Source organism: Pseudomonas sp. NFACC02, from assembly GCF_900110765.1.
Lineage (GTDB): Bacteria > Pseudomonadota > Gammaproteobacteria > Pseudomonadales > Pseudomonadaceae > Aquipseudomonas.
Map to the genome: position 1 here is coordinate 1 of NZ_FOEO01000027.1, position 56,418 is coordinate 56,418.

59 protein-coding genes and 2 tRNA genes (1 of these 61 only partly in view) are annotated in these 56,418 nt (G+C 59.6%); 16 read left to right on the forward strand and 45 right to left on the reverse strand.

What is annotated here, in order from left to right; genetic code table 11:
- The first annotated feature begins 536 nt into the window (after positions 1-536).
- Positions 537-4,010, forward strand: a complete 3,474-nt coding sequence (locus BMY73_RS19380; RefSeq protein WP_092409105.1) for a hybrid sensor histidine kinase/response regulator — start codon at positions 537-539, stop codon at positions 4,008-4,010.
- A 156-nt stretch (positions 4,011-4,166) separates the two neighbouring features.
- On the opposite strand, the gene aceK is transcribed toward BMY73_RS19380, so the two are convergent.
- The 4 genes from aceK to cysK all read right to left on the reverse strand — a co-directional run bounded on the left by aceK (position 4,167) and on the right by cysK (position 9,471).
- On the reverse strand, positions 4,167-5,891 hold the full coding sequence (gene aceK / locus BMY73_RS19385; protein ID WP_092409107.1) for a bifunctional isocitrate dehydrogenase kinase/phosphatase: 1,725 nt from the start codon (positions 5,889-5,891) through the stop codon (positions 4,167-4,169).
- A 90-nt stretch (positions 5,892-5,981) separates the two neighbouring features.
- On the reverse strand, positions 5,982-6,836 hold the full coding sequence (locus BMY73_RS19390; RefSeq protein ID WP_092409109.1) for a DMT family transporter: 855 nt from the start codon (positions 6,834-6,836) through the stop codon (positions 5,982-5,984).
- 373 nt (positions 6,837-7,209) lie between these two features.
- Complete coding sequence (locus BMY73_RS19395) at positions 7,210-8,148, reverse strand: aspartyl/asparaginyl beta-hydroxylase domain-containing protein (RefSeq protein ID WP_062382617.1); 939 nt, start codon at positions 8,146-8,148, stop codon at positions 7,210-7,212.
- Between the two features lie 348 nt (positions 8,149-8,496).
- Positions 8,497-9,471 (reverse strand): cysteine synthase A, encoded by a 975-nt coding sequence (gene cysK, locus BMY73_RS19400; protein ID WP_092409111.1) that lies wholly within the window; start codon positions 9,469-9,471, stop codon positions 8,497-8,499.
- Positions 9,472-9,596: 125 nt separating this feature from the next.
- Here cysK and BMY73_RS19405 point away from each other — a divergent pair, with 125 nt between their 5' ends.
- From BMY73_RS19405 to BMY73_RS19415, 3 genes are all read left to right on the forward strand, one after another.
- On the forward strand, positions 9,597-10,664 hold the full coding sequence (locus BMY73_RS19405; protein ID WP_092409113.1) for a DUF748 domain-containing protein: 1,068 nt from the start codon (positions 9,597-9,599) through the stop codon (positions 10,662-10,664).
- A gap of 264 nt (positions 10,665-10,928) precedes the next feature.
- Positions 10,929-11,774 (forward strand): AAA family ATPase, encoded by an 846-nt coding sequence (locus tag BMY73_RS19410; RefSeq protein ID WP_092409171.1) that lies wholly within the window; start codon positions 10,929-10,931, stop codon positions 11,772-11,774.
- Positions 11,775-11,804: 30 nt separating this feature from the next.
- On the forward strand, positions 11,805-12,983 hold the full coding sequence (locus BMY73_RS19415; protein ID WP_062382626.1) for a vWA domain-containing protein: 1,179 nt from the start codon (positions 11,805-11,807) through the stop codon (positions 12,981-12,983).
- Between the two features lie 95 nt (positions 12,984-13,078).
- Here the strand turns inward: BMY73_RS19415 and BMY73_RS19420 are convergent, their stop codons facing one another.
- The 6 genes from BMY73_RS19420 to BMY73_RS19445 all read right to left on the reverse strand — a co-directional run bounded on the left by BMY73_RS19420 (position 13,079) and on the right by BMY73_RS19445 (position 17,619).
- Positions 13,079-14,005 (reverse strand): 5-oxoprolinase subunit C family protein, encoded by a 927-nt coding sequence (locus tag BMY73_RS19420; RefSeq protein ID WP_092409115.1) that lies wholly within the window; start codon positions 14,003-14,005, stop codon positions 13,079-13,081.
- Positions 14,002-14,706 carry a 5-oxoprolinase subunit B family protein gene (locus BMY73_RS19425; RefSeq protein WP_092409117.1) on the reverse strand — a complete coding sequence of 235 codons (705 nt, stop codon included), beginning with the start codon at positions 14,704-14,706 and terminating at the stop codon, positions 14,002-14,004. The genes BMY73_RS19420 and BMY73_RS19425 overlap by 4 nt, the downstream gene beginning before the upstream one ends.
- Entirely contained in the window at positions 14,703-15,467 is a 765-nt protein-coding gene (locus BMY73_RS19430; RefSeq protein WP_092409119.1) for a 5-oxoprolinase subunit PxpA, read from the reverse strand. Before BMY73_RS19430 ends, BMY73_RS19425 begins: the two co-directional genes overlap by 4 nt.
- A gap of 266 nt (positions 15,468-15,733) precedes the next feature.
- Positions 15,734-16,258, reverse strand: a complete 525-nt coding sequence (locus BMY73_RS19435) for a DUF2937 family protein (protein WP_062382636.1) — start codon at positions 16,256-16,258, stop codon at positions 15,734-15,736.
- A gap of 13 nt (positions 16,259-16,271) precedes the next feature.
- On the reverse strand, positions 16,272-17,045 hold the full coding sequence (locus BMY73_RS19440; protein WP_092409121.1) for a class II glutamine amidotransferase: 774 nt from the start codon (positions 17,043-17,045) through the stop codon (positions 16,272-16,274).
- Positions 17,046-17,112: 67 nt separating this feature from the next.
- Complete coding sequence (locus BMY73_RS19445) at positions 17,113-17,619, reverse strand: MFS transporter (RefSeq protein WP_092409123.1); 507 nt, start codon at positions 17,617-17,619, stop codon at positions 17,113-17,115.
- Positions 17,620-17,772: 153 nt separating this feature from the next.
- Here BMY73_RS19445 and BMY73_RS19450 point away from each other — a divergent pair, with 153 nt between their 5' ends.
- Positions 17,773-19,830 (forward strand): S9 family peptidase, encoded by a 2,058-nt coding sequence (locus tag BMY73_RS19450; protein WP_092409125.1) that lies wholly within the window; start codon positions 17,773-17,775, stop codon positions 19,828-19,830.
- Positions 19,831-19,948: 118 nt separating this feature from the next.
- Positions 19,949-20,422 carry a Crp/Fnr family transcriptional regulator gene (locus BMY73_RS19455; protein WP_062382646.1) on the forward strand — a complete coding sequence of 158 codons (474 nt, stop codon included), beginning with the start codon at positions 19,949-19,951 and terminating at the stop codon, positions 20,420-20,422.
- Between the two features lie 28 nt (positions 20,423-20,450).
- Here BMY73_RS19455 and BMY73_RS19460 read toward each other — a convergent pair whose 3' ends face one another.
- Complete coding sequence (locus BMY73_RS19460) at positions 20,451-20,738, reverse strand: hypothetical protein (RefSeq protein ID WP_092409127.1); 288 nt, start codon at positions 20,736-20,738, stop codon at positions 20,451-20,453.
- Between the two features lie 111 nt (positions 20,739-20,849).
- On the opposite strand from BMY73_RS19460, the gene BMY73_RS19465 reads away from it, so the two are divergent.
- The 4 genes from BMY73_RS19465 (at position 20,850) to BMY73_RS19480 (ending at position 23,067) form a co-directional block, all read left to right on the forward strand.
- On the forward strand, positions 20,850-21,536 hold the full coding sequence (locus BMY73_RS19465; protein WP_092409129.1) for a spermidine synthase: 687 nt from the start codon (positions 20,850-20,852) through the stop codon (positions 21,534-21,536).
- Between the two features lie 59 nt (positions 21,537-21,595).
- On the forward strand, positions 21,596-21,967 hold the full coding sequence (locus BMY73_RS19470; RefSeq protein WP_062382651.1) for a YajD family HNH nuclease: 372 nt from the start codon (positions 21,596-21,598) through the stop codon (positions 21,965-21,967).
- A 154-nt stretch (positions 21,968-22,121) separates the two neighbouring features.
- The gene (locus BMY73_RS19475; RefSeq protein ID WP_062382652.1) at positions 22,122-22,610 is read left to right on the forward strand and encodes an RNA methyltransferase; all 489 of its coding nucleotides are present in this window, start codon (positions 22,122-22,124) and stop codon (positions 22,608-22,610) included.
- Positions 22,611-22,695: 85 nt separating this feature from the next.
- Complete coding sequence (locus BMY73_RS19480) at positions 22,696-23,067, forward strand: YgaP family membrane protein (protein ID WP_092409131.1); 372 nt, start codon at positions 22,696-22,698, stop codon at positions 23,065-23,067.
- 168 nt (positions 23,068-23,235) lie between these two features.
- On the opposite strand, the gene BMY73_RS19485 is transcribed toward BMY73_RS19480, so the two are convergent.
- The 6 genes from BMY73_RS19485 to BMY73_RS19510 form a co-directional block, all read right to left on the reverse strand.
- Entirely contained in the window at positions 23,236-23,685 is a 450-nt protein-coding gene (locus BMY73_RS19485) for a YcgN family cysteine cluster protein (RefSeq protein ID WP_092409133.1), read from the reverse strand.
- 223 nt (positions 23,686-23,908) lie between these two features.
- Positions 23,909-24,841 (reverse strand): D-2-hydroxyacid dehydrogenase, encoded by a 933-nt coding sequence (locus BMY73_RS19490; RefSeq protein WP_062382660.1) that lies wholly within the window; start codon positions 24,839-24,841, stop codon positions 23,909-23,911.
- 135 nt (positions 24,842-24,976) lie between these two features.
- On the reverse strand, positions 24,977-25,270 hold the full coding sequence (locus tag BMY73_RS19495) for a YcgL domain-containing protein (protein ID WP_062382663.1): 294 nt from the start codon (positions 25,268-25,270) through the stop codon (positions 24,977-24,979).
- A complete protein-coding gene (gene rnd / locus BMY73_RS19500) occupies positions 25,267-26,400 on the reverse strand; it encodes a ribonuclease D (RefSeq protein WP_062382666.1) in 1,134 nt (377 codons plus the stop codon). The genes BMY73_RS19495 and rnd overlap by 4 nt, the downstream gene beginning before the upstream one ends.
- A 134-nt stretch (positions 26,401-26,534) precedes the next feature.
- Positions 26,535-27,200 carry a class I SAM-dependent methyltransferase gene (locus tag BMY73_RS19505; RefSeq protein WP_092409135.1) on the reverse strand — a complete coding sequence of 222 codons (666 nt, stop codon included), beginning with the start codon at positions 27,198-27,200 and terminating at the stop codon, positions 26,535-26,537.
- Positions 27,193-28,842, reverse strand: coding sequence for a phosphoethanolamine transferase (locus tag BMY73_RS19510; protein WP_092409173.1), 1,650 nt, complete (start codon positions 28,840-28,842; stop codon positions 27,193-27,195). The genes BMY73_RS19505 and BMY73_RS19510 overlap by 8 nt, the downstream gene beginning before the upstream one ends.
- Positions 28,843-29,093: 251 nt before the next feature.
- Here BMY73_RS19510 and BMY73_RS19515 point away from each other — a divergent pair, with 251 nt between their 5' ends.
- Positions 29,094-29,438, forward strand: coding sequence for a type II toxin-antitoxin system RelE/ParE family toxin (locus tag BMY73_RS19515; protein WP_062382670.1), 345 nt, complete (start codon positions 29,094-29,096; stop codon positions 29,436-29,438).
- Positions 29,435-29,752 carry a helix-turn-helix domain-containing protein gene (locus BMY73_RS19520; protein ID WP_062382672.1) on the forward strand — a complete coding sequence of 106 codons (318 nt, stop codon included), beginning with the start codon at positions 29,435-29,437 and terminating at the stop codon, positions 29,750-29,752. The genes BMY73_RS19515 and BMY73_RS19520 overlap by 4 nt, the downstream gene beginning before the upstream one ends.
- Before the next feature lie 96 nt (positions 29,753-29,848).
- Here the strand turns inward: BMY73_RS19520 and BMY73_RS19525 are convergent, their stop codons facing one another.
- From BMY73_RS19525 to dapA, 9 genes are all read right to left on the reverse strand, one after another.
- On the reverse strand, positions 29,849-31,519 hold the full coding sequence (locus BMY73_RS19525; protein ID WP_092409137.1) for a GMC family oxidoreductase: 1,671 nt from the start codon (positions 31,517-31,519) through the stop codon (positions 29,849-29,851).
- Positions 31,520-31,748: 229 nt separating this feature from the next.
- Complete coding sequence (locus tag BMY73_RS19530; RefSeq protein WP_092409139.1) at positions 31,749-33,437, reverse strand: NAD-dependent malic enzyme; 1,689 nt, start codon at positions 33,435-33,437, stop codon at positions 31,749-31,751.
- Positions 33,438-33,715: 278 nt separating this feature from the next.
- The gene (locus BMY73_RS19535; RefSeq protein WP_092409141.1) at positions 33,716-34,135 is read right to left on the reverse strand and encodes a type VII toxin-antitoxin system HepT family RNase toxin; all 420 of its coding nucleotides are present in this window, start codon (positions 34,133-34,135) and stop codon (positions 33,716-33,718) included.
- Complete coding sequence (locus BMY73_RS19540; protein ID WP_062382682.1) at positions 34,125-34,520, reverse strand: type VII toxin-antitoxin system MntA family adenylyltransferase antitoxin; 396 nt, start codon at positions 34,518-34,520, stop codon at positions 34,125-34,127. The genes BMY73_RS19535 and BMY73_RS19540 overlap by 11 nt, the downstream gene beginning before the upstream one ends.
- A gap of 125 nt (positions 34,521-34,645) precedes the next feature.
- Positions 34,646-34,735: transfer RNA gene (locus BMY73_RS19545), tRNA-Ser, on the reverse strand.
- Between the two features lie 92 nt (positions 34,736-34,827).
- Entirely contained in the window at positions 34,828-35,541 is a 714-nt protein-coding gene (gene purC, locus BMY73_RS19550; protein ID WP_062382684.1) for a phosphoribosylaminoimidazolesuccinocarboxamide synthase, read from the reverse strand.
- A 101-nt stretch (positions 35,542-35,642) separates the two neighbouring features.
- Complete coding sequence (locus BMY73_RS19555; RefSeq protein WP_062382687.1) at positions 35,643-36,401, reverse strand: MBL fold metallo-hydrolase; 759 nt, start codon at positions 36,399-36,401, stop codon at positions 35,643-35,645.
- Complete coding sequence (gene bamC / locus BMY73_RS19560) at positions 36,402-37,517, reverse strand: outer membrane protein assembly factor BamC (RefSeq protein WP_092409143.1); 1,116 nt, start codon at positions 37,515-37,517, stop codon at positions 36,402-36,404.
- 17 nt (positions 37,518-37,534) lie between these two features.
- Positions 37,535-38,413 carry a 4-hydroxy-tetrahydrodipicolinate synthase gene (gene dapA, locus BMY73_RS19565; RefSeq protein WP_062382691.1) on the reverse strand — a complete coding sequence of 293 codons (879 nt, stop codon included), beginning with the start codon at positions 38,411-38,413 and terminating at the stop codon, positions 37,535-37,537.
- A gap of 313 nt (positions 38,414-38,726) precedes the next feature.
- Between dapA and BMY73_RS19570 the strand changes: the two genes are divergently transcribed.
- A complete protein-coding gene (locus BMY73_RS19570; RefSeq protein ID WP_074752655.1) occupies positions 38,727-39,290 on the forward strand; it encodes a glycine cleavage system transcriptional repressor in 564 nt (187 codons plus the stop codon).
- Between the two features lie 10 nt (positions 39,291-39,300).
- On the forward strand, positions 39,301-39,774 hold the full coding sequence (locus BMY73_RS19575; RefSeq protein WP_062382696.1) for a peroxiredoxin: 474 nt from the start codon (positions 39,301-39,303) through the stop codon (positions 39,772-39,774).
- A 119-nt stretch (positions 39,775-39,893) separates the two neighbouring features.
- On the opposite strand, the gene BMY73_RS19580 is transcribed toward BMY73_RS19575, so the two are convergent.
- Both BMY73_RS19580 and BMY73_RS19585 read right to left on the reverse strand, forming a co-directional pair.
- Positions 39,894-40,964, reverse strand: a complete 1,071-nt coding sequence (locus BMY73_RS19580; protein WP_062382698.1) for an AI-2E family transporter — start codon at positions 40,962-40,964, stop codon at positions 39,894-39,896.
- Between the two features lie 46 nt (positions 40,965-41,010).
- Positions 41,011-41,262 carry a sulfurtransferase TusA family protein gene (locus BMY73_RS19585; RefSeq protein WP_062382703.1) on the reverse strand — a complete coding sequence of 84 codons (252 nt, stop codon included), beginning with the start codon at positions 41,260-41,262 and terminating at the stop codon, positions 41,011-41,013.
- Between the two features lie 150 nt (positions 41,263-41,412).
- Here BMY73_RS19585 and BMY73_RS19590 point away from each other — a divergent pair, with 150 nt between their 5' ends.
- Entirely contained in the window at positions 41,413-42,846 is a 1,434-nt protein-coding gene (locus tag BMY73_RS19590; RefSeq protein WP_092409145.1) for a M48 family metalloprotease, read from the forward strand.
- A 108-nt stretch (positions 42,847-42,954) separates the two neighbouring features.
- Here BMY73_RS19590 and nadA read toward each other — a convergent pair whose 3' ends face one another.
- Both nadA and BMY73_RS19600 read right to left on the reverse strand, forming a co-directional pair.
- Complete coding sequence (nadA, locus tag BMY73_RS19595; RefSeq protein WP_092409147.1) at positions 42,955-44,013, reverse strand: quinolinate synthase NadA; 1,059 nt, start codon at positions 44,011-44,013, stop codon at positions 42,955-42,957.
- Positions 44,014-44,270: 257 nt separating this feature from the next.
- Complete coding sequence (locus BMY73_RS19600; protein ID WP_092409149.1) at positions 44,271-44,936, reverse strand: O-methyltransferase; 666 nt, start codon at positions 44,934-44,936, stop codon at positions 44,271-44,273.
- A 92-nt stretch (positions 44,937-45,028) separates the two neighbouring features.
- Here BMY73_RS19600 and BMY73_RS19605 point away from each other — a divergent pair, with 92 nt between their 5' ends.
- Positions 45,029-45,661, forward strand: coding sequence for a TetR/AcrR family transcriptional regulator (locus BMY73_RS19605; RefSeq protein WP_092409151.1), 633 nt, complete (start codon positions 45,029-45,031; stop codon positions 45,659-45,661).
- Positions 45,662-45,734: 73 nt separating this feature from the next.
- Here the strand turns inward: BMY73_RS19605 and BMY73_RS19610 are convergent.
- The 15 genes from BMY73_RS19610 to aspS all read right to left on the reverse strand — a co-directional run.
- A tRNA-Lys gene (locus BMY73_RS19610) sits at positions 45,735-45,810 on the reverse strand.
- 63 nt (positions 45,811-45,873) lie between these two features.
- Positions 45,874-46,548, reverse strand: coding sequence for a 7-cyano-7-deazaguanine synthase QueC (gene queC, locus BMY73_RS19615; RefSeq protein WP_175500218.1), 675 nt, complete (start codon positions 46,546-46,548; stop codon positions 45,874-45,876).
- 16 nt (positions 46,549-46,564) lie between these two features.
- Positions 46,565-47,212, reverse strand: a complete 648-nt coding sequence (gene queE / locus BMY73_RS19620) for a 7-carboxy-7-deazaguanine synthase QueE (RefSeq protein ID WP_062382719.1) — start codon at positions 47,210-47,212, stop codon at positions 46,565-46,567.
- Positions 47,213-47,391: 179 nt separating this feature from the next.
- Entirely contained in the window at positions 47,392-48,225 is an 834-nt protein-coding gene (gene ybgF / locus BMY73_RS19625; RefSeq protein ID WP_092409155.1) for a tol-pal system protein YbgF, read from the reverse strand.
- 6 nt (positions 48,226-48,231) lie between these two features.
- Positions 48,232-48,732, reverse strand: coding sequence for a peptidoglycan-associated lipoprotein Pal (pal, locus tag BMY73_RS19630; protein WP_062382725.1), 501 nt, complete (start codon positions 48,730-48,732; stop codon positions 48,232-48,234).
- Between the two features lie 52 nt (positions 48,733-48,784).
- Complete coding sequence (tolB, locus tag BMY73_RS19635; RefSeq protein WP_062382726.1) at positions 48,785-50,086, reverse strand: Tol-Pal system beta propeller repeat protein TolB; 1,302 nt, start codon at positions 50,084-50,086, stop codon at positions 48,785-48,787.
- On the reverse strand, positions 50,083-51,153 hold the full coding sequence (gene tolA / locus BMY73_RS19640) for a cell envelope integrity protein TolA (protein ID WP_092409157.1): 1,071 nt from the start codon (positions 51,151-51,153) through the stop codon (positions 50,083-50,085). The genes tolB and tolA overlap by 4 nt, the downstream gene beginning before the upstream one ends.
- Positions 51,153-51,617: a protein TolR gene (gene tolR, locus BMY73_RS19645; RefSeq protein ID WP_062382730.1), complete on the reverse strand. Its 465-nt coding sequence runs from the start codon at positions 51,615-51,617 to the stop codon at positions 51,153-51,155. Before tolR ends, tolA begins: the two co-directional genes overlap by 1 nt.
- A gap of 14 nt (positions 51,618-51,631) precedes the next feature.
- Positions 51,632-52,327, reverse strand: a complete 696-nt coding sequence (gene tolQ, locus BMY73_RS19650) for a protein TolQ (RefSeq protein ID WP_062382732.1) — start codon at positions 52,325-52,327, stop codon at positions 51,632-51,634.
- The gene (gene ybgC / locus BMY73_RS19655) at positions 52,317-52,787 is read right to left on the reverse strand and encodes a tol-pal system-associated acyl-CoA thioesterase (protein ID WP_092409159.1); all 471 of its coding nucleotides are present in this window, start codon (positions 52,785-52,787) and stop codon (positions 52,317-52,319) included. The genes tolQ and ybgC overlap by 11 nt, the downstream gene beginning before the upstream one ends.
- A gap of 139 nt (positions 52,788-52,926) precedes the next feature.
- Positions 52,927-53,982: a Holliday junction branch migration DNA helicase RuvB gene (gene ruvB, locus BMY73_RS19660; RefSeq protein WP_062382737.1), complete on the reverse strand. Its 1,056-nt coding sequence runs from the start codon at positions 53,980-53,982 to the stop codon at positions 52,927-52,929.
- Complete coding sequence (gene ruvA / locus BMY73_RS19665; RefSeq protein WP_092409161.1) at positions 53,983-54,591, reverse strand: Holliday junction branch migration protein RuvA; 609 nt, start codon at positions 54,589-54,591, stop codon at positions 53,983-53,985.
- Positions 54,592-54,705: 114 nt separating this feature from the next.
- Positions 54,706-55,230 (reverse strand): crossover junction endodeoxyribonuclease RuvC, encoded by a 525-nt coding sequence (gene ruvC / locus BMY73_RS19670; RefSeq protein ID WP_062382742.1) that lies wholly within the window; start codon positions 55,228-55,230, stop codon positions 54,706-54,708.
- Positions 55,231-55,356: 126 nt separating this feature from the next.
- Entirely contained in the window at positions 55,357-56,103 is a 747-nt protein-coding gene (locus BMY73_RS19675) for a YebC/PmpR family DNA-binding transcriptional regulator (protein ID WP_062382744.1), read from the reverse strand.
- A gap of 131 nt (positions 56,104-56,234) precedes the next feature.
- Positions 56,235-56,418, reverse strand: partial view of an aspartate--tRNA ligase gene (gene aspS, locus BMY73_RS19680; RefSeq protein WP_062382747.1) — the end only. Its footprint extends 1,592 nt past the window's final position; only the last 184 of its 1,776 coding nucleotides appear in the window; its start codon lies off the right edge, out of view; its stop codon occupies positions 56,235-56,237.

Genomic DNA, 56,418 nt, shown 5'->3' on the forward strand with positions numbered 1-56,418 from the left:
TCACCTTTCCGCCCCTCCGGCGGGTCACTTTTGAAAAGGCACCAAAAGTAACCAAAAGTGCCCGGCTCCTGGTTGGGCCCTCCTGCGTCGGGTACCCGCACTCCGACGACGCTCCGTGGGCCCGCGCCGAACGGGCATCCATGCCCTGACGGCGCTCTCGCGGCATCCATGCCACTCGACCCACTGCGCGTCGTCTGCGTTTGGCCTGCACCCAAGTCGCGATTTGTGGTGTCTGGACTGTCGCGTATGTGAACAGCGTGGGCTGGAGCTAACACTCCTCGCCTCTTGATGCGTGCATTGATCCTTCGCACCCCACCTTGTAGGAGCGCGCTTGCCCGCGATCTGGCGCGCAGCGGCAGCAAGACCTGTGCATGTGGTGTATCAGGTACAACCGAGTCGTCTGATTTTGCTAACGCTGCGCGACACCACGCCGCTCAGACCTTTGTCGAGACAGACGAACGTGATGCGGCGTGCGAGACTGTCTGACCGGCGATGGATCGCCGTCGAATCGTGACCTGTTTGAATCTGGAGTTCCCATGTCGCTGTCCAGCGGGCTGATCGCTGCCGTCGCCCTGGCCTATATGGCCATCATGTTCGCCATCGCCTTTTACGGCGACCGTCGCAGCGGCGCCCTGCCGCCCCGATTGCGCGCGTGGGTGTACAGCCTGTCGCTGGCGGTCTACTGCACCAGCTGGACCTTCTTCGGTGCGGTCGGTCAGGCGGCCGAGCAGCTATGGTCGTTCCTGCCGATTTACCTCGGGCCCATCGTGATGATGGTGCTGGCGCCCTGGGTGCTGCAGAAGATGGTGCTCATCAGCAAGCAGGAAAACATCACGTCCATTGCCGACTTCATCGCTGCGCGCTATGGCAAATCCCAGTCGCTGGCAGTCGTCGTCGCGCTGATCTGCCTGATTGGCGTGCTGCCCTACATCGCCCTGCAACTCAAGGGCATCGTGCTGGGCGTGAACATCCTGATCGGCGCAGGCGCCGATGCGGCGGGGACGCGGGCGCAGGACACGGCACTGATCGTTTCGCTGGTGCTGGCGCTCTTCACTATCGTTTTCGGCACGCGCAACCTCGACGCCACCGAGCACCACCGCGGCATGGTACTGGCCATCGCGTTCGAGTCGCTGGTCAAGCTGTTCGCCTTCATGGCGGTCGGCGTCTTCGTGACCTTCGGCCTGTACGACGGGGTCGACGACCTGTTCAATCAGGCCATGCTCGCGCCGCGCCTCGAGGAATACTGGAAAGAGACGATCAACTGGCCGTCGATGGTGGTGCAAACCGGCGTCGCGATGATGGCCATCGTGTGCCTGCCCCGGCAGTTTCACGTGACGGTGGTGGAGAACATCGAACCTCAGGATTTGCGTCTGGCCAAGTGGGTATTTCCCGCCTACCTGTTGCTCGCCGCATTGTTCGTGGTGCCCATCGCGCTGGCGGGACAGATGTTGCTGCCAAGTTCGGTTCTCCCGGACTCCTTCGTGATCAGCGTGCCCCTCGCCCACGCGCATCCTGCCTTGGCGATGCTGGCGTTCATCGGCGGCGCCTCGGCCGCGACCGGCATGGTGATCGTCGCCAGCGTGGCCCTGTCGACCATGGTGTCCAACGACATGTTGCTGCCATGGCTGCTGCGCCGTAAAACCGCCGAGCGTCCTTTTGAGGTGTTCCGCTACTGGATGCTCTCGGTACGCCGCGTGAGTATCGTGGCGATTTTGCTGCTGGCGTACGTGAGCTACCGATTGCTGGGCTCGACGGCGAGCCTGGCGACCATCGGCCAGATTGCGTTCGCTGCGATCACTCAATTGGCGCCGGCAATGATCGGCGCGCTTTACTGGAAGCCCGCCAACCGTCGAGGCGTATTCGCAGGGCTGGCGGCCGGTGTCTTTATCTGGTTCTACACCCTCGTACTGCCCTTGATTGCACACAGCATGGGGTGGGCGCTGAGCAGTTTCCCGCTGCTGGCCTGGCTGCACAGCAACCCGTTCCACCTGCCGATCAGCCCCCTTACCCAAGGTGTGGTGCTGTCGATGGCAGGCAATTTCATTCTGTTTGCCTGGGTTTCGCTGCTGTCTCGCACGCGCGTGTCGGAGCACTGGCAGGCCGGCCGGTTCATCGGTCAGGAATTGCAGGCACGCCCCAACAATCGCTCGCTGCTGGCCGTGCAGATCGAGGACTTGCTCAAACTGTCGGCGCGCTTCGTCGGCGAAGAGCGCGCCCAGCAAAGCTTCATCCGCTTCGCCTATCGCCAGGGCAAAGGCTTTAACCCGAACCAGAACGCCAACGGAGAGTGGATCGCTCACACCGAACGGCTGCTGGCGGGTGTACTCGGGACGTCGTCCACCCGTGCGGTGGTCAAGGCCGCCATCGAAGGCCGCGACATGCAGCTCGAGGACGTGGTGCGCATTGCCGACGAAGCCTCCGAGGTCCTGCAGTTCAACCGGGCGTTGCTGCAAGGCGCCATCGAGAACATCACCCAGGGCATCAGCGTGGTGGACCAGTCGCTGAAGCTGGTGGCCTGGAACGACCGCTATCTTGAGCTGTTCAACTACCCGGACGGGCTGATCGCCGTCGGCAGGCCGATCGCCGACATCATTCGCTACAACGCCGAGCGCGGCCTGCTAGGACCCGGCGAAGCCGAAGTGCATGTCGCCCGACGCCTGCACTGGATGCGTCAGGGCCGTGCACACACGTCCGAGCGACTGTTCCCCAACGGCCGGGTGATCGAGCTGATCGGCAACCCGATGCCCGGCGGCGGTTTCGTCATGAGCTTCACTGACATCACCGCCTTCCGCGAAGCCGAGCAGGCGCTCAAGGGCGTCAACGAAAGCCTGGAGCAGCGGGTTGCCGAACGCACACATGAACTGTCGCAACTGAACCTGGCGCTCACCGAGGCCAAGGCCCACGCCGAAGCCGCCAACCAGTCGAAAACGCGATTTCTGGCAGCGGTCAGTCATGACTTGATGCAACCCATGAACGCCGCGCGCCTGTTCTCCGCTGCCTTGTTGCACACCGACGACAACGTGCCCGATGAAGCCCGGAAACTGATCCATCACCTGGACAGTTCACTGCGTTCGGCGGAAGACCTGATCAGCGACCTGCTGGACATTTCCCGCCTGGAAAACGGCAAGTTCACCCCGACCGTCGCACCGTTCCCGCTCAATAATCTGTTCGACACGCTAGGCGCGGAGTTCAAGGCACTGGCGCAGGAGCAAGGTCTGAGCTTTCGCGTGCGTGGCAGTCGGCTGCGGGTCGCCAGCGATGTGAAGCTGCTGCGCCGGGTGCTGCAGAACTTCCTGACCAATGCCTTCCGCTACGCCAAAGGACCGATCCTGCTGGGCGTGCGTCGCAAAGGCGACCATCTGAGTCTGGAAGTCTGGGACCGTGGACCGGGCATTCCAGAGGACAAACGTCAGGTGATTTTCGAGGAGTTCAAACGCCTGGACAGTCATCAAACGCGCGCAGAAAAGGGACTGGGGTTAGGTCTGGCTATCGCCGACGGCTTCTGTCGCGTGCTGGGCCATACGCTGGAGGTGCGCTCATGGCCGGGGAAAGGCAGCGTCTTCAGCGTGACGGTGCCACTGGCGCGTTCGCAAACGTTGCCGCCCCCCATCACCGCCGAGCCTAAAAAAACAGCGCTCAACGGCACGCAGGTGCTGTGCATCGACAACGAAGACAGCATCCTGATCGGCATGAACAGCTTGTTGAGTCGTTGGGGTTGTCAGGTGTGGACCGCGCGCAATCGCGAGGAGTGCCAGGCGCTGCTCGACGACGGCATCCGTCCGCACCTCGCGCTGGTCGACTATCACCTTGACCACGGCGAGACCGGCACAGAACTGATGGCCTGGCTGCGCACCCAACTGGGTGAACCGGTGCCGGGCGTGCTGATCAGTGCCGATGGTCGCCCCGAACTGGTGGCACAGGTGCACGCGGCAGGGCTGGAATACCTCGCCAAACCGGTGAAGCCGGCGGCGCTGAGGGCGTTGTTGAGTCGGCATGTGAGCCTTAGCTGAGTACGCAGTTCCTGTAGGAGCGAGGCTTGTCCCGCGATCGGCGACGTAGTCGTCGTGAAACCTGCAAACGCGTTGTGTCAGATACAGTGCGGATGCTGGGTTCGCTGCCGGTTTCCGGCAGATCGTCCGGATGCGGCCCAGGCACAAGCCTCGCTCCTACAATGATTGCATCGACTTCCTGCGATACGGAAACACATCGATCACCTTCCCCGCCCGGATCGCCGCCTGCACGCCCTTCCAGTAATCGGCGTCGTACAGCTCGCCGTGGAGGCTATTGAACAGTCGGCGCTGGCCCGGGTCGGCGAACAGAAACGGCGGAAACTCTTCGGGAAACACGTCGAGGGGCCCAATCGAATACCACGGCTCGGACGCCATCTCGTCTTCCGGTGTGCGCGGCTCGGGAATCCGCCGGAAGTTGGCCTCGGTCAGATAACAGATCTCGTCATAGTCATAAAACACCACCCGCCCATGCCGGGTGACGCCGAAGTTTTTCAGCAGCATGTCGCCCGGGAAAATATTGGCCGCCGCCAGCTGTTTGATCGCCAACCCATAATCGTCCAGAGCCTCCAGCACCTGCGCCTCGCTGGCGTTTTCCAGGTACAGATTGAGCGGCGTCATGCGGCGTTCGGTCCAGCAGTGACGAATCAAGACCGTGTCGCCTTCGAGCACGACTGTCGACGGGGCAACGTCCAGGAGCTCTTGCAGACACTGCGGATCGAACTGAGTCACGGAAAAGCGGAAGTCGGCGAATTCCTGGGTGTCGGCCATACGCCCTACCCGATCGACGTTTTTCACCAGCCGGTATTTCTCGATCACCGTGGCCCGATCAACGTTCTTGGACGGCGAAAAACGATCCTTGATGATTTTGAATACGGTGTTGAAACCCGGCAGCGTGAACACACTCATGACCATGCCCCGAACGCCTGGCGCCATGATGAAACGATCATCGGTGTCGGCCAGATGCCTGATCAGCGCACGATAGAACTCGGATTTGCCGTGCTTGTAGAAACCGATCGAGGTGTACAGCTCGGCCATGTGCTTGCCCGGCAGAATGCCTTTCAGAAAACCGACGAACTCGGCCGGCACCGGCACATCGACCATGAAGTACGAACGCGTGAACGAGAAGATGATCGACACCTCGGCCTCGTCGGTGATCAACGTATCGATCTGCACACCCTGCCCTTCGCGGTGCAGCAGCGCGATCGCCAGTGGCCATTGTTCGTCGAGGGTGTAAATGCGGCCGACCAGATATGCGCCCTTGTTGCGATACAGGACAGAGGAAAACAGCTCAACCGTCAGCGCCGTGTCCTTGCAGACCCAGTCGGGTAGCGTTTCGCGCAGCAGGGCTTCAAGCCGTTGCAGATCGCGGGCGAGGTCGGCGTAGGCGACGGTGAAGCGGTAGTCGCTGAACACCTCAGCCAGCATCGCCAACAAATCACCCTGTGGACGGTACGTACGTGTTTGCGGCGTCCCCTGATGGTGGCGTGACGCAGGCCGGGTGGTGTGAATGAACATGCACGCGTCGCTGATCAGGTCATGACTGAAAAGGCCGCAAAAGACCGAGTTGTACCAGGTCTCCGCCAGCTCATCGTCCAGGCGCGGGTCGATGCGCTCGATGTACGCGCCCTTGACCTGAGGCCAGTGCTCGGCGTCCAGCAACAGGTCGCGGGCGAACGTCTCGGTCAACCGGGCGGTGACCTCGCCGACCTTCTCCTCGTACAGATTGATTCGCGCCGCCGACGCGGCCTGCGCTTCCTGCCACAGCGCCTGCTCAAAGCGGGTTCGAGCCCCCTCGGTAATGCGACGGAACTGATCACGGTAATCGTCGAAACCTTCAAGGATCAGACGGGCGATGTCGGCAGCAGGCCAAGGCGAGGACATTGGAGTATCTCGTGATCATTCCAGTGCCGAGCTTAGCAGTGGAACGGCTCCGTCACCGGAGCGCGTTCATCTGGCAACAGTCGCGTCGGGCTACTTCACTTTCCTGAACACAAACGCCAGCCCCACCACGATCAGCACCATCCCCAGCATGCTCAGCCATGCGAGGCGATTGCCGAAGATCAGGTAGTCCATGATCGCGGTCACAGCGGGCACCAGATAGAACAGGCTGGTCACGTTCACCAGATTGCCCTGGGCGATCAGCCGATACAGCAGGAAGGTCGCCAGTACCGACACCACCAGCCCCATGTACAGCACCGGCACGTAGAAGCCGAGGCTGTGCTCGAAATGGAACGGCTGAAACGGGACGAACACCGCGCACACGACGGCACCCGCCAAGTACTGAACCGGCAGCGTGCCCAACGGATTGTCAGTGATGCGTTTCTGCATGATCGAACCACCGGTCATGCTCAGCATGCCCAGGACCCCGAACGCCATGCCGGCCAGCGAGCCACCGTCACCGATGCCTTGATAGACCACCAGCACCAGGCCCGCCAGCCCCAGGCACAGCCCGAACATCCGCGAGCCGGAACGACTGCGCTCAACCAGTACGGCGGTGAGGATCGGCTGAACCCCCATGATCGTCGCCATGACGCCTGGCGCGACTTTCATGTCCAGCGCCAGCAGGTAGCAGATCTGGTAGGCGCCCAACAACACGGCGCCGGTGGCGATGGCGTAAAGCATCGACTGACGCGTGCCGGGGAGCTTGTAGCCCAGGGTCGGGATCAGGATCGCCAGCGCGATCAGCGCCAGCACGAAACGGAAAAACAGAAACGCAAAGGGGGATGCGTGCGCCAGACCCCACTTGGATACGATCGCCCCGCTACTCCAGAGCAGGACAAACAGCGTGGTCGTGGCCATTGAGGCCAGGGCTTTATTCGCAAACATGGTGTCACCTGTGATTCAGACAAAATCGGACCCGGCGCAGAACCGGATTCACGGATGTTTTGTTGGCGTTTGCAGGCGTGAATCGACAGCCGAGGAGCGGTCGATCAGCCGAGCACAACGACGCCTGGCGGTGCGACGACGCACACGACCGGGCTGCTCACAGGAGAAGGTGGGGGATAACGCGTGATGAAGGCGACCTGCATGCACCCGCACGGAACAACAGCAGACTGGGCTGCGGTGTCGAACACGAACTGAAGGTGGGAAGCAGGCATGGCGCTGATCTTCATCGGAATGAGGTGGAGTGTTTCGACAGGTTTCAAAACACCGGCGCTGAATATAACCAGCGCGCGGTGCGTGATGCAACGTTTAGTTTTCAGCCAAACAGCCAGTAGCCGAGCAGGGTCAGCACGATCACCGCCAGCACAGGACGCAGGATGCGATACGCCTTGGGGTTGGCGCGCTTGAACTGTTTCACCTTGCCGCTGAACGCATTGCTGAAGCGCTTGCTGAAGGCATAGGCCTGGTTGATCCCGCCGACGCGTTCGTCATCGGTGTTCTGCGGCGCCGTGGCGCGACCGAGAAACGCACTGACGCTGCGGTTGATCGAGGTCATGAAACGATTGCTCAGCGGGCGCTCGATGTCGCAGAACAGAATCACCCGGGTGACGTCGGTTTCGTTCTTGACCCAGTGTACGTAGGTCTCGTCGAACATCACGTCTTCACCATCGCGCCAGGCGTAAACCTTGCCGTCGACGAAGATCCGGCAATCGTCGGAGTTCGGCGTCGACAGCCCTAGGTGATAACGCAGGGAACCGGCGAAGGGGTCACGGTGCGGGTTCAGGTGACTGCCGCCCGGCAGCAGCGCGAACATGGCGCCTTTCACGTTGGGAATACGGCTGACCAGTTCGACGGTTTTCGGGCACAGCGCCTCGGCGGAAGGCAGCGGTTTGTCGTACCACTTCAGGTAAAAACGCTTCCAGCCTTTCTTGAAGAACGAGCCAAAACCGGCATCGTTGTCCTTGGCGGCGGCGCGAATATACCCCTCGTCAAACAGGTGCATCGCTTCGTCGCGGATGGTTTCCCAGTTATCGCGCAAAACGTCGAGCTCGGGAAACTTGCTGCGGTCCAGGTAAGGTTTGGACGGCACGCTGGAAAACAGGTACATCAACGCGTTGTACGGAGCAAACAGCGCGGAGTGGTTCACGAACTGCCGCAGCACAGGCAAACGCGCCTTGCCGCGCAGATGCACGTACAGCGTGCTGCCCACAAACAGCAGCAGAATCGCCGCTTTGGCAGCAAAAGAAAGGGTCATGAAACTCTCCTTGAAACCGGCAGATAACATCGTTGCGCTGAATAACCATTGTAGGAGCGTGGCTTGTGTCTGGGCCGCATCCGGACGATTGGCCGGGAACCGGCTACAAACGCTCACGACTCACCTGCATCTGATACACAGCATTGACAGGTTCTGCTGCCGCTGTGCGCCAGATCGCGGGACAAGCCACGCTCCTACGGGCCGCGCCCGGAAGCAGAGCGCGGCCAAAGATTCTAATTCACTGCAAACCCCGCAAGATGATCTGAAACAATAATCCAGCGGCTCTGAATGGCCGCCATCATAAGCCTTAGTCGATCCGGTAAAAAGCCGAAGCGTCCCGGCATGCGACTATTGGGTCAGCTCCTGTTCAGTGAACAGGTCACTGAAGAGCATGCTGGACAGGTAACGCTCACCCGAATCCGGCAGCACCACCACGATTGTCTTGCCCTGCATCTCCGGCTTCTCAGCCAGGCGCACGGCGGCCGCCATCGCCGCGCCGCAGGAAATCCCGCAGAGAATCCCCTCCTCCTGCATCAGCCGCAATGCCATGGCCTTGGCTTCTTCGTCGCTGACCAGTTCCACCCGGTCGACGATGGACAGGTCAAGGTTCTTCGGAATGAAACCCGCGCCAATGCCCTGGATCTTGTGCGGGCTGGGGGTGATTTCCTGGCCGGCCATGGCTTGCGTGATGATGGGGGAAATCATCGGTTCGACCGCCACCGAGAGGATCGGCTTGCCCATAGCGTGCTTGATGTAACGCGAAACACCGGTGATCGTGCCGCCCGTGCCGACGCCTGCGACCAGCACATCGATAGCACCATCGGTGTCGTTCCAGATTTCCGGGCCGGTGGTCTTTTCATGAATCGCCGGGTTGGCCGGGTTCTCGAACTGCCCGGGCATGAAGTACTGGTCCGGCTCACTCGCCACCAGCTCTTCGGCTTTGGCGATGGCGCCTTTCATGCCTTTGGCGGGTTCGGTCAACACCAGCTCGGCACCCAGCGCCTTGAGCACCTTGCGCCGCTCGATGCTCATCGACGCGGGCATGGTCAGCATCAGCTTGTAGCCGCGCGCAGCGGCGACGAACGCCAGCCCGATACCGGTGTTGCCGGACGTGGGCTCGACAATGGTCATGCCCGATTTGAGTTTGCCGCTGCTTTCCGCGTCCCAGATCATGTTCGCGCCAATGCGGCACTTGACCGAATACCCCGGATTACGCCCTTCGATTTTGGCCAGAATGGTGACGCCGCGCGGTGCGATGCGGTTGATCTGCACCAGAGGCGTATTGCCGATGGAATGGGCGTTATCTGCGTAAATACGGCTCATGACCGGGTCCTTGTGCAGGTGGGAAAAGCCCAAAGCCTATGCCTTGAGCACGTGATGCGTCCAGTCGTAGCGAACGGATGACAACGCCGACAGTCAACACCTCTACGTCACCGGAGAGCGCTACCATGAAACGTCGCTATAGCTGGCCACTGTGGACAGTCGTTGGCCTCATCGTCGTACTGATCGCCGTTCACATCGCGTTACCTTATGTGGTGCGCAATTACCTGAACAACAAACTTGCCGACATGGGCGATTACCGCGGGCACATCACCGATGTGGACCTGGCCCTGTGGCGCGGCGCTTACCAGATCAACGGCCTGAATATCGTCAAAGTAGACGGTAAGGTTCCCGTTCCGCTGCTCAAAGCACCGGTGATCGACATTGCTGTCAGTTGGCACTCACTCTGGTACGACCATGCGGTGGTGGCAGAGGTTGCGTTTCTCAGCCCTGAGCTCAACTTTGTCGACGGTGGTCCCGACAAACAGCAGTCGCAGACCGGTACAGGCACTGACTGGCAGGATCAATTGAACAAGCTGCTGCCAATCACCCTCAATGAGCTGCGAGTCGACGATGGCAAGATCACCTTTAACAACTTCAACTCAACACCCAAAGTGAAAATCGAAGCGGACAAGGTCAATGCCAGCATCTACAACCTGACCAACATCGCAGGCAATCGCGAGGCCCGCTTCGACGGCAAGGCGATGCTGCTGGGCAATGCGCCGTTGGAAAGCACTGCCACGTTCGACCCGTTGAGCAACTTCGAAGACTTCGACTTCAAACTCCGGGCGACCGGTGTGCAACTCAAACAGATGAACGACTTCGCGTCGGCGTATGGCAAGTTCGACTTCAACGCGGGCAATGGCGACATCGTGATCGAGGCTCAAGCCAAAAAGGGTCAGCTCAGCGGCTACATCAAACCGTTGCTGCGCGATGTGGACATCTTCAACTGGCAGCAAGACGTCGAAAACCAGAACAAGGGCTTCTTCCGCTCCATCTGGGAAGCCATGGTCGGCGCCAGCGAAACCGTGCTCAAGAACCAGCGCAAAAACCAGTTCGCCACCCGCGTCGAACTCAGCGGCAGCGTACACAAACAGGACATCAGCGCATTCCAGGCGTTTCTGCAGATCCTGCGCAACGCGTTCGTGCAGGCGTTCAATACGCGGTATGACAGTGGCAAGAAAGAGGCGGGGTGATTGCCCCTTCTACTGTGGGCGTAAGCCTGCTCACGAAGGCTCAAGAACTGCCCCTCGCTAGTGGATGAAGGCCAGTCCTCGTGAGCATGTTCACTCTCAAAGATTCAACGTAAGCGTGGTCAAAGCACGACCCGCCATTCAGCAACTGAATAAAGCGTCTGCGTTCACAGGCGTGCGGGCCGCGCGTTATAGTCGCGGCATGCTCTTTTTCTGATTCCGGCTGTCTGGGTGTGTTGCCCAGGCGCCATGTTCGAGGATTTTTCGATGAAGTTCGAAGGCACTTCTGCCTATGTCGCGACCAACGACCTGAAGCTGGCGGTCAACGCTGCCATTACCCTGGAGCGTCCGCTGCTGGTCAAAGGCGAGCCGGGCACGGGCAAGACCATGCTCGCCGAGCAACTGGCCGAATCCTTCGGCGCCAAGCTGATCACCTGGCACATCAAATCGACCACCAAGGCCCATCAGGGCCTGTACGAGTACGACGCGGTCAGCCGCCTGCGCGACTCGCAGCTGGGCGTCGACAAAGTCCACGACGTGCGCAACTACTTGAAGAAGGGCAAGCTCTGGGAGGCGTTCGAATCGGACGAACGCGTGATCCTGCTGATCGACGAGATCGACAAGGCCGACATCGAATTCCCCAACGACCTGTTGCAAGAACTCGACAAGATGGAGTTCTACGTTTACGAGATCGACGAGACGATCAAGGCCAAGAAGCGCCCGATCATCATCATTACCTCGAACAACGAAAAGGAACTGCCGGACGCCTTCCTGCGCCGCTGTTTCTTCCACTACATCGCCTTCCCTGACCGCCCCACCCTGCAGCGGATCGTCGACGTGCACTATCCGGACATCAAAAAAGACCTGGTCAGCGAAGCGCTGGACGTGTTCTTCGATGTGCGCAAAGTCCCGGGGCTCAAGAAGAAGCCGTCTACCTCGGAACTGGTGGACTGGCTGAAACTGCTGATGGCCGACAACATCGGCGAAGCGGTGCTGCGCGAACGCGATCCGACCAAGGCCATTCCGCCGCTGGCGGGCGCGCTGGTGAAGAACGAGCAGGACGTGCAATTGCTTGAGCGTCTGGCGTTCATGAGCCGTCGTGGCAATCGCTAAGCTCTTTGGGATAAGTGCGGGACACCCATCATGTTGCTCAACCTGTTCAACGAAATGCGCGCCGCCAAGGTGCCGGTCTCGGTGCGTGAGCTGCTGGACCTGATCAATGCCCTGAAACAGCGGGTGACCTTCGCCGACATGGACGAGTTCTACTACTTGTCGCGGGCGATTCTGGTCAAGGACGAGCGCCATTACGACAAGTTCGACCGGGCCTTCGGCGCCTATTTCAACGGCCTCGAAAAACTCGACGATCACCTGCAGGCGCTGATTCCCGAAGACTGGCTGCGCAAGGAATTCGAGCGCTCGCTGACGGATGAAGAGCGCGCGCAGATTCAATCCCTTGGGGGGCTCGACAAACTCATCGAGGAATTCAAGAAGCGGCTGGAAGAACAGAAAGAACGCCACGCAGGCGGCAATAAATGGATCGGCACCGGCGGTACCAGCCCGTTTGGTTCGGGCGGCTACAATCCGGAAGGTATTCGTGTGGGCGATGCCGGCAAGCGTCAGGGCAAGGCGGCGAAGGTCTGGGATCAGCGTGAGTACAAGAATCTCGACGACCAGGTCGAACTGGGCACGCGCAACATCAAGGTCGCCCTTCGGCGCCTGCGCAAATTCGCCCGCCAAGGCGCCGCAGACGAACTGGACATCGACGGCACCATCGACCACACCGCCCGCGATGCCGGCTTGCTGAACATCCAGATGCGCCCCGAGCGCCGAAACACCATCAAGCTGTTACTCCTGTTCGACATCGGCGGCTCGATGGACGCCCACGTGAAAATCTGTGAAGAACTGTTCTCGGCCTGCAAGACCGAGTTCAAGCACATGGAGTATTTCTACTTCCACAACTTCATCTACGAATCGGTGTGGAAGAACAACTTGCGCCGCACTTCGGAACGCACGTCGACCCAGGATCTGCTCCACAAATACGGTGCCGACTACAAAGTGATCTTCATTGGCGATGCCGCCATGGCGCCCTACGAAATCACCCAGCCCGGCGGCAGCGTCGAGCACTGGAACGAAGAAGCAGGCTACGTGTGGATGCACCGTTTCATGGCCAAGTTCAAGAAGATCATCTGGATCAATCCCTACCCCAAGGATGCCTGGGCCTACACCACCTCGACCAACATCGTGCGGGATTTGATCGAGGATCAGATGTACCCGTTGACCTTGCGCGGGCTGGAAGAAGGGATGCGGTATCTGGCGAAGTAATGCTGAGACGGTAGGAGCGCGCTTGCCCGCGATTGCGGAGTGTCAGACACCTTGTAGGTCACAGACATAATGCAATCGCGGGACAAGCCACGCTCCTACAACGGCAGACCGAGTCGATTCAGACACCCCACCTGCTCGCGATGCGCCATCTCCTGCACCACCGCCCTCATCCGCACCACCGTGCCCGGCAGTTTCTGCGCCAGCCTCGCCAGTGAAAGCGGCGTCAATGCGCCAAGCCTTGGATAGCCGCCGATGGTCTGGCGATCAGTAAGCAGAACGATAGGCTGACCATCAGGCGGGACCTGAATCGCGCCGAGTGGAATGCCTTCGGAGATCATCGGTTTGCCCTGATACACCAACTCCGGTCCCAGCAGGCGTATGCCCATGCGGTCGGCGCGGCTGTCGAGGGTCCAGTCGCTGTTGAAGGCATCGAACAGGCTCAGGCCGCTGAACTGGCCGATCTGCGCGCCAAGCACGACATCCAGCGGGCGCGCGTCGCACACGTCTGGAATCAACCCGTCAGGCAACCCATGCAACTCAAAGGAGGTGCCTGAGTACTTCAACTGATCGCCTTCGACCAGCGCTTTGCCGTCGCCCTGCAACCCTCCCAGTCTCTCGCGCCCGACAGTGGCGCAACTGCCCAAAACCTCAACGGCGTCGAATCCACCGGGCGCCGCAAGATAAGCACGTGCGCCCGAGACTGGTTGGGTAAACCGCAATTGCTGTCCACGACGAACGAAGAAACTGCGCCAGGGCGCAATCGAGCGCTCATCGAGCATCGCGCCCAGATCAGCGCCCGCCAACGCCAGGCAACAATCGGCTTCAGCGACCAGCGTCAGTCCACCAAGCGTAATTTCTACGACGGCGGCGTCCAGCGGGTTGTCGAGCAGCTTGTTGGCCCAGGACATCGACACCCAGTCCAGCGCCCCGCCCTGTGTTACGCCCAGATGGCGGACGCCAAACCGCCCGGCGTCCTGAAGCAGGCACAACGGCGTACTGCTTTTTACGGTAAGCACGGTCATGCCAGCGCCTCCAGCGCGGTGTCGTCGCCACCCAGGCGAATGAATTCGGCGCGCTCCACAGGCTCGAAACGCACGGTGTCGCCGGGCTGCATCAAGCTGTAGCCATCGATCTCGCGATCAAACAATTTCGCTGGCGTGCGGCCCAGGATGTTCCAGCCGCCCGGCGACTCCAGCGGGTAAGCCGCTGTCTGGCGTTCGGCGATCCCGACACTGCCTGCCGCCACGCGTTTGCGCGGGGTATTGATACGCGGCGCCGCCAGAACCTCTTCGACCAGGCCCATGAAGGCAAATCCGGGAGCGAAACCCAAGGCAAACACCTGGTATTCACGCTGGCTGTGGCGGCGGATCACCTCATCCACCGACAACCCACTGCGTCGGGACAGCAACGTCAGCTCGGGGCCGACGCTCAGGTCGTACCAGACCGGCAACACATGCTGCCGCCCGCGTTTGGCGGCGTCGGGCGACAGGTCGGTCATGGCCTGCGCGATCACCTCGCGCGCCTGGACAGGATCAAGCGCCATCAGGTCGTAATGCACCATCAATGTGGTGTACGACGGCACCAGATCAATCAGATGCGCACCGAAGCCCTCGCGCAAACGCAGGCTGGCCGCGATCATCCACGGCATGTTGGCTTCGTCGATGGCGTCGAACAGACGCACCATCAAACAATCGATCGCGACGACTTCGATACACACATTCATGAGGTGGACAACTGCGCCGGGGTTTTGCCCAAGGCCTGACGAATCCGTTGTACGGCGGCGATGGAACTGGCGTTGTCGCCATGCACGCAGAGCGTGTCGGCGTTAAGCAGCAGTTCGCTGCCGTCGCTGGCGATCAAGGGTTCACCCCGGGACAAGGTCAGCGCCTGGGCAATAATGGTTTCCGGATCGTGATGCACCGCTCCCGGCAAGCTGCGCGCCACCAGACGCCCCACGCTGTCGTACGCACGGTCAGCGAACGCTTCAAACCACAGCGTGACGCCGAACTCATCGGCCATCGCTTGCGCTGCGCTGTTGTCACGCATGGCCAGCAGCATCAAGGGCAGTTCAGCGTTGTAACGGGCGATGCCTTCGATGACGGCACGCAGCAGAGTCGGATTGGCCATCATGTCGTTGTACATCGCGCCATGGGGTTTGACGTAGCTGACACGACCACCCTGAGCACGGGCAATACCATCGAGTGCGCCAATCTGGTAATGCAGCAGGTCCTGAATTTCTTGCGGCGAACAGGCCATGGAGCGGCGGCCGAATCCCACGAGGTCCGGGTAGGCAGGGTGCGCACCGATGGTCACGTCATGGCTCAGCGCCAAGGCCACGGTCTTGCGCATGACACTGGGATCGCCCGCATGAAAACCACAGGCAATATTGGCGCAATCGATGAACGGCATGACTTCGGCATCCAGACCCATGGTCCACGCGCCGTAGCTTTCGCCGATGTCACAGTTCAATAACAGGCGGCCCAAAGGATATCTCCTGTGCAGACGAACATTGAAGACGAGCCTTGAGTCTACGCGCGGGAAGCGTCGCTTTGCAGCGTTGAAACGAGCCTGTCATGTGCAGGCGCATTCTTGGACGGGAGGTGTTGGGGTGTCCAACGAATAAAAGCGGGAGGGGGAGATAAGAAAAAGTGAACGGGAAGAGCCGGAATCTTGAGATCAGCGCATTTCTCGGTGGGAGTGAGCTTGCTCACCCCACCGTTCCGGCGCCGGAGCAGGGCATCGATTCTGGCTCACTGCCAGTCCCGGTTCACCTTGCGCACGTGATGGCGTCCCACGAACACCCAGTCGATGAACAGCACGAAGCTTTCGATGACCAGCGAGAACAACAGCGCGCACACCAGGCCCCAACCGATGACTTCAGGCGACAGCAAGACCTGCCACGAATACCCGTTCCAGGTTTCCTTGCGAATGTCCGGGTCGGCAGCGGTCAGCACATGGTAAGCCCGCATGTACCAAGGGCCTTGCAAGGCCAGCCATTCGCGGTCGAGGGTTTGTGTGCGAATCAGCAGGTTATTGATGTTGTCGGCATCGGCGCGAAACACCGGATCGTCACTGCTGCGGTAGTGCTGGATCAGCGCCTGGACATCCCCTTTGAAGAACCGTTGAGCGGTGTCGTTGTAACCGCCCAGGCTTTTTTGCGCCTCAATCAGGTGCGCTTCGACACGCTTGCTGTAATCGCTGATAAAGCCGGGAATCTGCACGCCGATCAACAGGCCCGCCGTGAACAACACCAGTCGCAGATAGCTTCGCAGCATAGATCCCTCTCTGTCAGGTTCGGCCTTCGGCCACGCATTCGCCGCGACGCCATAAGCTCCAGTGCCCAGGTTCGTAGCGATTCCAGGTTTCGTTCTCGGTCAACGGCTCGGTGGCAATGACCGTGACCACGTCGTTCGGCGTGGTTTCGGCCTGAAAATCGACGATCACATCGACATCCTTCAGGCGAGCCGGGCCGAACGGAGCACGACGAGTAATGTGCACCAGCTTGGTGGAGCAGAAACAAAACAGCCAGTCGCCATCACTGAGCAAACAGTTGAACACGCCTTTGCTGCGGTACTCGCTACAGGCTTCGACCAGCGTCGGCAACAGCTGTTCGATCTCGACAGGCTCAGGGAACCCCTCACGCACCCGGTTCAACACATCGCAAAAAGCGGCCTCGCTGTCGGTATCCCCCACTGGCCGATAGAACGTGGCCCGCGGGTGGAAATCCGCCAACTGGCCGTTATGCGCGAAGCACCAGTTACGGCCCCACAGTTCGCGGACAAAGGGATGGGTGTTGGAGAGGCAGACCTTGCCCACATTGGCCTGGCGAATGTGACCAATCACCACTTCGCTCTTGATCGGATAACGCTGCACCAGTTGGGCGACTTCCGACTCGCTGCTGGCGGCCGGGTCCTGAAACAGACGCAAACCGCGTCCCTCATAGAAGCCGATCCCCCAGCCATCGCGGTGCGGACCCGTTCGCCCGCCACGCTGCATCAGCCCGGTAAAGCTGAACACGATGTCTGTGGGTACATTGGCACTCATGCCTAGAAGTTCACACATGCTCGGCTCCCGGTCTGTTTAACCGCATATCACACTGCTGGAGCGCGCTCATACAGGGTAAACGTCATCACAACTTGGGTTCGACCCGGTAGCGGCCACTGCTGCCGCTGGCCGGCGGTGCGGATGAACGGGCGAAGCGGCCCGACTCCTGAGTGGTGAACGGTTCGTCATCCTGCTCTGCCTGTTTCTGTTCGGCGGCGGCCTGCGCCGCGGCTTGCTCGGCATGGGCCTGACGGGCCTTTTTCTTGCGTAGAAAAGGCAGGCGGATCAGCGCGAAGATGACATACAAACCCAGCGCAATAGCGCCGTAGGTCGCCAGATCGAGCACCGCACGCCAGACGTTGTTGCCCACCTTGAACGCAAGATCCAGCACGCTGATGGCGAGCGCCGGGGCGTACTGGTCCTTGACCGGGTCGATGATGGTCGGGCAGAACAGCAGGACCGCGCCGATCACGCGCAGCGGCTCGCGCAGGTAGCGCCACATCCAGCCAGTCAGCTTGAACCACACCAACAGACAACCCAACGCAGCAAATGCGTAAAGGCCCCAGGCAATCAGATAGTCGTTGTCGGTCATGACGTCCGTGGTAAGGCAGGTAAAGAGGCGCTTATGATAACGACTTTTCACCAGCCCGGCTTCCCCGGCTTCAGTTATCGGTCCGCACTGCCTCTGACCGGGCACGTCCGGACCGGAACGTTTATTCCAGAAAGCCCATTGAGAGAGCCCCGCATGCCTTCTTCCCACATTGCCTCAAGCGCTCCGCAGGCCCGCAAGGGCGACGGCGCAGACCCGTATGCCTGGCTCCAGAATCGCGACGCCGACGAGGTGCTCGATTACCTCAAGGCCGAAAACGAGTACCAAGAGCGTCAGCTTGCCGATCAGCAAGCGCTGCGCGAAACCCTGTTTCAGGAGATCAAGGGTCGCATCCTGGAAACGGATCTGTCGCTGCCCTCGCCCTGGGGTCCCTACCTGTATTACACCCGCACCACCGAGGGCGACGAATACGCCCGCCACTATCGCTGCCCACGCCCCGCTGACGATTCAAACACGGTCGATGAAAGCGCTGAAGAGCTGCTGCTGGACCCCAATGTGCTGGCCAACGGCGGTTTCTTTTCCCTTGGCGCGTTCAGCATCAGCCCTGACCATCAACGTCTGGCATACAGCCTCGACACCAGCGGTGAAGAGGTCTATCAACTCTACGTCAAAGAGCTGAGCAGCGGCGATGTCACTGCCCTGCCCTTCGACGATTGCGACGGCAGCATGACCTGGGCCAACGACAGCCAGACGCTGTTCTTCGGCGAACTGGACGACACCCACCGTCCGCACAAACTGTACCGCCATACCCTGGGCAGCGACGGCGCCGACCTGGTGTTCAACGAGCCGGATGGACGTTTCTTCCTGCACTGCTACCGCACCAGCTCCGAGCGGCAACTGGTGTTGGCCCTCGACAGCAAGACGACCGGCGAATCCTGGGTGCTGGATGCGAGCAAGCCGGAACAGGCGTTTGTCTGCATGGCGCCGCGCAGTGAGGGCCATGAGTACTCCGTGGACCACGGGCTGGTCGACGGCACCTGGAGCTGGCTGATCCGCAGCAACCAGGCCGGTATCAACTTCGCGCTGTTTCATGCGCCGGAAAAAACCAGCGGCGTCCCCGAGCGCAAGGACTGGCGGACGCTGATTCCGCACAGCGAGTCGGTGATGCTCGACGGCTTCAGCCTCAATGCCAACGGCCTGACCTTGAGTTTGCGTGAAGGTGGCCTGCCCATCGTCGAAGTTCATCCACAAGGCCTCCCGGCGTATCGCGTGCAACTGCCGGATGCGGCCTACAACCTGTATGTGCAGGACACGCTTGAATTCGACAGCGACAAGATTCGTCTGCGATACCAGTCGCTGAACCGCCCGCCGCAAGTGCGTCAGCTGACCCTGGCCACCGGTGAGCAAGTGGTGCTCAAGGAGACCCCCGTACTGGGCGAGTTCGATGCCGATGCCTACGTCAGCCAGCGTCTTTGGGCGACCGCCGCCGATGGCACCCAGGTGCCGATCAGCCTGGTGGTCAAGCGCGAGCTGGTCGGTCAACCCGTGCCGCTGTACCTCTACGGCTACGGTGCTTATGGCGAGAGTCTGGACCCGTGGTTCTCTCACGCCCGACTGAGTCTGCTGAACCGGGGCGTTGCCTTCGCCATCGCCCATGTGCGCGGCGGAGGCGAACTCGGCGAAGCCTGGTACCTCAACGGCAAGCAGGCACACAAACCGAACACCTTCAGCGACTTCATCGCCTGCGCCGAGCACCTGATTGCGCAAAACCTCACCTCGGCGGACCAATTGGTGATCAGCGGCGGGAGCGCCGGCGGTTTGTTGATCGGCGCCGTGATCAATCAGCGTCCTGATCTGTTCAAGGCGGCCATCGCCGAAGTGCCGTTCGTCGATGTGCTGAACACCATGCTCGACCCTGACCTGCCACTGACGGTGACGGAATACGACGAATGGGGAAATCCGCAGGATCCGGAAGTCTATGCTCGCATCAAGGCCTATGCCCCGTATGAGAACGTCAGCGCTCAAGCCTACCCGGCGATGCTGGTAATTGCCGGGTACAACGACAGCCGCGTGCAGTATTGGGAAGCGGCTAAATGGGTGGCAAAATTGCGCGACACCAAAACCGATGACAACCTGCTGCTGCTCAAGACCGAACTGGGTGCCGGGCACGGCGGGATGAGCGGCCGTTATCAGGGTTTGCGTGACGTAGCGCTCGAATACGGTTTTATCTTCAAGGTATTGCAACTGGCGTAAGGAACTCCCTCATCGCCATGGGTCATATCAGACGTTTCCTGGACGATATGCGGTCCGGGAACGTTTTATACGTCAGCTGTTTCAGTCTCCACCCTCCACGACTCAACAAGAACATCACATGCCGACACCGTCATCCCTGAACAACGAGATCCGCGAGATGCTGATGGACTGCGGTCTGTTCCTCGCCCTGACACCCGCCGACTTTTCCGCGGCAGCCGGTTACTTCAGCATCAGTAGCATCGAGAAGGGCCAGCCGATCTTTAACGAAGGCGACGCCGGCACCTTCATGTGCATCATCCATTCGGGAACCGTGTCGGTGCAGAAGCTCAATGGCGACGGCAAACAGGTCGAAACGGCGATCTTGCGCAGCGGTCGGGCATTCGGCGAAATGGCGGTGCTGGACGGAGAACGGCGTTCGGCAACCTGCATCGCGGCCTCGCCCTGCTACCTGTTGAACCTGGGCAAGGACTCACTGGACAAGATGCTCAACGAGGCGCCGAAAGTAGCGGCCAAGATCATCCGCGCGATTGCGGTCGCGATGTCCAGACGCCTGCGGATGATGGACGGACAGGTGCTGGCGCAGCAGGAATAGGTCATCCCACTGTCGGTGGGCGCCTGAATCAAGGACTGGGCTTGGCGGGCGGCGGCAACCCCGGCAACGGCTCATCCTCTTTTGGCGGCCCGGGTTGCGGGATCTTTGGCAGTAACGGCGGATTACCCTGTCCTCCCGCGCGCGGCACGCTTGGCGGGGTGACTTGTGGATAAGGCGTCGGGGTGGCTGTTCCCGGCGAACCGGACGTCGCGGCGATCGGCTCGGGGGTATTCAGGACAGGTTGCAGATTCTCGGCAAACACCGGTGATGCACCGAGCATCATCAGGGCAATCGCCGCTAGAATGGACCGCTTCATCGTTGGCCTCCACTGCCAATCTTCTGCTGTGACGCTCAGGCTACTCCTGCACGGCGCTTCGTGCGCTGAGAAATTGATGCGCACACCTCCAGGCTTTCTACCGGATTCTCCATGAAACGTTTTGTTCTGCTCGATACCACCCCGATCCCCGACAACGGCGGCGCCCTGTGTCTGTTCGAATACGGCGACGACTTCGTGATCAAGATTCAGGGCGGCGACGGCGGCCAGTTGATGAATACGCGCATGCACGGCTCCGAAGACGCGCTGGCTGAGATCCCTTGCAAAAAGGTCGCCTCACGGCTGAACCCTCGCGTATTGATCGGCGGTCTCGGAATGGGCTTCACCCTCGCCTCGGCACTCAAGCATCTGGGCAAGAACGGTGAAGTGGTCGTGGCCGAACTGGTGCCCGGCGTGGTCGAATGGAATCGTGGCGCGCTGGGTGAGAAATCGGGCAATCCGCTGCGGGACCCACGCGCCAAGGTTGTCATCCAGGACGTCGCGCAGGTGCTGAAAAGCGAATCTCAAGGGTTCGACGCCATCATGCTCGACGTCGACAACGGCCCTGAAGGCCTGACGCAAAAAGCCAACAGTTGGCTCTACTCCGCCGGGGGGCTGGCGGCCTGCGCTCAAGCCTTGCGCCCCAAAGGTGTATTGGCGGTGTGGTCGGCCAGCGCCGACGCAGCGTTCAGCGACAAACTGCGCAAAGCCGGATTCAAGGCCGAAGAGGTCAAGGTCTACGCGCACGGAAACAAGGGGACACGGCATACGATCTGGATTGCTGAAAAAGTCAAAGCCTGACAGCGGATCAAAGCGCTAAACTCGCCCCATTGCCAACCGGACACGAAACAGGTGACACCATGAGCTCGGGAACCCCGACCAACACTTCCAAGCTGGACCGCATCCTGGCCGATGCCCAGCGTGACCGCGAAATGGGTTATCGCGACAAGGCGCTGCGCATGTACCCGCACGTCTGCGGCCGCTGCGCCCGCGAGTTTTCCGGCAAGCGCCTGAGCGAACTGACCGTGCATCACCGCGACCATAACCACGACAACAACCCGCAGGACGGCTCCAACTGGGAGCTGCTGTGCCTTTACTGCCACGACAACGAACACTCGCGCTACACGGATCAGCAATACTTCTCCGACAGCTCGACCAGCAGCCCGAAGACCGCAAAGGCCACGCACAACCCGTTCGCGGCGCTGGCCGGCCTTATGAAAAAAGACGAATAAGCCTGTAGGAGCGCGCTTGCCCGCGATGCGTTCGTTCAGCCGACAGATCCTTACCGCCTGATCCGGACAATCGCGGGCGAGCGCGCTCCTACACGTTCGCTGAGCCCCACCTTCCCGTATAATCCCGCGCTTTCTCTGAAGAGCACTCTCTGCCGTGGCCAACAAACGCTATGCCTGCATCGGCTTGTACAACCCCAAATCTCCGGAAAACGTCGGTTCGGTGATGCGTGCGGCGGGCTGTTATGGCGTGGCGTCGGTGTTCTACACCGGCAAACGCTACGAGCGGGCGCGGGACTTCGTCACCGATACCAAGAAGATCCATCAGGACATCCCGCTGATCGGCATCGACGACTTGAAAAAGATCATTCCGCTGGGCTGCGTGCCCGTGGCCATTGAACTGGTCGACGGTGCCCGCCCGCTGCCGGAATACACCCACCCCGACCGCGCGATTTATATCTTCGGCCCGGAAGACGGCTCGCTCGACAAGGAGATCCGGGACTGGTGCGAAGACGTGGTGTACATCCCCACCACAGGGTGCATGAACCTTGCCGCCACCGTGAACGTGGTGCTTTACGACCGCATGGCCAAGGGCAATAACACCCGCTCCGGCCCGCAGTTCGGTCGTGAAACCGATCGCACCTGATCGAACCGTCACGACAAACGCATTGAACAGTTTGCGCGCCCGGCAGTCAGCTCTAGGGTCCCTACCTTTTCATGGAGAACGCATCATGAGCGATACCCCGATCATCAAACGCGTCGAACGAACCGTGCGCGATTATCCAGAACAGAACGTGCAGGGCTGGGAGCGAATCGGCTCGCTGGCAGGTGGCGTACTGATGATGGGCAAGGGCCTGCGCCGGGGCGGTATCTTCGGCCTGGTGCAACTGGCGATTGGCGGCGCGGTGCTGGCTCGCGGCATCACCGGTCATTGCTCGGCCAAGGCGCTGCTGGAAAAAAGCCGCAGCGAGATGGACATTGCCCGTTCCCGTATTGAAGAAGCCGGTGCTGAATTGAGCAAGCTCAAAACCAAGGCTGAAGTGGCGGCTGAAGAAGCGGTCGTCACCACCATCGATGCGGTGAAAGGGCCAAAGGGCGTCTAAGCGAAGCCAGGCGTACGTGGCCGCTTCAACGCGCTGGAAAACCAGATCACGGTGGCAGCGAATTCATTCGCGAGACGTCTATACGGCCGGCAAATGCGCGCAGGCTTGAGGACGTTTTGCGGATGAATCCGCTTCAGCAGAGTGAGCGCCCGTCGAGACGCTGGCACGTCAGCCTGCGCGGAAGATCAGATAATCTTCCCAGTCGTCCTCAGCGACATTCTTTTCGCTGAGCATGCGTCCCGATTGAGAAATGCGTTCCTTGTGGACCTGGTCACGGTTGCCGCAGACCAGATGATGCCAGAGCGGCAGATCCTTCCCTTCACTGACCAGACGGTAGCCACACGTTGGCGGCAGCCACTTGAACTCATCCGCCTGCCCCGGCGTGAGCTGAATGCAATCGGGTACCTGAGCGCGCCGATTCGGATAATCGCTGCATTGGCAGGTATTGAGGTCCAGTAACTTGCAGGCGATGCGCGTGTAGTACACGCTGCCGTCGTCCTCGTCCTCCAGTTTCTGCAGACAGCACAGGCCGCAACCGTCGCACAGCGATTCCCACTCGACCGAATCGAGTTGATCGAGGGTTTTACGCATCCAGAACGGTTCGACTTTGGCGGCCATGGTTTCGAGGAATCGGTATAGGGTGATGAAAAGGTCGCCAGTCTAGTGGCACATCGTAGCTGGGCCAAGCGCTGGCGACTGTCGGTAAGCGGTGTGCCGTCGCCACTGAAGAAATCACTGAAAGGAATCCCGGTCTGCAGAACGCCGCCAGCAACCGTGATTGAACGGTCCCGGTGGAAGTGAGTTGGCTCACTCCCACAGGGGTACGCACAGCCTTCGGGACTCAATACCCCTTCGCGAAATCCACTTCCCCGCGCAGCGCTTCACCGGCGGCGTAGGCTTTCAGGTTCTCGACGAACAACTGCGTCATGGCCCGTGGCGAGGTCGGTGCAGAACTGTGACCGGTCAGCAACAACCCCCAGGCCGTCCAGAACGGATGACGCTGCGGCAGGGGCTCCTGGCGGCAGACGTCAATCACGGCGCCCGCCAGATGCCCCTCCTTCAAGGCCTGGACCAGATCGGCATCCACCACCGCCACGCCGCGCCCGACGTTGATGAACAGCGCCGACGGTTTGAATTGAGCGAACAGCTTCGCGTCGTAGACGTCGTGAGTCTGAGCGGTGTTCGGCAGCAGATTGATGACGAAATCGACCTCGCCCACCAGACGCGGCAAATCTTCGAGACTGCCGACTTCAATGAACGGCGCTTGCGTGCGCGCACTGGACGCAACGCCATACAGCTCGACGCCGAATGGCAGCAGAAACTCGGCGACGCGGACCCCGATGTCGCCGGTGCCGACGATCAGTGCTTTACGACCGGCAAGGCTTTGACCCGCCCGATCATCCCATTTGCGCTCGACCTGACTTACCAGCCGCGCCAGCACTTCACGTTCATGCACGAGCATGTAGGCCAGCACGAATTCAGCCATGACCTGACCGAAAATCCCGACCGCGCGGGTCAGCCGGTAATTACGGTTCAGCCCCGGCGCCAGCAACGGTGTAATGCCAGCCCAGGTCGATTGCAGCCATTGCGGCGTATGCCCCTGGCGCAGCAGGTTGGCGAGCAGATCGGGCTGGCCCAGCCAGATCGAGGTCTGCGCCGCCATTTTTGACAGTTCGGCGGAGTTGCCGCTGCTCAGTACTTCGATGTCGGGAGCGGCCTTGCGAAGTAACTCGGTGTAGATAGCGTAATCGTGTTCGGCGATCAGAACGCGCATGGATTCAAAACTCAGAAAAGCAGGACATGCGACCGCAAGGCCTCTGCCGCCCACCGCTTTCAGAAAAGCCGGGGCAAGCAGATGCGAACAGCGGTCCGGTAAACCCCCGTGATGGATGACGGGGTCGAAAGTCGGTCAGACCGGGTCGTTGCGGCGCAGCAACTCGTCGGGCAGATGCTCGATGTACTCGTCTTCGGCCGGTGGCATCTGCAAGTGATACCCCTGCTTCTCAAGATTCTCCAGCACCGTGTGAATGTCTTCGCGGGCCAGCGTGCGCTCAGGCGTCAGGACCAGGTCAAACGCATGCTGCGGCTTACCGAATGCACTGAGCAGTTCGACCGGGACGCGTTCGAGCGCATCGCTCTTGAGCACATAGAGGTACATTTCGTTCTTGCGAGGACTGCGGTAGATCGAGCAAATACGTTTCAAGGCTGTTCTCCGGCGTTGGCCAGGCTGTCGAGCAGCATCTGACCCATCAACTCGCGGCGCCAGCCACGCAGCGAGTCGGGCAGTTTATAGGGACCGTCTGGGAACCCGGTCTTGAGCAGGGCTTCGAGCGTCTTCTTGCGCAGCATCAGCTCCGGCGCCATGTCCAGGCGTTCGGCTTGCTGCTGGCCAATGGCGCGCAGGCGCTTCAATACAGTGGAGGCTTCGATCGGCAGCGGCTCCGGCAACGCAGGAGGCCACGCATCCGGCGACACGCTGCCGGCTTTCTTGATCAGGTCGAGCAGAAACTCGCCGTCCTGACGCACGGTCTTGGGGTGCATGTCTTCGATTTTCGCCAGTGCGGCGAGGTTATCCGGCTGGGTCTTGGCCAGCGGCCACAGCGAATGCTCACGCAATACCCGGTTGCGCGGCTGATTGCGTAAACGGGCCTGCTGCTCACGCCAGGCGCACAGCTCACGCAGCACGTTCAACTGCGCGCGTGACAGCTTCCACGCCAGTTTAGCCTCGCGATACACCTCGTACGGGTCGGTTTCCCGACGCAGGTTGGCAACCAGTTCGGCCCCGTCTTCCAGCACCCAGGCGTACTTTTCGTCGGACAGGCGCGGACGTAGCAGGCTGTAGACCTCCGCCAGGTGCACGGCGTCTTCGGCGGCGTAGCTGATCTGCGTCTCGGACAGCGGTCGTTGCAGCCAGTCGGAACGGGTCTCGCCCTTGGGCAACTCGATGTTCAACACTTCCTGCACCAGACGCGAATAACCCATCGAGAACCCGAGGTTCAGGTAGGCAGCGGCCAATTGGGTGTCGAACAGCGGCGCAGGCAGGCTGCCGGTCAGGCGCAGCAAGACTTCGAGGTCTTCACTGCAAGCGTGAACCACTTTGATAACGTCGGTGTTTTCCAGCAGCGCAGCCAGCGGTTTCCAGTCATTGATCAGCAGAGGATCGATCAGGTAGGCGCTCGAGCCATCACCGATCTGCAAAAGCGCGGCGATGGGATAGAAGGTGTCGACCCGCATGAATTCGGTGTCGAGCGCAACGAACGGCAGCGTCTGCCAGTGTGCGCAATGTTGGGCGAGGCTGTCGTCGTCGCGAATCCAGTGAATATCGATGGCCACACGGCTCTCCCCTTGAAGAATGGCGCGCAGTATATATCGCTATAAGCGTTTACCGGGCATCCGTCCTGCAAGTCTTGAACAACTTCATCTTGCGTGTTTATCGGCAGGGCACTTTCAGACGACCGCCCATCGGATCATTCGCCCCTCTTGCGCAGCACGTACACCCGCCACATGGCGTAGCCCGGCAAGAAGTCGTGATGGCCGACAACGCGGAAACCGGCTTGCGCAAACTCCGACTCAATGTCGGAACGGCAGACCACGAAGCGATTGCGCACGGACGGCGCGCCGCTTTCATCCACCCGGGTGCCCTCTTGGCGCTTGCGTCGCCAGGCTTTGATATTGCCATCGACCCACAACGCGACAATCGCGGTATCGCGAGTCACGCGGTGAAACTCTTCAAGAATGGCCAGCCGCTGCTCGCTGCCAGCGACATGATGAAAGAGTCGCATGCAAAAAATGCAATCGACGGCATTCGCCGACAAGCCGATGGAGAACACCGAGCTTTGAAAGGTGCGAATGCGCTTGAGGATGTCTGCGGACGACTGCGCTTCGGCGATTTCCAGCATGTCCGTCGAAGGGTCAGCCGCCAGGATGACGCGGTTGCTGTGTTCGGCCAGCACCGGCCAGAACCGACCGGCCCCCGACGGCAGATCCAGCACCAGACCGGGCTCGCCAGCGTCGCGCAACGCGTAACGCGCCAGTTGCGCATCGCGCCACAGGCTCAAACGTCGCGCCAGGCCCTGCTCATGAGGCTGAACATCGTGCCGGATCGGGTGTTTATCGGTCGCCTGCTCACTCATTCGCCAATACCCCGTCCGTATAAATCCCCCGGCAGCCGGCGAACATGTCAAGCGCCGGGTTGTAGACGCTGGTGTGGACTTGCAGCAACCCGAGCATCGAGTGGAACAAGTTGTCCTGACTCAAGGGCGCATTACGTTCCTTTTGCAAACAATGGGTGTCGACGGCAAACGACTGCTGATAGTTATCCGAGAACCAGGCAATCATCGGCACATGCTTCTGTTGATCGGGCGCCAACATGTAAGGCGTGCCATGCAGAAACAGGTTGTACTCCCCCAGCGACTCGCCGTGGTCGGACAGGTACAACATGGCGGTGTCGACCTTGTTCTGGTTACTGCGCAAGGTATCGATCAGCGATGCCAGGACATGGTCGGTGTACAGCAGCGTGTTGTCGTAACCGTTGACAATACTTTCCCGCGAACAGTTGTTCAGCGCATTGCTTTCACACACCGGCGTAAACTTCTCGAATTCTTTCGGGTAACGCTTGAAATACTCGGGGCCGTGACTGCCCATCTGGTGAAGCACCAACACGGTGTCTTTGTCCAGGTGGTCGATAAAGTTCTGCAGGCCCTGCAACAGAATCTCGTCGCGGCATTCATTGTTGGCGCAGAGCACGGGATCCTTCAGGTTGCTGACATCCTGCAGGGTCACGCGGTCACAGGTCCCCTTGCAGCCAGACTGGTTGTCACGCCAGATCACGTCCAGACCGGCGCGTTTGAGCACGTCGAGCATGCCTTCCTCGTTTTTTGCCGTGCTGGCGTCGTAATCCTTACGGCCCATATTCGAGAACATGCACGGCACCGAAACCGCAGTCTCCGTCCCGCAGGAATGCACGTCGGTGAACGTCAGCAGCCCTCGTTCGCTCTTCAGTTGAGGCGTGGTGTCGCGGTTATAACCCAGGATGCCGAAGTTCTCGGCGCGGGCGCTCTCCCCCACCACCAAAACCGTCAGCGACTTGCGCTTGTGCTGTTGCCACTCGGTGGACAGTGTCGCGTCCTGACCGATGCTCACGAATGGCTGTCGCGCGGCTTTGACCTGCTCACTCAGGTAGCCCACCGAAGCACCGATGTAGTTACTCGGCACCACCATCAAACGCAGTTCATGGTGATTACGAAACAGTGAAGACAAGCCCTGATAGTTCATCAGCGCCACACCGCCGATCACACTGGCGCACACAGCTCCGACCACCACTTTGCTCAATACTTCACGCGGCCAGAGACGGTAATTGATCGGCGTCTTCCAAAGAATCACCGAGGGCAAAACGCCGAGCAGCAATAAATAAACCGCCAGTTTCAACGACAACAGATCCCGCACTTCCGTCGCATTGGTTTCAGCGAAGTTACGAAACATACCCGCATCAATCATGACGCCGTATTGGCTCATGAAGTAAGCAACACCCGCACTGATTAGAAACAGCAAAACCAACACCGGCTTCAAGACTTTCTTAAAGGCAAATAACGTCAGAAAAATATTAAATGCACAAAACACCATCAGTGCAAAAGCACCGCGCAACAAAAGCCCCTTACCGTTGAAGTCGGTAATGGCGAACAGGTGCTGCCAGAGCGTGAGGTTGAACCCGAGCAATAAAAAAATGCTGGCGAGCGCGGTCACGAGCTCCGGGCGAACTGCTTTCAGGTTCGGCATGAGGGTCTGCTTGACTGGAAAAAAGACACCGTCGACCAAGAGCCAAAAAACTCTTTCGACATCGCAAACTTTAGGCAGCCCGCCATCAATTTTTTGTGAAAAGGATGCGAACAAAAGGTCTGGCGCCGACTTCTTTTTCTGTAGGAAGAATCCGCGCAACAGATCGTGGCAAAAAACCATGTGAGCCGACTCGATGGCTTGGGTAAGGTGAGCGACCAGATCACAACCATAATCGATTTGCGTATACATCCATGGATGCTGTATTTTTTGAAACGTCGACATTCAGTACCTTCCGCCCTGACTATCTGGATGAAGAAGGTTACCGATCGCTTCAGACTGCAATGCTTGAAAATCCTGTCATCGGCGATCTCATGCCGCGGACCGGCGGCTTCCGAAAGCTGCGCTGGGTCGACGCACGAAGAGGCAAAGGTAAACGCGGAGGCCTACGAGTCATCTACTACTGGTTAGCTGGTGACGGCCAATTCTGGATGTTTTCCATCTACGATAAGGATGAGCTTGAAAACCTGACGGCTGACCAGGAGCGACAGCTTAAAGGCGCGATCCGCGTAGAGCTCAACAAACGAGGTATGCAATGAGCCGAAAGCGCGATCTGTTCGCGGAAATGATGCAAGGCGTGGAAGAGATGGCCGCGCATCGAGAAGGAAAAATAACGCTTCGTAGCGATACATTTGCGGAAAAACCAGCGCCGGACGTTACAGCTCAGGAGATCGTTGCCCTGCGAGAACGTCTGCATATGTCGCAGAACGTTTTTGCCAGGCGGATTCGCACCAGCGCAAGCACCTTGCGCAATTGGGAACAAGAAAAGTCAAAACCCAATGCTCAAGCGGCGCTGCTGATCAAACTCGTCGAAAAATTCCCGGACATGGTTGATCGCTTGAACGCGGTGTAATGCGCCGGGCGTTTGCGCAGTGAGCTTGCTGAGGGACGTGGAAGTCCAAACCTTCACCGCCCATCCGCCCTCTTCGGGCAAAACCTCCGCTGCGCCTCACCCAGTTAACGCTTGCGCCGCAGATAGCGAACCGCCTGTTGTCACGCACGTTGACTCGATTTTCAGCGCGTCCTCAATGATCATCTGCGCCGCTTTCTCGGCAATCATCACCGTGGGTGAGCAGGTGTTGCCGGAGGTGATGGTCGGCATGATCGACGCGTCCACCACCCGAAGTCCCGTCACCCCATGCACACGCAGTCTTTCATCGACGACGGCATCGCGCCCCTGCCCCATTTTGCAGGTACCGACAGGGTGAAAAATCGTGGTGCCGATGCTGCTCGCGGCCTGACGCAGTTCTTCGTCGGTTTGCAGGCTGACGCCGGGCAGATACTCCACCGGCTCGAAACGCGCAAGCGCCGGTGCTGCTGCGATACGGCGCGTCAGGCGAATGGCATCCGCCGCGACCTTGAGGTCTGCTTCGTGGCTCAGATAGTTGGGACGAATGATGGGCGCGGCATCGGCCAAAGCCGAGCGGATCTCCACCGTTCCACGACTCTGCGGACGCAGATCGCACACCGACGCTGTAAACGCCGGGAAGCGGTGCAGCGGCTCTCCGAAGCGCTCCAGCGACAACGGCTGCACGTGGTATTCCAGATTCGCAGTCGCCTGGTCCGGCCCTGACCGGGCGAACGCGCCCAGTTGGCTCGGCGCCATGGCCAGCGGCCCGCTGCGATTGATCGCGTAACGCAGGCCCATGTTCATCTTGCCCCACAGGCTCCCGGCCATCTGGTTCAAGGTATGACTGTTGCTGACTTTGTAGATCAGCCGCAGTTGCAGGTGATCCTGCAAGTTGGCCCCCACGCCGGGCAGCTCATGACGCACGCCGATACCGAGTTTTTCCAGCAGCGGGCGGGCCCCGATCCCCGACCGTTGCAGCACCATCGGTGAGCCAATCGAGCCACAGCAGAGGATTATTTCGCGCTTGGCATTAATCCGTCGTGCTTGCTGACGGACGTTGGCGAGCACCGCGCTCGCCCGGCCATTTTCAAACTCGATTCGTTCCACCTCGGCGTGGGTCAGCACCGTCAGGTTCGGCCGTTGAGCCACCGGACGCAGAAATGCCTTCGACGCGTTCCAGCGCACGCCGCGTCGCTGATTGACCTGAAAGTAGCTGCAACCTTCATTGTCGCCGCCGTTGAAGTCTGGAATCGAAGCAATGCCTGTCTGTGCAGCGGCTTCACGAAACGCATCGAGCAAGGTCCACGACAACCGCTGCTGCTCGACGCGCCATTCGCCTTGGCCGCCGTGCAGGTCGGAATCGCCGGCGTAGTGGCTTTCCGAGCGTTTGAAAACCGGTAATACGTCCTTCCAGCCCCAACCTTTGTTGCCCTGCGCCTCCCATTCGTCGTAGTCGCGGGACTGACCGCGCATGTAGATCATGCCGTTGATGGAGGAACACCCACCCAGCACTTTGCCGCGCGGATAGCTCAGGGCACGCCCGTTCAGGCCGGGTTCGGCTTCCGTCTTGAAACACCAGTCGGTGCGCGGATTGCCGATGCAGTAGAGATAACCCACCGGCACGTGAATCCAGGCGTAATTGTCCTGCCCGCCCGCTTCGAGCAACAGAACACGATGAGAAGGGTTCTGTGACAGCCGATTGGCCAGCAAACACCCGGCAGGGCCGGCACCCACGATCACGTAGTCATAGAGCACACTGTCCGTCTGCATGCGTCCCTCGCCAAACTTTTTGTTTTTATCGAAAGGACATCCTGAAGTTTTTCGTCACAAAACAAAAGACCGCCGCATGTTTCCATGCGGCGGTCTTGTGTGAAGCGGCAACTGTCACTGAGTAGGAGCGCGCTTGCCCGCGATTGCGGTGCATCAGCCAGAAATATTGAGCTGACCCACTGTGATCGCGGGCAAGCGCGCTCCTACATAAAGCGATGTGTGAAGGCAGTTACACCGCGCTACGACGGTAGCTGCGATAGTTCGGCATCCAGAAGTTACGCTCGATGGCTTCCAGCAGCATTTCTTCGGTGGTTTCCAGCGCCATGCCTTCGGCCTGAGCCTGCTTGGCCACCGCCAGCGCGATCTTCTTGCTGACGCCCTGAATCTCCTTCAGCGGCGGCAGTACCGCATCCCCCTTGCCTGTCACCATCGGCGAGCACTCAGCCAGGGCATTGGAAGCGGCCATCAACATCTTGTCCGTGATACGTGTGGCCTTCGCCGCGATCACGCCCAGGCCGATGCCCGGGAAGATGTAGGAGTTATTGCACTGAGCGATATGGAACGTGCGGTCGCCCACAGTGACCGGCGCGAACGGACTGCCGGTTGCCACCAGCGCGTCGCCGTTGGTCCAGGTCAGGACTTCCTGCGGCGTGACTTCGACTTTGGAGGTCGGGTTGGACAGCGGCATGACCAACGGCTTCGCGCAGTGCTTGTGCATTTCGCGGATGACCTGCTCGGTGAACAGACCGCGTTGGCCCGACACGCCAATCAGCACGGTCGGCTTGCCGTGGCTGACCACATCCAGCAATTCAGGGTAACCGTCACCACTTGACCAGCCCGCCACGTCACCTGCTTTCTGGGCGAGGTTCTTCTGGAAGTCCAGCAGGTTGTCCATGCTGTCGGTCAGCAGACCGAAACGGTCGACCATCATCACGCGCTTGCGCGCTTCGGCTTCGCTCAGGCCTTCGATCACCATCGCCGCAATGATGTGCTCGGCGATCCCACAACCGGCGGAACCTGCCCCGAGGAACACCACGCGTTGCTGACCCAGCGTTTCATTCTTCGCCTTACAGGCCGCCAACAACGTACCCACGGCCACCGACGCGGTGCCCTGAATGTCGTCGTTGAAGCAGCACAGCTCGTCGCGGTACTTCTCCAGCAGCGGCATGGCGTTGGTCTGAGCGAAGTCCTCGAACTGCAACAGCACGTCCGGCCAGCGACGCTGAACCGCTTCGATGAACAGCGCGATGAAATCTTCGTATTCCTTGCCCGTCACCCGCTTGTGGCGCCAGCCCATGTACATCGGGTCGTCCAGCAACTCCTGGTTATTGGTGCCCACGTCCAGCACAATCGGCAGCGTATACGCCGGGCTGATGCCACCGCACGCGGTGTACAGCGACAGTTTGCCAATCGGGATGCCCATGCCGCCGATGCCCTGGTCGCCCAGCCCCAGAATGCGCTCGCTGTCGGTCACCACGATAATCTTGATGCGATCTTTCGTTGCGCTGCGCAGGATATCGTCGATGCGATCACGCTCAGGGTAGGAAATGAACAGACCGCGGTGAGTGCGGTAGATCTTCGAGAATTCCTGGCACGCCTGACCCACGGTCGGTGTGTAGATGATCGGCAGCATCTCTTCCAGGTGCGAATCCAGCAGGCGGAAGAACAACGTCTCGTTGTTGTCCTGAATCGAGCGCAGATAAATGTGCTTGTCGAGATCGCTCGCGCACTGCTGGTACTGGTTGTAAACGCGAGTCACCTGCTCTTCGATGGTCTCGACGTTCTGCGGCAACAAGCCGATCAGGTTGAAATCCACACGCTCCTGCGGCGTGAACGCACTGCCCTTGTTGAGCAGCGGCATCTCCAGCAACGAAGGGCCAGCGTAAGAAATATATAAAGGTCGCGAGGTCTTGGTCATTTTCAGTGATCGCCTTTTCTCTGTTTTGCTCTGTCAATTCGTAATCGAAACGACGCCCCGGAGGTCGATGTTTCACGACACTCAACGCAGGATCCGTCCGAAGAAAATGGGGAGATGAAAAATCAGGGTGCCTATCTTACTCGCCTCGGCGTGGTTGCGTCATTTTGTCACGCACACGATTGCGAAATGATGGCTGAGGGCGATGGGGTTGGACAGTGAAAGAGTTGTCAGGCATGAGCAGTCGCCCAGCAATTTGGCGGCTGGGCGGCCCTGAGTGATCAGTTTTCTGCATCTCGTGTTAGCACGAATGAACTGAACCGGATGAAGTCATCCAGATGCTGAGTGATGATCGCAACGGTTATCGGCAATTGGAGGGTCTGATACTCATGGACCGCGATATTTCTGAAGCCGACCATATTTTTCATCGTCGCGAGGAGTGATTGCTCAAGCCAGCCACCTCTGCACAGCAGTTCGAAAACATCCCTTGCGCTCTGCGGGACACCTAACTTCTCACGCCGAATAAGGTGCTGCCCAATGTCCAGGGCCGCTTCACAGGCCCTCTGGATATTTAAGATCGCAGCGTCCTGACGCGTAAAGTCCGTGGCGAACGTTGCCGCGTCTTTGTCATATTCTTCGCGGGCCCTGGCGACACAACGTTCGATCGTTGCAGCTTTATTGATCAGTACGTCATCGACCATGAATCACCCCTTCTCTTTGAATATCCTCAATTACACCAGCCCGGGCAGTATCCAAAGCCGTCTTCTGACCAAGCACATACGTTTCAAATAACTTTGCAGACGAATCTCTGGCCCAGACAAGCTGACCCGTTGTTACGATCTGATATTGCATCACAGTCGACGCAGCCCTGAGATCAACCAGATCCACCGGTACAGCAACGATGTCGGCCACTTCACCGGATATGCGCCAGAGCATCAACGGATCCCCTTTACCCGGAAGCAGCACAGCAATATCCAGATCACTGCCCGCCTGAAAATCGCCGCTGACGTAGCTGCCAAATAGGTAGACTGCCAGCAGCCCAGGAATCGAGTCCTGCAGATGTTGCGATACCGCCTCAACGTCCATCAGCGTAACTCCGGTGGGGTGCTACAAGCACGCAGATTGCAGGGGCCGTTGCACTCAAGGTATGTATTGATATGTCCAAAAACAAAAAAGCCCCAGAAGCATAACTTCTGGGGCTTTATTTGTAATGGCGGAGAGATAGGGATTTGAACCCTAGGTACTGTCGCCAGTACAACGGATTTCGAATCCGTCCCGTTCGGCCACTCCGGCATCTCTCCAACGGCGCGCATCATAACAGCTTGGGCGAAGAACGCGAATCCTTTTTTGGATTTTTTCGCGTTCTTTCAGATGCTTGCAGCGGTTTCGCGGTTTAGAGCGGTACGCCGAGACGGTGGGCAACTTCTTCGTAGGCCTCGATGACGTCGCCGAGGCCCTGACGGAAGCGGTCCTTGTCCATTTTCTTCTTGGTGTCCTTGTCCCACAGGCGGCAGCCGTCCGGGCTGAACTCGTCGCCCAGGACGATGGAGCCGTCGCTGAACACGCCGAACTCCAGCTTGAAGTCGACCAGCAGCAGGCCGGCGTCGTCGAACAGCTTGGTCAGCACGTCGTTGACCTTCAGGGACAGTTCCTTCATGCGCGCCAGTTGCTCGGCGGTGCCCCAGCCGAATGCCACGACGTGGGATTCGTTGATGAACGGGTCGCCCTTGGCGTCGTCCTTCAGGAACAGTTCGAAGGTGTAGGGGTTGAGCTTCATGCCTTCTTCGACGCCCAGACGCTTGACCAGGCTGCCTGCGGCGTAGTTACGCACGACGCATTCGACCGGGATCATGTCGAGCTTCTTGACCAGCACTTCGTTGTCGGCCAGCAGTTTGTCGAACTGGGTCGGAATGCCGGCCGCTTCGAGTTTCTGCATGATGAAGGCGTTGAACTTGTTGTTCACCATGCCTTTGCGGTCGAGCTGTTCGATGCGCTTGCCGTCGAACGCCGAGGTGTCGTTGCGAAACAGCAGGATCAAGCGGTCGGCGTCGTCGGTCTTGTAAACCGATTTGGCCTTGCCGCGGTAGAGTTCTTCACGTTTTTCCATGATGGGCTCCGCTTGCAAAATGTTCGGGCGAGGCGCCCGGTAAAAAGGTTCCGGGCGAGTGGCCCGTTAACAACAATCGGGCTGTCGCCCCGTTTGGGACGCTAGGCGATTTCGCGCCAGTCGAGCCCTGAATCCTGGTCGGCCAATTGTAGCCAGTCCGGGTCGCACCCGAGGGTGTCGACGAAACATTGCCGGGCCAGATGCGGCAGGTTGTTCTTGCTGCTCAGGTGGGCCAGCACCAGGTGCTGCAAGCCTTCCCACCCCAGCTCATTCACCAGACCTGCGGCCTGATGATTGTTCAAATGTCCGTATTGCCCGCCCACCCGCTGTTTCAGAAAGTAGGGATAAGCGCCTCGGGCCAGCAAATCACGGCAATGGTTGGACTCGATCATAAGGGCATCCAGGCCACGATAGCTGTCGAGCACCGACGGACAGTAAGACCCCAGGTCGGTCAGCAGACCAAAGCGCTTGCGCCCATCATTGAAGACGAACTGCGTGGGCTCAAGTGCATCATGGGCTACGGACACCACATCGATGCCCAGACCACCAATCCGCACGCCCTGCCCGCCCACGAGCCTGATGCCCGCCTCGACCGGCTTGCGCATGCCACGCAAGGTCCCGTCGCTGAGATAGACCGGCACATCGTAGCGCCGAGACAGCAAACCCACGCCATGCACATGATCGGCATGTTCGTGGGTCACTAAAATGGCGCTCAGCTGATGGCCGCTGACGCCCAGCCTGTCCAGCCGACGCTCGGTTTCCCGCAGGGAGAAACCGCAGTCGATCAGCACGTACGTGTCGTTGCTCGCAACCAGCGTGCCATTGCCCCGGCTGCCGCTGCCCAGAACCGCGAAACGCACTTAACCGAGGTTGTCTTGAATGACGCTCAATACGCGACGGGCGACTTCCGGCGGCGCCACGGTATTGATGTTCTTCTCGACCGTGACCTGGACGTTGTCGCCCACCTTGCTCAGGCGAACCTGATAACGCTCGGCGCGTGCTTCTTTCTGTTCCTTGGTCTCTTCGCTGCCAAACATGCGTGCAAAGAAGCCTGGCTTGTTCTCCGGCTTGTCCGCTTTTTCCGCAAGGTTGATGTAGTACAGACCCAGGCTGCGGTTGATGTCTTCTACGCGCCAGTCACCCTGATTCAACGCACGGCCCACACTGGACCATGCACGGTCGAGGTCGGCACCCAGGTTCAGCACCGGGTTGCCGCTGCCGTCTTCGCTCAGCGCGACACGGCTTGGGGTATCGTAGTCACGCGCCGCCAGCAGGGACACCGACCCACCCTTCTCGGCGGTGCGGGTCAGGCTGGCCAGCATGTCGTCGGTCAGGACCGAATCCAGGCCGACGTTGGTGCTGCGCGACGGGAAAGCAGGGTCTTCGCTGCTGCCGGCAGGACGCTGAACGCTGACCACGTAGACTTCACTGGTGTTGCGCTGCACGCCCGGCTCGATACGCACGCGGACGCGAGTTTCAGTGTTGGCGGCGTCGCCAGCCGAGGCCATGCGCTTGGCGACGGACGCAGACAATTCGTCCATGCGCTGCCAGGTGGTGTTGAATTCACCGGTGGCCGGACGGTCTTCGGCGATGCGGAAACCGTTGTCTTCAAAATACTGGTGAGCCACTGGCCAGACTTCGGCCGGCGCGCGCTGGGCCAGAATCCAGCGATTGTCACCGCTCTTCTGCAGCGTGTAGTCGCTGGAGTCCTGAGCGGTGGACAACGGCTGCGGACGCGGCACGATGAACTCACCCTTCTGGGTGTCGTCGGCCACGTTGCGCGGGATCGGCAGCAGCGGGTCCAGGCGTTTGGTTTCCTGGACGCCTTCCGGCAACTGCATGGGAGGTTTCTGGGTCGCTTCCAGGTAATCGCTGCTGCGATCACGGAAATAACCATCCTGACCAAACAACCAGCTGCAACCGCTGGTGCTGGAGATAATCAAGGCTAGTGCGGAAAGTCCGGCCAGTCGCTTCATTGCGTAGTGCTTCCTCATTAAACCAATACACCGGACTGGCGCAATGCCTGACGCAGCGGCTCGTGGCAGGACTCGCTGAGCCAGGTGAGCGGCAGACGGATACCGTCCGGCATCAAACCCATCTCATGCAGGGCCCATTTCACGGGAATAGGGTTCGATTCGATGAACAGGGTCTTGTTCAGCGGCATCAGTTTTTCGTGGAGTGCGCGGGCAGTCACGGCGTCACCGGCCATGGCAGCCTTGCACAGGTCAGCCATGTCGCGTGGAGCGACGTTGGCGGTGACCGAAATATTGCCTTTGCCGCCCAGCAGGATCAGCTCGACCGCCGTGGCGTCATCGCCGGAGTACACCAGGAAGTCGCTGCTGACGCCGGCCAGGATGTCCTTGGCGCGCTGCAGGTCACCGGTGGCTTCCTTGATGGCAATGATGTTCTTGACCTTGGACAGACGGATCACGGTCTCGGCCGACATGTCACAGGCGGTACGGCCTGGCACGTTGTAGAGGATCTGCGGGATGTCCACGGCTTCGGCGATGTGCTTGAAGTGCTGGTACAGGCCTTCCTGGGTCGGCTTGTTGTAGTACGGGGTCACCAGCAGGCAGGCATCGGCGCCGGCGTTCTTGGCATTGGTGGTCAGTTCGACCGCCTCGCGGGTGGAGTTGGCGCCCGTGCCGGCAATCACCGGGATGCGGCCAGCGACCTGCTGGACAACGCGGCGAATGACTTCAATGTGTTCGTTGACGTCAAGCGTCGCAGACTCACCTGTCGTGCCGACGGCAACAATGGCGTTGGTGCCCTCTTGCAGGTGAAAGTCCACCAGTTTGCTCAGGCTGTCCCAGTCGAGACGACCCTGTGCATCCATAGGTGTGACCAGTGCCACCATACTGCCCGCAATCATGCAAACCGCTCCTGCCGGAAAAAGAGAGCGGTAATGGTACTGGCGCCATGATCCTTGCACAAGGCGAGCATTCCCCTGAGCGACGGTTTTCGCTACCCTTCGGTCTTTGATCGGTACTGGTCATCTGCGCAGCTCGTTCGACTGTCCGCTTTCATTGTCGCAAACCCCGCTCCAGCGTCGCTGTCACCCGGGCTGACCGGTTCATCCCGGACGCACACGGCAGAGGTCCGGGTCGACGTTGCGAGGCTGGCGTTCATCGAATCCGCCGCACAAGCCAACAATGTACCGACCGCTCATCGCTTAGGAATGCTGCATGTCGTCCATCCCCACAGTTCGCGAACAATTCCTTGTCATCAGTGCCCTTGGCGCCAACCCAATGGAGCTGACCAACGTCCTGTGCCGCGCCAGTCATGAAAACCGTTGCTCGGTGGTCAGCTCGCGCCTCACTCGCCACGGCGAATGCAGCGCGTTGATCCTGCAGGTTACCGGTAGCTGGGACGCCTTGGCGCGCCTGGAAACCGGGTTGCCCAACCTGTCGAAAAAACACGCGTTCACCGTCAACGTCGTGCGCAGTGCGTCGCTGGAAAGCCGTCCAGAGGCGCTGCCGTATGTGGCCTACGTCAGCTCGGCGTATCGCCCGGACATCATCAATGAACTCTGCCAGTTCTTCATCGACCATCACGTCGAGCTGGAAAACCTGATCTGTGACACCTATCAGGCGCCACAGACCGGCGGCACGATGCTCAACGCGACGTTCACCGTGACGTTGCCTGCCGGCACCCAGATCAGCTGGCTACGCGACCAGTTCCTGGACTTCGCCGACGCACTCAATCTCGACGCGCTGATCGAACCCTGGCGCCCGCAAGCCCCTATGTAAGGAATCCCCGATGGCAGTAGAACTGGACAAACCCGTTGCCGACTTTCAGGTACAGGCCACCAGCGATCAGGCTGTAAGTCTGTCCGCGTTGAAGGGTCAGCAAGTGGTGATTTATTTCTACCCGAAAGACAGCACGCCTGGCTGCACCACCGAGGGCCAGGGCTTCCGCGATTCGTACGCCGACTTCAAGGCGGCCAACACCGTGGTGTTTGGCGTGTCACGCGACAGCCTGAAATCTCACGAGAACTTCAAGGCCAAACAGGAATTCCCGTTCGAGCTGATTTCGGACAAGGACGAATCGCTCTGCCAGTTGTTCGACGTGATCAAGCTGAAAAAGCTGTACGGCAAGGAATACCTGGGCGTCGATCGCAGCACCTTCCTGATCGACAAAGACGGTGTGTTGCGCAAGGAATGGCGTGGCGTGAAGGTCCCGGGGCATGTGGCCGCGGTTCTGGAACAGGCTCAGGCGCTCAATAACGCCTGAGTTGTCCTTCTGTAGGAGCGCGCTTGCCCGCGAAAGGATGTAACAGGCGCCAGAGAATCTGTCCACTGACCCATTCGCGGGCAAGCGCGCTCCTACAAAAGCATGCTACGTAGCACCCTCTATAACAGCGGCGCCACCGTCGGCTCATGACGCGGCCAGGCATCCAGCACGGCCTTGAACAGGGTCGCCAGCGGGATCGCGAAGAAGATCCCCCAGAATCCCCACAACCCGCCAAACAGCAGCACCGCGCAAATGATCGCGACCGGGTGCAGGCTCACCGTCTGGGAGAACAGCAGCGGCACCAGCACGTTACCGTCCAGCGTCTGGATAATGCCGTAGACCGCCATCAGGTAGATGAACTGGTCGCTCCAACCCCACTGGAACAGCGCAATAAACGCCACCGGCACCGTCACCACCACCGCGCCCACGTAGGGCACGACGACCGAAATCCCCACCAGCATCGCCAACAACGCCGAGTAATTGAGACCCATCGTCACGAAGGCGATGTAGGTCACCGCGCCGCAAATGAAAATCTCGATGACCTTTCCACGAATATAGTTCGCGATCTGCCGGTTCATTTCCTCTGCAACGCGTGTAATCAACGTACGCTCACGCGGCAGGTAACCCCTGAACCAGCGACCAATCATCCGACGGTCCTTGAGGAAGAAGAACACCAGAATGGGCACCAGCACCAGGTAGATCATCATGTTGACCAGCAGCGGCAGGCTGGAAAGCGAAAACGTGAGTGCCCACTGACCGAACTTGCCGATCTCGCCACGGGCAACTTCGATCGCCTGCAACACCTGCTCGTCGGACACCAGATGCGGATAACGTTCGGGCAGCAGCAACAGCAGCGACTGCCATTTGGCGAGCATCCCTGGCAGTTCGTTGAACAGCGTAATCAACTGGTGCCACAGCAACGGCACGAGCACCAGCAAAAACACCGCCAGCGCGCCCATGAACAAGGCGAACACCAGCCCGACCGCGCCCCCTTCAGGCACGTGCAAACGCTCAAGCTGCACCACCATGCCCTGCATCAGGAACGCCAGTACCAGGCCCGCCAGCACAGGCGCCAGCATGCCGCCCAAGGTCAGCACAATCGTGAACGCCAACACCAGCAGCACCGCCAGCACCACGGCCTCTTCATCCGAGAAATAGCGTTGCATCCAGTCGCGAAGCACTTTGAACATCAATGAACCTTTGGGCCAAGGGGTAGAAGGCGAAGCGTTGAACACTTCAGGCTTTGCGCAGCCAGTACCGGTAAATGCCGTCAGCGGCGTCTTCATGCAACAGCGCATGGCCGGCCAGCTTGGCGAAGGTGCGGAAGTCACGCTGGGATCCCGCATCGGTGGCCGTGACTTTGAGCACTGCTCCGCTGGCAAGACGGTTGAGCGCCATCTTGGCCTTCAGCAGCGGCAGGGGACAATTCAGACCACTGGCATCCAGCTCCGCATCGCACGTCGCAGGGCACCCTACAGCGTCAGACATCGTTTCTCTCCAGGTAGACACATCCAATTCCAAGGAAACACTAAACAAAGCGAAGAAGAACCTTCTTACAGGCGTGCAAGAATACCCCACTCTGGTCAGCAAGCCATTGAGCCAGCTACAGTAACGACTTTCTGCCTCAGAGTTTCGTGCATGAATTTTCTGCGCCCCACACTGCTGACGCTCGCCTGCCTGATGGCAAACCCGGTTTTCGCGGACGATCTGCCATCGCTTGGCGATGCCAGCTCCTCCATTGTTTCGCCTCAACAGGAGCATGACCTGGGCCGGGCCTGGCTCGGACTGCTGCGCTCGCAGGTGGCTCAGCTTTCCGACCCGCAACTCAAAGATTTCGTCGAGACCACGGTTTACCGCCTCGCCGAAACCAGTCAGGTGCAAGACCGCCGCCTTGAATTCATCCTGATCAACACGCCGGAGATCAACGCCTTCGCGGCGCCCGGCGGGATCATCGGGGTCAACGGCGGCCTTTTCCTGCACGCTCAAACCGAGGGCGAATTTGCTGCGGTACTCGCACACGAACTGGCTCACTTGTCGCAACGTCACTTTGCCCGAGGCGTTCAGGCGCAACAACGCATGCAGGTGCCTGTGATGGCGGCGATGCTCGCCGGCATTGTCATGGCTGCCGCCGGTGCCGGTGATGCCGGTATCGCCGCCATTGCCGGCACTCAGGCCGCAGCGATTCAGGAACAGGCCCGCTTCTCTCGCCAGAACGAAGCGGAGGCCGACCGCATCGGCATCCTCAATCTGGAAAAAGCCGGTTACGACCCGCGCAACATGCCCAACATGTTCGAACAACTCGCCCGGCAGTATCGCTACGACGCCAAGCCGCCCGAATTCCTCATGAGCCACCCGGTCACGGAGTCACGTATCGCGGACACTCGTAACCGCGCCGAGCAGGCCAAACCGGGCGGCAAGGAAGACAGCCTCGCGTATCAACTGATGCGGTCGCGGGTCGTGCTGATCTACGAAGAAACACCGGGCATGGCCGCCAAGCGCTTCCGCGCGCAACTGGCCGAGAACCCGAAAAACGATGCTGCCCGCTATGGCCTGGCCCTGGCGCAAACCAAAGCGGGCCAGTTGAACGAAGCCCGCGAAACGCTCAAGCCGCTGCTGGATAAATCCCCGGACAACATCACGTACAACCTCGCAGCGGTGAATCTGGACATTGCCAACAACCGCTTGCCTGACGCTCAGCAGCGGGTCGACCGGATGTTGAACCTCTACCCGGACGACTATCCGCTCAATCAGGCCAAGGTCGACGTTCTGCTGAAACAGTCCAAGGCACCTGAAGCGCTGAAATCGCTGGAAACACTGCTTAAAAGCCGCCCGGATGACCCGGACATCTGGAGCCAGGTGGCCGACGCGCGTGGCCTCTCGGGCAACACCATCGGCCTGCATCAGGCGCGCGCGGAATATTTCGCATTGATGGGGGATTTCAAGCAGGCCATTCAACAACTCGAGTTCGCCAAGCGGCGCGCGAACAATAACTTCCAGCTGGCTTCGCGGATCGACGCACGGCAGCAGGAAATCATCGCTCAGGAGCGGGCGGTGAAAGAGATGATGAATTGATCAAATGCCGAATGTAAGGGCGCGCTTGCCCGCGACTGCAGAATGCCTGAACCGTAGCGGCGGCTGACACTCTGCTATCGCGGGCAAGCGCGCTCCTACGAGTGTTGACTAGGCGTTACCTGAAAGCCTCAAGCGGGCCGCCTGCGTGAAGTCCAGCATCCGCTGCAGCGGTCGAACGGCGTGCGGGATGATCGCCGGATCGACGAAAATCTCGTTCGTCCCTTCACGCAAACACTGCAGGGTGCGCGCCAGCGTGTTCATGGCCATCCACGGGCAGTGCGCGCAACTGCGGCAGGCCGCACCGTTACCGGCGGTGGGGGCTTCGATGAAAATCTTGTCGGGGCACAGCTGCTGCATCTTGTAGAAGATGCCCCGGTCGGTGGCGACGATAAACGTTTTGTTTGGCAGCGTCTGTGCCGCCTTGATCAACTGACTGGTCGAGCCTACTGCGTCGGCCAGGTCGATCACCGACTCCGGCGACTCCGGGTGGACCAGGATCGCAGCGTCCGGGTACAACGCCTTCATGTCTTCGAGCTGGCGTGACTTGAACTCTTCGTGAACGATGCAGGCACCGTCCCACAACAGCATGTCGGCACCGGTTTCCCGCTGGATATAGCGCCCCAGGTGCTTGTCCGGCGCCCAGATGATTTTCTCGCCGTTGTCCATCAGACTCTCGACGATTTCCAGCGCGCAACTGGAGGTCACCACCCAGTCAGCACGGGCCTTCACGGCAGCCGAGGTGTTCGCGTAAACGACCACGGTACGCTCGGGATGGTGGTCGCAAAACGCGGTGAACTCGTCGACACCGCAACCCAGGTCCAGCGAGCAGGTTGCCTCCAGGGTCGGCATGAGAATGCGTTTTTCAGGCGTCAGTATCTTTGCGGTCTCGCCCATGAAACGCACCCCGGCCACCAACACGGTCTTCGCCGGGTGGTTCTTGCCGAAGCGTGCCATCTCGAGGGAATCCGACACACAACCGCCGGTTTCTTCCGCCAGGGCCTGGATAACCGGATCGCAGTAATAGTGGGCGACGAGTACGGCGTCCTGAGCCTTCAGCTCGGCGGCGATCAGGCGGCGGTACTCGGCTTCCTCTTCCGGGGTCAGCGGCTTGGGCTGCTTGGCGTCTAGGTGCGCCTGCACCAGAAGGCGTTCGGAAATCTGTGTCATGTTCGCAGGACCTGAATGCGCGTAAGCGCGAACGTCGAGTTTACACCTGAACAACAGGCAACAAATAAAGCGGGGAAACCCTCACGGTGATGAAGTTTCCCGCCTTGCACACGGCTCATTGGGCGTGCGGCGATCGGGATTCGCGGTGCGTTTTCCTCCCGCATTGCAGTCGTTTGAGGACCACAGCGGGAGGTTGCGCAAAGCGGCGGCGAATGTATCACGTAACCTGTTGAGCGATCACTTACCGACCGCCCTCCTCACCCCAGCCGCATCGACAACTCGACGTCATCGGCGAACGGGATGGAGATATAGCCCTGCTCCACAGACCGGACACGCGCCAGATACTCCGGCGCGTAGTCGGCGTTGTCAGCGACGATCAGCGCGCCCGGCTTCAGGCACCCTTCCAGCAAATCCAGAATCTCGGGATACAACGCCTTGGCGCCGTCGAGTAACACCAGGTCGATGCTGTCAGGAAGGTCCCGCCCCAAGGTCAGCAGCGCATCGCCCTCACGGATTTCCACGAGGTCCAGCAAACCACCCGCAGCCAGATTGTTGCGGGCCTGCGCCACTTTCGAGGACTCGAATTCGCTGGTAATCAGCAGACCGCCGCCGTTGTCTCGCAGCGCTGCCGCCAGGTGCAACGTCGAAATCCCGAACGAGGTGCCGAACTCGACAATGGTGCGTGCCTTGCAACTGCACGCCAGCATGTAAAGCAGAGCGCCCGTGTCGCGCGACACGGCGAGCGGAAAATCTTTCAAGCGAGTGTAGAAATCCAGGTAGTCGGTCTTGCTGCGCATCAGACGGTCCAGATCCTCCCGTGAGAGCTCGGACGCGCCTGGGAGGGACATGGGCGATTGTTCGGACGCCTCGGCGAACAGGCGGTTCAGCAACGGGGCGACGGGGGCGGAAGTCAGTGTATTCATGCGTATCTCCGGATTAAAAGAGGCGTCAATCTCAACGCCGGACTAGAATGCGACGAATCACTCACATTTAATATTCGCATTGTCGAGCCGCCATGACTGATTCCCGTAACCCCTCGATTTCTCAGCGTAAAAAGCCAAAACAGGCGCGCTCGGAAGCTTCCGTTTCCATCATTCTCGAAGCGGCTGTTCAGGTTTTGGCAAAAGAAGGTGCTGCCCGATTCACCACTGCCAGAGTGGCGGAAAAAGCAGGCGTGAGCATTGGCTCGCTGTATCAGTATTTCCCCAACAAGGCCGCCATCCTGTTCCGATTGCAAAGCGATGAGTGGAAACAAACGACCGAACTGCTGACCCGCATCCTCGGTGACACCGCCACGCCGCCTTTTCAGCGGCTACGGAATCTGGTCCACACCTTCATTTGTTCAGAATGCGAAGAAGCTGACATGCGCATCGCACTCGACGACGCAGCACCGCTGTACCGGCACGCGCCCGAGGCACAGGAAGCCAAGGCAACCGGCGAGCGCGCCATACAACGTTTCATGGAAGAGGTCTTGCCTGAGGCACAGCAGACCGTGAGAGCGCAGGCAGCCGATCTGATAAAGACAACGATGAGCACCGTGGGCAAGGCATTTTCCGAAAGCCCTCGGACCGCCGCAGAGATCGAGAACTACTCCAACGCCATGGCCGACATGTTTTGCGCCTACCTTGAACGGCTCCGCACCGGCTGAGTGAACCCACTGAATCCAGGGCAAAAAAAAACCCGAGAATTCACACTTTCGTGGACCTCTCGGGTTTTGAAGATGGTGGGTCGTGTAGGATTCGAACCTACGACCAATTGGTTAAAAGCCAACTGCTCTACCAACTGAGCTAACGACCCGCTTCGTGGTGGCGCGTATATTACTGATTTTTCTCAGTAATTCAACACCTGATTTAAAAAAACTTAAAAATAACGTGTCGGATCCGGTACACCAGCGGCCAAGAAGCCTTCGGCGCGCAGTCGGCAGCTGTCACATTTGCCGCATGCACGGCCCTGATCATCCGCCTGATAGCAGGAAACGGTCAGGCCGTAATCGACACCCAGACGTGTGCCCGCCTTGACGATGTCGGCCTTGCTGAGCATCTGCAATGGGGCCCGAATCGTGAAGCCCTGCCCTTCCACCCCGGCCTTGGTCGCCAGGTTCGCCATCCGCTCGAACGACTCGACGAATTCCGGTCGGCAGTCCGGGTAACCGGAATAATCAACGGCATTCACACCGATGAAGATGTCACGCGCTCCCAGCACTTCTGCCCATCCGAGCGCCAATGACAGGAAGACGGTATTGCGCGCAGGCACGTAGGTCACAGGAATGCCTTCACCCGGCGTTTCAGGCACGGCGATGCTGCTGTCGGTCAGTGCCGAACCGCCGATGCCATTCAGGTTAAGGCCAATCACCTTGTGCTCGACCACACCCAGATCTTTCGCGACGCGTTCGGCCGCCTGAAGCTCGGCGCGATGACGCTGCCCGTAATCAAAACTCATGGTGTAGCAGGCGAAACCGTCGGCTTTTGCCATGGCAACCACGGTCGCCGAATCCAGACCGCCAGACAGCAGAATTACCGCTCGTTTCTCAGTCATCGTTTGTTCACTCATGTCAGCGCCCCGGCTCGTCGTTCCAGAGAATTTTATGCAGCTGCAACTGCAGCCGTACCGGCAGGTTGTCCGCGACGATCCAGTCGGCCAGATCGGTGACATTCAGGTCGCGGTGAACGGGAGAAAACAGCACCTCGCCCGCGCGGCGATCAAGCCCGTACTGGATGATCTTCGAAACAGCCCAGTCGTAGTCTTCCCGCGAGCAGATCACGAACTTGACCTGATCATTGGACGTCAGCAGCTCGATATTTTCATATCGGTTGCGAGCGACTTCCCTGGAGCCGGGCGTTTTCAGGTCCACCACGCGACTGACACGCGGATCGACCTTCGAGATGTCCAGCGCACCACTGGTTTCCAGCGACACCTCGTACCCGGCATCGCACAGGCGCTTGAGCAGCGGGATCGCATTTGGCTGAGCCAAAGGCTCTCCGCCGGTGACGCAGACATAGCGGGGACGAAAGCTGGCAACTTGCTCCATGAGCGAGTCGAGGGTTTGAAGGGTGCCGCCCGTGAAGGCGTATTCGCTGTCGCAATAACCGCAACGCAACGGGCAACCAGTGAGGCGCACAAATACGGTAGGCAAGCCTGCCGTGCGCGTTTCACCCTGCAACGAGTAAAAAACTTCGGTGATACGTAATGTGTCTTGCATAGGGGCCACGGGCGTAACGGCTAAACAGGCCATCCGCCTCCGTCAGGCACTTCCATACACCCTGCGTTCGCAGAATCTAAAGAAGCGTAATCAATACCGGAATTTCGGGTGCGAGATTCTAACGAAAAAAGCCGCGCAACGCGCGGCTTTCTTGAATCGAGGGTCAAACCAGCGGGTCGTCAGAGACGCTGAAGGTCACGCTGAGCCAGCTGTGCCGCCGAGGTGCCCGGGTATTGGGCGACGACTTGCTGCAAAATGCCTTTGACCTTGTCGGTATGACCCAGACGGCGTTCGACATCCGCCAGCTTGTAGAGAGAGTCAGGCACTTTGGCGTGCTTGGGGTACAACTGGCTGACCTTGGCGAAGGCCTGACCAGCACCTTGAAGGTCGCCTTTGGCCAGATTCACTTCGCCCAGCCAGTACTGGGCATTGCCCGCGTACTGGCTGTTCGGGTACTTGCGCAAGAACGCGGAGAACGCCTGGCTGGCCTTGTCGAAATCCTTGGCCTTGATCAGGTCGAAAGCAGCGTCGTAATAGAGCTTCTCTTTCGCCGGATCAGCGGGTTCGCTGCTGGCTTGCGGCGCCTGACCGGCTGCTGCGCCAGCGGCGGGTGCTGCGGGTGTTCCGCCGGCATTGACGCCGCCGTCGGAACCAGAATTATTGGCAGAGGAAGCAGCGGGTGCGCCGCCAGCTCCGATGCGAGAGTCGAGGTCTTTGTAACGATCCAGCGCTTCTTGCTTCATTTGCTGAATATCGTTCTGCTGGACTTCGACCATTCCGCGCAAGCGCGAAATTTCATCCTGCATTTGTTGCAACTGCATGAACAGCTGACCTTGCGCCGAAGGCTGAGGCGTCGCCCCACCTCCGGCGTAGGCGCCCGCCGTACCATAACCCGATGGCGGATAACTGCTGCCAGCGGAGCCAGAGTTGTCATCGACCACAGGAACCGCACCCATCGCTGCAAGAGGAAGGGTGAGAGCCAAAACGGTTAAAGCACGGCGGCACGTTCGCATGTCAAATTACTTACGCAGTTCGACGCGACGGTTTTGAGCCCAGGATTGCTCGTCGTTGCCGGTAGCAACTGGACGCTCTTCACCATAGGACACGACTTCCAGCTGAGCTGGCGAAACGCCTTGCAGAACCAGGTAGCGCTGAACGGCTTTCGCACGACGCTCGCCCAGGGCCAGGTTGTATTCGCGAGTGCCGCGTTCGTCGGTGTTACCTTCCAGAACAACGCGAGCGCCGCTGGCTTTCAGGTCCTTGGCGTGAACGTCCAGAGCGCGCATGGCTTCTGGCTTCAGGTCAGAACTGTCGTATTCGAAGTAGAAAGTGGTGATTGCGCGCAGAGCAGCTTCTTCGCTCAGGGAGCCATCAACGGCACCGGTGTTTGCGCCATAACCAGCGTTTGGATCTACAGCAGCGCCTTGACCGGCATTGTCGCCGCCTTTGGACGAGCAACCTACAGCTACCGCCATGGCCAGAGCCAGCGCAGCAAATTTACCAAACTTCAGCATTTCCATCGTGAAACTCCTAATGAACCCCAGTGTGTTAAGTAAAACGTAAAGCGCCGCGTCAGTTCAGGTAAGGGGACCAGGAAGGTTCTCTGACTTCGCCTTGAGCGGTAGGAAGCGGGAGCCTTACGCGTCCATTGATGGACACGAGCATCAAGACTCCCCGGCCCTGCTGGCGGGTGGCGTAGATTACCATGGTGCCGTTGGGCGCGACAGTAGGCGACTCATCAAGGTTGCTATCCGTAAGGATTTTTACGCTACCGCGCTGCAAATCCTGAGCCGCGACCTTGAAGTTGGTAAAACCATCTTGACGATGGATCATGACCAGCGTTTTTTCATCAGCCGACAACTTAGGGTTGGCGTTGTAGTTACCAATGAAAGTGACTCGCTCGGCGCCACCGCCATTAATGCTCGTTTTATAGATCTGTGGTTTACCACCACGATCCGAAGTGAAATAAATGGTCGAGCCATCTTTACCAAAGAAAGGTTCGGTATCGATGGCGGGGTCATTAGTGACACGCGAAAGCTGACGAGTCGCCAGATTCATCACATAAATGTCCGGGTTGCCGTCTTTCGACAGAACCATCGCCAGCTTGCTGCCGTCCGGGGACCACGCCGGTGCGCCGTTCAGGCCTTCAAAGTTGGTGATCTGCTCGCGACGACCGGTGTCGATGTGCTGAATGAAGATGCGCGGACGCTTTTGTTCAAACGATACGTACGCAATCCGCTTGCCATCCGGCGCAAAGCGCGGCGACAGGATCGGCTCACGCGACTGCAACAGCGTCACTGCGCGCGCACCGTCGTAGTCCGAACGCTGCAGCGTATAGCGGGTGTTGTTGGCCGCGAAACGCTCGGCGGTGACGTAGAGCAGACGGGTGGAAAACGCGCCCCTGATCCCGGTCAGCTTTTCGAACGACTGGTCGGAGATGTAGTGCGCCATGTCGCGCAACTGGTCAGTGGTTCCCGACACGTTACCGGTCAGAACCTGCTGCTCGGTCGCGACGTTGAACAGTGCGTACTGAACCTGCAGACGCCCACCCGCCGGGGTGATGCTGCCGACCATGACGTACTGGGCACCCAGTGCTTTCCAGTCACGGAAAATGATTTCGCTGGCCTGGCTAGGCTGGCTGATCATGTTCTGCTTTGGGATGGGCGAGTAGTAGCCCGAGTTCAGCAAGTCATTGCTGATGATCGAAGCCATGTCTTCAGGCAACACGCTGCCGCCCTGAAGGCCAAACGGCACGATCGCGATCGGCGTGGCACGGTCACTGCCGCTGGTGACCAGAATATTCTTTTCGTCGGCAGCGGCGAAACCCGCTGCGCAACAAAGAACGACAAGCAATCCTCGAAGAAGGTTAATCACAAGGCTAGGTCCTCAGGTGTGAATGTCATCTTGAATGAACGATAGGGTGCGAAATCCGAAGGTTTCATACCCTGCATCTCTGTCAAACGACCAATATTCTTGACCGCTGCTACTGCTGAACTGTCGAAAGGACCATCGCCGCTGGACTTGGACACAGTCACCGAAGAAACCGTACCGTCCGGCAACATGCCGATCTGCAACACGACTGTCATGCCTTTACGCGCCGAAGGTGGACGTGCCCAACCCTCTGCAGCCCGCGAGCGAATCAAGTCATCGAAGCTGCCAGCCACTTCGTCACCCTTTTCATCGGCCAGTGCCTGCTGGCGTTCCGGCTTGTCTGAGAGCAAATCAGCCAATGCTTGCGCCTTCTTCTCTTCCGCCGACTTACGGGCAGCATCCTGGGCTTTCTTCTTCGCGTCTTCCGCAGCCTTTTTCTTGGCATCTTCAGCCGCTTTTTTCTTCGCGTCCTCGGCGGCCTTTTTCTTCGCGTCTTCAGCAGCCTGCTTCTTAGCGTCCTCGGCAGCCTGTTTCTTGGCTTCTTCGGCGGCCGCGCGTTTGGCGTCTTCCTCGGCTTTCTTCTTCGCGTCGTCTTCGGCTTTCTTCTTGGCTATATCAGCCAATTGTTTCTCTTGCGCGGCTTTCTTCGCGTCGTCCGCTTTTTTGGCTTCGGCTTTCTTCGCGTCATCAGCCTTCTTGGCTTCTTCTGCTTTCTTCGCTTCCTCGGCCTTTTGCTCTTCGGCTTTTTGAGCGGCATCGGCTTTCTTTTGTTCCGCCGCCTTTATCGCCTCTTGTTCAACTTTTTTCTGTTCCATCTGCTCGACTTCTGTCTGTCGCGCAGCGGACTTCTTTGCCTCGCCAGCAAGCTTCTGGTTGGTCTGGGTCGTCGCCTGACTTTTCGACTTCAACTGATAAAGCGTGGCCTGCACGATCGGCTTCGCTTCAGGCAGCTCCGGCGTCATCGCGAAGCTGACGAACAACAGACCAAAAATCAGGACGTGCAGTGCCACAGCCCAGACTGAGGGCCAGAAGTAGCTTTCCGAGGCTGACGGCTCTCGAATTGGCTGCATCAGGGCGCCTCGGTAATCAGACCAACGTTCCCGACTCCGGCCTTCTGCAATCCGCCCATGGTGCCCATTACAGCACCGTAATCGACGGTCTTGTCGCCACGAATGAAGACCTGAGTCTGCTTGCCCGCTTCGCGACCTGCCGCAATGATCTTGGTCACGGCACTGGTCAGCTGCGGCAAGGTCATGGCCTTGTCCATCTGTTTGTCGGTATCGACTTCGCTGCCAAGGTTCCAGTAGTAGGTCTTGTCAGCCTTGATCGAAATGGTCAGGACCTGATTGTTGTTGTCCTGCGGCAACGCCTCGCTGGAGACCTTGGGCAGGTCGACTTTCACGCCCTGGTTAATCATTGGAGCCGTCACCATGAAGATGACGAGCAGCACCAGCATCACGTCGATGTAAGGCACCACGTTCATTTCGGCGACCGGCTTGCGTTTGCTGCGTCGGCCGCGAGCGATTAAAGCCATTGGGAAATACCTGCTTAGTCTTCGCTGGTGTGCACTTTACGGTGCAGGATGGCCTGGAATTCGTCGGCGAATGTGTAGTAACGGCCAATCAGGGTCTCGCCGCGGGCGGCAAAACGGTTGTAGGCGATTACTGCAGGGATTGCGGCGAACAGACCGATGGCGGTAGCGATCAGTGCTTCGGCGATACCTGGTGCGACCGTGGCCAGCGTGGCCTGTTGTGCAGTGGCCAGCCCCCGGAAGGAGTTCATGATCCCCCAGACGGTACCGAACAGACCGACATAGGGACTGGTGGAACCGACAGTGGCCAGGAACGGCAGGCTTTGCTCCAGCTTCTCTTCTTCACGGGAAATGGCGACACGCATGGCACGTGCGACACCTTCCATCACCGCATCAGGATCGACGCCCGGCTGTTGACGCAGACGCGAGAACTCCTTGAAACCGGCACGGAAGATCTGCTCCACACCTGAATCCGGATCAGGGTTGCTACCGGCCTGACGATACAGCTTGGACAGGTCAATGCCCGACCAGAAGCGCTCTTCGAAGCTTTCCAGCGCTCGGCGCCCGGCACGCAGCATGGCGCTGCGCTGAAAAATCATGATCCACGAAGTGACCGATGCGGCCACCAGGATCAGCATCACCAACTGTACGACCACGCTGGCATTGCTGACCAAACTCCACATGGAGGAATGGTCGACGACGTTAGCTTCCACGCTGTATCTCCTGCTCTGAATGTGTACCCGCGCCGCTCTGGCCGGCAAAGGCCGCGCGCAGAGTTTCGGGAATGGCCCGGGGTTTCAAACTGTCGGCGCGCACACACGCCACCAAAAACTGCCCCTCACAGAGCAGCACATCATCCGCGGCCCGCCTGACCTGTTGCAGAAATCGCAGGCTGGCACGGTTCAATTCGATTACTTCGGCGCTGACCAGCAGCTCATCGTCCAGTCGCGCCGGCGAGTGATACCGCGCCTCACTGGAATGCACGACAAACAACAGGTTCTCGTCACCGGCCATTACGGATTGAGCGAAGCCCAGCTCCCGTAGCCGCTCGGTCCGAGCCCGCTCCATGAATTTCAGGTAATTGACGTAGTAGACGATGCCGCCGGCATCGGTGTCCTCGTAATAAACGCGACAGCGATGTACGAACGACTGAGCCCCGTTTTGCGCGCGCATACTCTAGTGCTTACTCCTCAGGTTGCCAATCCGGCCAGGCAACTGTTTTTCATCGTTTTTCACTGTCTGACGGCCCACCGCATCGACCTGACTGCCCGTCTGACCATCAAACGTGCGAATAAATCGGTCGCCGCTGCTTTTATTCGTCAGCATCGCCGGCTGGCTCTTCAGGAATCGGCCGATCGCCCATCCGGGACGGGATGTTCAAACCGAAGTGCAGGTACGCGTGCCGCGTCACCATGCGCCCGCGAGGTGTGCGCATCATATAGCCTTGCTGGATCAAATAGGGTTCGAGTACGTCCTCGATGGTATGACGCTCTTCGCTGATCGCTGCCGCCAGGTTGTCCACGCCGACCGGTCCTCCATCGAACTTCTCGATCATGGTCAACAACAGACGCCGGTCTTGATGGTCGAAACCGCGCTCGTCGACATCCAGCAGGTTCAGCGCCAGGTCGGCGATCGCCTTGGTGATTTGCCCCTGGGCTCGCACTTCGGCGAAATCCCGCACCCGACGCAACAAGCGGTTGGCAATACGCGGCGTGCCACGGGCCCGACGGGCGATCTCGAAAGCGCCTTCGTCTTCGATGTGCAAGCCCAAAATACCGGCCGACCGCGACACAATCGTGGCAAGGTCAGCGGTGCTGTAGAACTCCAGACGCTGAACAATACCGAAGCGGTCCCGCAGCGGATTGGTCAACATGCCCGCGCGCGTCGTTGCCCCCACCAGCGTGAACGGCGGCAGATCCAGTTTGATAGAGCGCGCCGCAGGACCTTCGCCGATCATGATGTCGAGCTGGAAGTCCTCCATGGCCGGGTACAGGACTTCTTCGACGATGGGCGACAGGCGGTGAATTTCGTCGATGAACAGCACGTCGTGCGGTTCCAGGTTAGTCAGGATCGCGGCCAGATCACCCGGCCTTTCGAGCACGGGGCCCGAGGTACTCTTGATCGAAACCGACATCTCCTGAGCGATGATGTTGGCCAGTGTGGTCTTGCCCAGTCCTGGCGGGCCGAAGATCAGCGTGTGATCGAGCGCCTCGTTGCGTCCGCGAGCAGCCTGAATGAACAGCTCCATCTGTTCGCGAACCGTTGGCTGACCGATGTAATCGGCGAGACTCAATGGCCGGATGGCACGGTCCAGTTGCTCGTCTCGGTCGCGGCCAGTGGCGGCGATCAGGCGGTCTGCTTCGATCACTTACATCATCCCCTTGAGTGCGCGGCGAATCAGGTCTTCACTGCTCAGATTCTTGTCTTTGATCGCGGTGATCGCCTTGCTCGCTTCCTGAGGCTTGTAGCCCAGAGAAACCAGAGCACTGATGGCATCCGACTCGGCCGTGGCGACCTGAACAGGCGCGCCAGGCCCTTCCGACACCAGCGCAAACGTACCCGGCAACGCATCCCATGCCTTGAAGCGGTCTTTAAGCTCGACCAGCAAGCGTTCGGCCGTCTTCTTGCCGACGCCGGGGACACGCGTCAGTGCGGAAGTGTCCTGCGCCTGGACACAGCGCACCAACTCGTCGACCTCCAGCGTGGACATCAATGCCAACGCCAGCTTCGGCCCGACGCCGTTCAGACGAATCAACTCGCGAAACATCTCGCGATCACGCTTTTCGTAAAAGCCAAAGAGCAAGTGCGCGTCTTCACGCACCACCAGATGGGTATGCAGCGTCACCGTCTCGCCCAGATGCGGCAAGCGATAAAGCGTGGTCATGGGGACCTCGATTTCGTAGCCCACACCATTGACATCCAGCACCAGGTGCGGCGGCTGCTTCTCGACCAACGCACCACGTAAACGTCCAATCACGTATCAGATCCTTTCCAGTAGCCCGCCGCTGCGATGGACCGGGCTGAACCCTGGTCGCCATGGTTGCAGGACTCACGCGAGCTGCAAGTGAAATTTTATAAGCGAATGATGCTATCAGAGACGCAAGCGCCCCCCACGACTGCGTGCGGTATTCAGACCATGAGGGATCAGGCTGGACCGCGTATGAGCATGGCACAATGCAATTGCCAAGGCGTCCGACGCGTCAATCTGGGGTTTCTGAGTCAGTTTGAGCAAATGCATGACCATCATCATGACCTGGTCCTTATTCGCGCCGCCCGTACCAGCCACCGCCTGTTTGACTTGGGTGGCGGTGTATTCGGCGATCTCCAGGCCCTCTTCGGCACTGGCTACGATCGCAGCCCCCCGCGCCTGCCCGAGCTTGAGCGCAGAATCGGCGTTGCGAGCCATGAACACCTTCTCAATCCCCATGGTCATCGGCCCGTAGGTCTGAATCACCTCACGCACCCCGCGATAAACGATCTGTAACCGCTCATGCAGCAAGCCACTGCCGGTGCGGATACAGCCAGAAGCCACGTACTCGCAGCCGCGCCCCGTGTCACGCACCACGCCGTAACCGGTGATTCGCGAACCGGGGTCGATACCTAGAATAAGAGTCATAACGCCTGCAGCTTGAGAAGTGATGCGCACAATTGAACGCAGCATAAAGGCAGAAGCCGGAGGCCGATAGCGGTGATCGAGTCAGCGCTTCGTGCCTCCGGCCTCCGGTCCAGCCGAGGGTTGTGATCAGCCAAGCTGCTCCATCACCTCGTCCGGGATTTCAGCATTGGAATAAACGTTTTGCACGTCATCCAGGTCCTCGAGCATGTCAATCAGCTTGAGCACCTTTTCCGCCATTTCAAGATCCAGCACCGCACTGGTGGTCGGCTGCATCACGATTTCCGCATCAGCGGCCTTGAAGCCGGCGGCCTCGAGCGCGTTTCGCACGGCGTAGAAACCGGCGAAGGATGTAAAGACATCGATCGAGCCGTCTTCATGGGTCACGACATCGTCGGCATCAGCCTCCATTGCCGCTTCCATCAATGCATCCTCATCGACGCCCGGGGCAAATGAAATCTGGCCTTTACGCTCGAACAGATAGGACACCGAACCGTCAGTCCCCAGATTACCGCCGCACTTGCTGAACGCGTGACGCACAGCGGCTGCCGTACGGTTGCGGTTGTCGGTCATGGCTTCAACCATGACAGCGACACCACCCGGGCCATAGCCTTCATAACCCAGTTCGACCATGTCATCGGCATCGGCGGCGCCTGCGCCCCGTGCGATGGCCCGGTCAATGATGTCGCGACTCATGTTTGCGCCCAGCGCCTTGTCCTGAGCCAGACGCAAACGCGGGTTCGAAGCCGGATCACCGCCCCCCTGACGAGCCGCAACCGTCAGCTCGCGAATCCACTTGGTGAAGATCTTGCCTTTCTTGGCATCCTGACGCTCTTTGCGGTGCTTGATGTTCGCCCACTTGGAATGACCAGCCATAACACGCTCCAAACCTTGAAACACACACGCCCTGCATCCGATCGCTCGAACGAGGACGCTTTACTCGAATCGTGCCCTCTCGGGCTGGAAACCGGGGGCGAGTTCTCGAAACGACTCACCCCTCACCTTCTTTATTCAGCCTTCGGCGTTTCCCGCAGGCGGATGTGCAGCTCACGCAACTGCTTGGCGTCCACCAGGCCAGGCGCCTGAGTCATGACGTCGGCAGCGCTCTGGGTTTTCGGGAAGGCGATGACTTCACGAATCGACTGAGCGCCCGTCATCAGCATGACCAGACGGTCCAGGCCGAAGGCCAGA

Coding starts and splice junctions, on each gene's coding strand:
- BMY73_RS19380 (WP_092409105.1), top strand. CDS start 537: ATGTCGCTGTCCAGCGGGCTGATCGCTGCCGTCGCCCTGGCCTATATG.
- aceK (WP_092409107.1), bottom strand. CDS start 5,891: ATGTCCTCGCCTTGGCCTGCTGCCGACATCGCCCGTCTGATCCTTGAA.
- BMY73_RS19390 (WP_092409109.1), bottom strand. CDS start 6,836: ATGTTTGCGAATAAAGCCCTGGCCTCAATGGCCACGACCACGCTGTTT.
- BMY73_RS19395 (WP_062382617.1), bottom strand. CDS start 8,148: ATGACCCTTTCTTTTGCTGCCAAAGCGGCGATTCTGCTGCTGTTTGTG.
- cysK (WP_092409111.1), bottom strand. CDS start 9,471: ATGAGCCGTATTTACGCAGATAACGCCCATTCCATCGGCAATACGCCT.
- BMY73_RS19405 (WP_092409113.1), top strand. CDS start 9,597: ATGAAACGTCGCTATAGCTGGCCACTGTGGACAGTCGTTGGCCTCATC.
- BMY73_RS19410 (WP_092409171.1), top strand. CDS start 10,929: ATGAAGTTCGAAGGCACTTCTGCCTATGTCGCGACCAACGACCTGAAG.
- BMY73_RS19415 (WP_062382626.1), top strand. CDS start 11,805: ATGTTGCTCAACCTGTTCAACGAAATGCGCGCCGCCAAGGTGCCGGTC.
- BMY73_RS19420 (WP_092409115.1), bottom strand. CDS start 14,005: ATGACCGTGCTTACCGTAAAAAGCAGTACGCCGTTGTGCCTGCTTCAG.
- BMY73_RS19425 (WP_092409117.1), bottom strand. CDS start 14,706: ATGAATGTGTGTATCGAAGTCGTCGCGATCGATTGTTTGATGGTGCGT.
- BMY73_RS19435 (WP_062382636.1), bottom strand. CDS start 16,258: ATGCTGCGAAGCTATCTGCGACTGGTGTTGTTCACGGCGGGCCTGTTG.
- BMY73_RS19440 (WP_092409121.1), bottom strand. CDS start 17,045: ATGTGTGAACTTCTAGGCATGAGTGCCAATGTACCCACAGACATCGTG.
- BMY73_RS19445 (WP_092409123.1), bottom strand. CDS start 17,619: ATGACCGACAACGACTATCTGATTGCCTGGGGCCTTTACGCATTTGCT.
- BMY73_RS19450 (WP_092409125.1), top strand. CDS start 17,773: ATGCCTTCTTCCCACATTGCCTCAAGCGCTCCGCAGGCCCGCAAGGGC.
- BMY73_RS19455 (WP_062382646.1), top strand. CDS start 19,949: ATGCCGACACCGTCATCCCTGAACAACGAGATCCGCGAGATGCTGATG.
- BMY73_RS19460 (WP_092409127.1), bottom strand. CDS start 20,738: ATGAAGCGGTCCATTCTAGCGGCGATTGCCCTGATGATGCTCGGTGCA.
- BMY73_RS19465 (WP_092409129.1), top strand. CDS start 20,850: ATGAAACGTTTTGTTCTGCTCGATACCACCCCGATCCCCGACAACGGC.
- BMY73_RS19470 (WP_062382651.1), top strand. CDS start 21,596: ATGAGCTCGGGAACCCCGACCAACACTTCCAAGCTGGACCGCATCCTG.
- BMY73_RS19480 (WP_092409131.1), top strand. CDS start 22,696: ATGAGCGATACCCCGATCATCAAACGCGTCGAACGAACCGTGCGCGAT.
- BMY73_RS19485 (WP_092409133.1), bottom strand. CDS start 23,685: ATGGCCGCCAAAGTCGAACCGTTCTGGATGCGTAAAACCCTCGATCAA.
- BMY73_RS19490 (WP_062382660.1), bottom strand. CDS start 24,841: ATGCGCGTTCTGATCGCCGAACACGATTACGCTATCTACACCGAGTTA.
- BMY73_RS19505 (WP_092409135.1), bottom strand. CDS start 27,200: ATGAGTGAGCAGGCGACCGATAAACACCCGATCCGGCACGATGTTCAG.
- BMY73_RS19510 (WP_092409173.1), bottom strand. CDS start 28,842: ATGCCGAACCTGAAAGCAGTTCGCCCGGAGCTCGTGACCGCGCTCGCC.
- BMY73_RS19515 (WP_062382670.1), top strand. CDS start 29,094: ATGGATGCTGTATTTTTTGAAACGTCGACATTCAGTACCTTCCGCCCT.
- BMY73_RS19520 (WP_062382672.1), top strand. CDS start 29,435: ATGAGCCGAAAGCGCGATCTGTTCGCGGAAATGATGCAAGGCGTGGAA.
- BMY73_RS19525 (WP_092409137.1), bottom strand. CDS start 31,519: ATGCAGACGGACAGTGTGCTCTATGACTACGTGATCGTGGGTGCCGGC.
- BMY73_RS19530 (WP_092409139.1), bottom strand. CDS start 33,437: ATGACCAAGACCTCGCGACCTTTATATATTTCTTACGCTGGCCCTTCG.
- BMY73_RS19535 (WP_092409141.1), bottom strand. CDS start 34,135: ATGGTCGATGACGTACTGATCAATAAAGCTGCAACGATCGAACGTTGT.
- BMY73_RS19540 (WP_062382682.1), bottom strand. CDS start 34,520: ATGGACGTTGAGGCGGTATCGCAACATCTGCAGGACTCGATTCCTGGG.
- purC (WP_062382684.1), bottom strand. CDS start 35,541: ATGGAAAAACGTGAAGAACTCTACCGCGGCAAGGCCAAATCGGTTTAC.
- bamC (WP_092409143.1), bottom strand. CDS start 37,517: ATGAAGCGACTGGCCGGACTTTCCGCACTAGCCTTGATTATCTCCAGC.
- dapA (WP_062382691.1), bottom strand. CDS start 38,413: ATGATTGCGGGCAGTATGGTGGCACTGGTCACACCTATGGATGCACAG.
- BMY73_RS19570 (WP_074752655.1), top strand. CDS start 38,727: ATGTCGTCCATCCCCACAGTTCGCGAACAATTCCTTGTCATCAGTGCC.
- BMY73_RS19575 (WP_062382696.1), top strand. CDS start 39,301: ATGGCAGTAGAACTGGACAAACCCGTTGCCGACTTTCAGGTACAGGCC.
- BMY73_RS19580 (WP_062382698.1), bottom strand. CDS start 40,964: ATGTTCAAAGTGCTTCGCGACTGGATGCAACGCTATTTCTCGGATGAA.
- BMY73_RS19585 (WP_062382703.1), bottom strand. CDS start 41,262: ATGTCTGACGCTGTAGGGTGCCCTGCGACGTGCGATGCGGAGCTGGAT.
- BMY73_RS19590 (WP_092409145.1), top strand. CDS start 41,413: ATGAATTTTCTGCGCCCCACACTGCTGACGCTCGCCTGCCTGATGGCA.
- nadA (WP_092409147.1), bottom strand. CDS start 44,013: ATGACACAGATTTCCGAACGCCTTCTGGTGCAGGCGCACCTAGACGCC.
- BMY73_RS19600 (WP_092409149.1), bottom strand. CDS start 44,936: ATGAATACACTGACTTCCGCCCCCGTCGCCCCGTTGCTGAACCGCCTG.
- BMY73_RS19605 (WP_092409151.1), top strand. CDS start 45,029: ATGACTGATTCCCGTAACCCCTCGATTTCTCAGCGTAAAAAGCCAAAA.
- queC (WP_175500218.1), bottom strand. CDS start 46,548: ATGACTGAGAAACGAGCGGTAATTCTGCTGTCTGGCGGTCTGGATTCG.
- queE (WP_062382719.1), bottom strand. CDS start 47,212: ATGCAAGACACATTACGTATCACCGAAGTTTTTTACTCGTTGCAGGGT.
- ybgF (WP_092409155.1), bottom strand. CDS start 48,225: ATGCGAACGTGCCGCCGTGCTTTAACCGTTTTGGCTCTCACCCTTCCT.
- pal (WP_062382725.1), bottom strand. CDS start 48,732: ATGGAAATGCTGAAGTTTGGTAAATTTGCTGCGCTGGCTCTGGCCATG.
- tolA (WP_092409157.1), bottom strand. CDS start 51,153: ATGCAGCCAATTCGAGAGCCGTCAGCCTCGGAAAGCTACTTCTGGCCC.
- tolR (WP_062382730.1), bottom strand. CDS start 51,617: ATGGCTTTAATCGCTCGCGGCCGACGCAGCAAACGCAAGCCGGTCGCC.
- ybgC (WP_092409159.1), bottom strand. CDS start 52,787: ATGCGCGCGCAAAACGGGGCTCAGTCGTTCGTACATCGCTGTCGCGTT.
- ruvC (WP_062382742.1), bottom strand. CDS start 55,230: ATGACTCTTATTCTAGGTATCGACCCCGGTTCGCGAATCACCGGTTAC.
- BMY73_RS19675 (WP_062382744.1), bottom strand. CDS start 56,103: ATGGCTGGTCATTCCAAGTGGGCGAACATCAAGCACCGCAAAGAGCGT.